This is a genomic window from Mycobacterium florentinum, assembly GCF_010730355.1.
Lineage (GTDB): Bacteria > Actinomycetota > Actinomycetes > Mycobacteriales > Mycobacteriaceae > Mycobacterium > Mycobacterium florentinum.
Window position 1 is genome coordinate 3536924 of the sequence record NZ_AP022576.1, and the last position, 56482, is coordinate 3593405.

54 protein-coding genes, 1 tRNA gene and 2 pseudogenes (2 of these 57 cut by a window edge) are annotated in these 56482 nt (G+C 66.6%); 23 read left to right on the forward strand and 34 right to left on the reverse strand.

Annotation, left to right across the window (positions count from 1 at the left end; all coding sequences use genetic code 11):
* Both G6N55_RS16765 and G6N55_RS16770 read left to right on the forward strand, forming a co-directional pair.
* On the forward strand, positions 1–927 hold the 3' portion of the coding sequence (locus G6N55_RS16765) for an aromatic ring-hydroxylating oxygenase subunit alpha (RefSeq protein ID WP_085222241.1). 432 nt of this gene lie to the left of the window's left edge; only the last 927 of its 1359 coding nucleotides appear in the window; its start codon lies beyond the left edge, outside the window; it ends in the stop codon at positions 925–927.
* A 50-nt stretch (positions 928–977) separates the two neighbouring features.
* On the forward strand, positions 978–1355 hold the full coding sequence (locus G6N55_RS16770) for a hypothetical protein (protein WP_139826847.1): 378 nt from the start codon (positions 978–980) through the stop codon (positions 1353–1355).
* Between the two features lie 13 nt (positions 1356–1368).
* On the opposite strand, the gene G6N55_RS16775 is transcribed toward G6N55_RS16770, so the two are convergent.
* From G6N55_RS16775 to G6N55_RS16815, 9 genes and pseudogenes are all read right to left on the reverse strand, one after another.
* On the reverse strand, positions 1369–2025 hold the full coding sequence (locus tag G6N55_RS16775) for a response regulator transcription factor (protein ID WP_085222240.1): 657 nt from the start codon (positions 2023–2025) through the stop codon (positions 1369–1371).
* A 281-nt stretch (positions 2026–2306) separates the two neighbouring features.
* Positions 2307–2456 (reverse strand): annotated as a pseudogene (locus G6N55_RS30465) (histidine kinase); the annotation flags it as partial.
* Between the two features lie 245 nt (positions 2457–2701).
* Positions 2702–3286, reverse strand: a complete 585-nt coding sequence (locus G6N55_RS16785; RefSeq protein WP_085222239.1) for a class I SAM-dependent methyltransferase — start codon at positions 3284–3286, stop codon at positions 2702–2704.
* A gap of 70 nt (positions 3287–3356) precedes the next feature.
* On the reverse strand, positions 3357–4883 hold the full coding sequence (locus G6N55_RS16790; protein WP_085222238.1) for a SulP family inorganic anion transporter: 1527 nt from the start codon (positions 4881–4883) through the stop codon (positions 3357–3359).
* Positions 4884–5193: 310 nt separating this feature from the next.
* The gene (locus G6N55_RS16795) at positions 5194–6522 is read right to left on the reverse strand and encodes a sensor histidine kinase (protein WP_085222237.1); all 1329 of its coding nucleotides are present in this window, start codon (positions 6520–6522) and stop codon (positions 5194–5196) included.
* 171 nt (positions 6523–6693) lie between these two features.
* Positions 6694–7641 (reverse strand): NAD(P)/FAD-dependent oxidoreductase, encoded by a 948-nt coding sequence (locus G6N55_RS16800; protein WP_085222236.1) that lies wholly within the window; start codon positions 7639–7641, stop codon positions 6694–6696.
* Positions 7642–7672: 31 nt separating this feature from the next.
* Positions 7673–9454: a selenocysteine-specific translation elongation factor gene (selB, locus tag G6N55_RS16805; RefSeq protein ID WP_139826845.1), complete on the reverse strand. Its 1782-nt coding sequence runs from the start codon at positions 9452–9454 to the stop codon at positions 7673–7675.
* A 20-nt stretch (positions 9455–9474) separates the two neighbouring features.
* A complete protein-coding gene (gene selA / locus G6N55_RS16810) occupies positions 9475–10794 on the reverse strand; it encodes an L-seryl-tRNA(Sec) selenium transferase (RefSeq protein ID WP_085222234.1) in 1320 nt (439 codons plus the stop codon).
* A gap of 20 nt (positions 10795–10814) precedes the next feature.
* Positions 10815–10910: transfer RNA gene (locus G6N55_RS16815), tRNA-Sec, on the reverse strand.
* 237 nt (positions 10911–11147) lie between these two features.
* On the opposite strand from G6N55_RS16815, the gene selD reads away from it, so the two are divergent.
* The gene (gene selD / locus G6N55_RS16820) at positions 11148–12131 is read left to right on the forward strand and encodes a selenide, water dikinase SelD (RefSeq protein ID WP_085222233.1); all 984 of its coding nucleotides are present in this window, start codon (positions 11148–11150) and stop codon (positions 12129–12131) included.
* Positions 12132–12137: 6 nt separating this feature from the next.
* On the opposite strand, the gene nrfD is transcribed toward selD, so the two are convergent.
* From nrfD to G6N55_RS16840, 4 genes are read right to left on the reverse strand one after another with little or no spacing between them, the layout of a single operon-like run.
* On the reverse strand, positions 12138–13223 hold the full coding sequence (gene nrfD / locus G6N55_RS16825) for an NrfD/PsrC family molybdoenzyme membrane anchor subunit (protein WP_085222232.1): 1086 nt from the start codon (positions 13221–13223) through the stop codon (positions 12138–12140).
* The gene (locus G6N55_RS16830) at positions 13220–14191 is read right to left on the reverse strand and encodes a 4Fe-4S dicluster domain-containing protein (protein ID WP_085222966.1); all 972 of its coding nucleotides are present in this window, start codon (positions 14189–14191) and stop codon (positions 13220–13222) included. Before G6N55_RS16830 ends, nrfD begins: the two co-directional genes overlap by 4 nt.
* Positions 14166–17486: a formate dehydrogenase gene (fdh, locus tag G6N55_RS16835; RefSeq protein WP_163667359.1), complete on the reverse strand. Its 3321-nt coding sequence runs from the start codon at positions 17484–17486 to the stop codon at positions 14166–14168. The genes G6N55_RS16830 and fdh overlap by 26 nt, the downstream gene beginning before the upstream one ends.
* Before the next feature lie 48 nt (positions 17487–17534).
* The gene (locus G6N55_RS16840) at positions 17535–18422 is read right to left on the reverse strand and encodes a fructose bisphosphate aldolase (RefSeq protein WP_085222229.1); all 888 of its coding nucleotides are present in this window, start codon (positions 18420–18422) and stop codon (positions 17535–17537) included.
* A 245-nt stretch (positions 18423–18667) separates the two neighbouring features.
* Between G6N55_RS16840 and G6N55_RS16845 the strand changes: the two genes are divergently transcribed.
* From G6N55_RS16845 to G6N55_RS16865, 5 genes are all read left to right on the forward strand, one after another.
* Positions 18668–19858: a cytochrome P450 gene (locus tag G6N55_RS16845; RefSeq protein ID WP_085222228.1), complete on the forward strand. Its 1191-nt coding sequence runs from the start codon at positions 18668–18670 to the stop codon at positions 19856–19858.
* A 101-nt stretch (positions 19859–19959) separates the two neighbouring features.
* Positions 19960–20571 (forward strand): TetR/AcrR family transcriptional regulator, encoded by a 612-nt coding sequence (locus tag G6N55_RS16850; RefSeq protein ID WP_085222227.1) that lies wholly within the window; start codon positions 19960–19962, stop codon positions 20569–20571.
* Positions 20572–20598: 27 nt separating this feature from the next.
* Positions 20599–21810 (forward strand): acyl-CoA dehydrogenase family protein, encoded by a 1212-nt coding sequence (locus G6N55_RS16855; RefSeq protein WP_085222226.1) that lies wholly within the window; start codon positions 20599–20601, stop codon positions 21808–21810.
* Positions 21811–21819: 9 nt separating this feature from the next.
* Positions 21820–22239, forward strand: a complete 420-nt coding sequence (locus G6N55_RS16860; RefSeq protein WP_085222225.1) for a DUF6636 domain-containing protein — start codon at positions 21820–21822, stop codon at positions 22237–22239.
* A gap of 125 nt (positions 22240–22364) precedes the next feature.
* Positions 22365–23546 carry an MFS transporter gene (locus G6N55_RS16865; protein ID WP_163667362.1) on the forward strand — a complete coding sequence of 394 codons (1182 nt, stop codon included), beginning with the start codon at positions 22365–22367 and terminating at the stop codon, positions 23544–23546.
* Between the two features lie 5 nt (positions 23547–23551).
* On the opposite strand, the pseudogene G6N55_RS16870 reads toward G6N55_RS16865, so the two are convergent.
* Positions 23552–24502 (reverse strand): annotated as a pseudogene (locus G6N55_RS16870) (LLM class flavin-dependent oxidoreductase).
* 138 nt (positions 24503–24640) lie between these two features.
* Between G6N55_RS16870 and G6N55_RS16875 the strand changes: the two are divergent.
* The gene (locus G6N55_RS16875) at positions 24641–25858 is read left to right on the forward strand and encodes a GNAT family N-acetyltransferase (RefSeq protein WP_085222223.1); all 1218 of its coding nucleotides are present in this window, start codon (positions 24641–24643) and stop codon (positions 25856–25858) included.
* Here the strand turns inward: G6N55_RS16875 and G6N55_RS16880 are convergent.
* Positions 25855–26712 (reverse strand): alpha/beta fold hydrolase, encoded by an 858-nt coding sequence (locus tag G6N55_RS16880; protein WP_163667365.1) that lies wholly within the window; start codon positions 26710–26712, stop codon positions 25855–25857. The genes G6N55_RS16875 and G6N55_RS16880 overlap by 4 nt on opposite strands.
* A gap of 87 nt (positions 26713–26799) precedes the next feature.
* Here G6N55_RS16880 and G6N55_RS16885 point away from each other — a divergent pair, with 87 nt between their 5' ends.
* Positions 26800–27735 (forward strand): 2-hydroxyacid dehydrogenase, encoded by a 936-nt coding sequence (locus G6N55_RS16885; protein WP_179968184.1) that lies wholly within the window; start codon positions 26800–26802, stop codon positions 27733–27735.
* Between the two features lie 53 nt (positions 27736–27788).
* Here G6N55_RS16885 and G6N55_RS16890 read toward each other — a convergent pair whose 3' ends face one another.
* Positions 27789–28724, reverse strand: coding sequence for an alpha/beta fold hydrolase (locus G6N55_RS16890; protein WP_163667368.1), 936 nt, complete (start codon positions 28722–28724; stop codon positions 27789–27791).
* Between the two features lie 137 nt (positions 28725–28861).
* Here G6N55_RS16890 and G6N55_RS16895 point away from each other — a divergent pair, with 137 nt between their 5' ends.
* Entirely contained in the window at positions 28862–29464 is a 603-nt protein-coding gene (locus tag G6N55_RS16895) for a DUF998 domain-containing protein (RefSeq protein WP_163667371.1), read from the forward strand.
* Here the strand turns inward: G6N55_RS16895 and G6N55_RS16900 are convergent.
* From G6N55_RS16900 to G6N55_RS16910, 3 genes are all read right to left on the reverse strand, one after another.
* Positions 29461–30162 (reverse strand): ABC transporter permease, encoded by a 702-nt coding sequence (locus tag G6N55_RS16900; protein WP_085222965.1) that lies wholly within the window; start codon positions 30160–30162, stop codon positions 29461–29463. The genes G6N55_RS16895 and G6N55_RS16900 overlap by 4 nt on opposite strands.
* Positions 30163–30233: 71 nt before the next feature.
* The gene (locus G6N55_RS16905) at positions 30234–31199 is read right to left on the reverse strand and encodes an aliphatic sulfonate ABC transporter substrate-binding protein (RefSeq protein WP_085222964.1); all 966 of its coding nucleotides are present in this window, start codon (positions 31197–31199) and stop codon (positions 30234–30236) included.
* Positions 31196–31954: an ABC transporter ATP-binding protein gene (locus tag G6N55_RS16910; protein WP_085222963.1), complete on the reverse strand. Its 759-nt coding sequence runs from the start codon at positions 31952–31954 to the stop codon at positions 31196–31198. The genes G6N55_RS16905 and G6N55_RS16910 overlap by 4 nt, the downstream gene beginning before the upstream one ends.
* 288 nt (positions 31955–32242) lie before the next feature.
* Here G6N55_RS16910 and G6N55_RS16915 point away from each other — a divergent pair, with 288 nt between their 5' ends.
* Positions 32243–33502: an MFS transporter gene (locus G6N55_RS16915; protein WP_232078768.1), complete on the forward strand. Its 1260-nt coding sequence runs from the start codon at positions 32243–32245 to the stop codon at positions 33500–33502.
* Positions 33503–33513: 11 nt separating this feature from the next.
* On the opposite strand, the gene G6N55_RS16920 is transcribed toward G6N55_RS16915, so the two are convergent.
* Positions 33514–34455, reverse strand: a complete 942-nt coding sequence (locus G6N55_RS16920) for an alpha/beta hydrolase (protein ID WP_085222218.1) — start codon at positions 34453–34455, stop codon at positions 33514–33516.
* Between the two features lie 175 nt (positions 34456–34630).
* Between G6N55_RS16920 and G6N55_RS16925 the strand changes: the two genes are divergently transcribed.
* Positions 34631–35701 (forward strand): LLM class flavin-dependent oxidoreductase, encoded by a 1071-nt coding sequence (locus tag G6N55_RS16925; RefSeq protein ID WP_085222217.1) that lies wholly within the window; start codon positions 34631–34633, stop codon positions 35699–35701.
* Here G6N55_RS16925 and G6N55_RS16930 read toward each other — a convergent pair whose 3' ends face one another.
* The gene (locus G6N55_RS16930; RefSeq protein WP_085222216.1) at positions 35702–36421 is read right to left on the reverse strand and encodes an NUDIX hydrolase; all 720 of its coding nucleotides are present in this window, start codon (positions 36419–36421) and stop codon (positions 35702–35704) included.
* Positions 36422–36446: 25 nt separating this feature from the next.
* Entirely contained in the window at positions 36447–37328 is an 882-nt protein-coding gene (locus G6N55_RS16935; RefSeq protein WP_085222215.1) for a TIGR03854 family LLM class F420-dependent oxidoreductase, read from the reverse strand.
* Between the two features lie 80 nt (positions 37329–37408).
* Between G6N55_RS16935 and G6N55_RS16940 the strand changes: the two genes are divergently transcribed.
* The gene (locus tag G6N55_RS16940) at positions 37409–37924 is read left to right on the forward strand and encodes a nuclear transport factor 2 family protein (RefSeq protein ID WP_085222214.1); all 516 of its coding nucleotides are present in this window, start codon (positions 37409–37411) and stop codon (positions 37922–37924) included.
* Positions 37925–37932: 8 nt separating this feature from the next.
* Here the strand turns inward: G6N55_RS16940 and G6N55_RS16945 are convergent, their stop codons facing one another.
* On the reverse strand, positions 37933–38355 hold the full coding sequence (locus G6N55_RS16945; protein WP_085222213.1) for a nuclear transport factor 2 family protein: 423 nt from the start codon (positions 38353–38355) through the stop codon (positions 37933–37935).
* 4 nt (positions 38356–38359) lie between these two features.
* Positions 38360–38917, reverse strand: a complete 558-nt coding sequence (locus G6N55_RS16950; protein ID WP_085222212.1) for a TetR/AcrR family transcriptional regulator — start codon at positions 38915–38917, stop codon at positions 38360–38362.
* Between the two features lie 86 nt (positions 38918–39003).
* Between G6N55_RS16950 and G6N55_RS16955 the strand changes: the two genes are divergently transcribed.
* Entirely contained in the window at positions 39004–39411 is a 408-nt protein-coding gene (locus G6N55_RS16955) for a hypothetical protein (RefSeq protein WP_085222211.1), read from the forward strand.
* The gene (locus G6N55_RS16960; RefSeq protein WP_179968077.1) at positions 39408–40883 is read left to right on the forward strand and encodes an FAD-dependent oxidoreductase; all 1476 of its coding nucleotides are present in this window, start codon (positions 39408–39410) and stop codon (positions 40881–40883) included. The genes G6N55_RS16955 and G6N55_RS16960 overlap by 4 nt, the downstream gene beginning before the upstream one ends.
* Before the next feature lie 7 nt (positions 40884–40890).
* On the opposite strand, the gene G6N55_RS16965 is transcribed toward G6N55_RS16960, so the two are convergent.
* On the reverse strand, positions 40891–41934 hold the full coding sequence (locus tag G6N55_RS16965) for a ketopantoate reductase family protein (protein ID WP_085222960.1): 1044 nt from the start codon (positions 41932–41934) through the stop codon (positions 40891–40893).
* A 194-nt stretch (positions 41935–42128) separates the two neighbouring features.
* Between G6N55_RS16965 and G6N55_RS16970 the strand changes: the two genes are divergently transcribed.
* Complete coding sequence (locus tag G6N55_RS16970; RefSeq protein WP_085222210.1) at positions 42129–42701, forward strand: TetR/AcrR family transcriptional regulator; 573 nt, start codon at positions 42129–42131, stop codon at positions 42699–42701.
* Positions 42702–42834: 133 nt separating this feature from the next.
* A complete protein-coding gene (locus G6N55_RS16975) occupies positions 42835–44145 on the forward strand; it encodes a cytochrome P450 (RefSeq protein ID WP_232078769.1) in 1311 nt (436 codons plus the stop codon).
* 4 nt (positions 44146–44149) lie between these two features.
* Here G6N55_RS16975 and G6N55_RS16980 read toward each other — a convergent pair whose 3' ends face one another.
* The 3 genes from G6N55_RS16980 to G6N55_RS16985 form a co-directional block, all read right to left on the reverse strand.
* Positions 44150–44737, reverse strand: a complete 588-nt coding sequence (locus tag G6N55_RS16980; protein WP_232078770.1) for a hypothetical protein — start codon at positions 44735–44737, stop codon at positions 44150–44152.
* Positions 44738–44917: 180 nt separating this feature from the next.
* Entirely contained in the window at positions 44918–45088 is a 171-nt protein-coding gene (locus G6N55_RS29405) for a hypothetical protein (protein ID WP_169718493.1), read from the reverse strand.
* Positions 45089–45161: 73 nt separating this feature from the next.
* Complete coding sequence (locus tag G6N55_RS16985; RefSeq protein WP_085222208.1) at positions 45162–45569, reverse strand: DUF6636 domain-containing protein; 408 nt, start codon at positions 45567–45569, stop codon at positions 45162–45164.
* Positions 45570–45653: 84 nt separating this feature from the next.
* Here G6N55_RS16985 and G6N55_RS16990 point away from each other — a divergent pair, with 84 nt between their 5' ends.
* Together G6N55_RS16990 and G6N55_RS16995 are read left to right on the forward strand one after the other, a co-directional pair.
* Positions 45654–46256 carry a TetR/AcrR family transcriptional regulator gene (locus G6N55_RS16990; protein ID WP_085222207.1) on the forward strand — a complete coding sequence of 201 codons (603 nt, stop codon included), beginning with the start codon at positions 45654–45656 and terminating at the stop codon, positions 46254–46256.
* A 143-nt stretch (positions 46257–46399) separates the two neighbouring features.
* Positions 46400–47227: a mycofactocin-coupled SDR family oxidoreductase gene (locus tag G6N55_RS16995; RefSeq protein WP_085222206.1), complete on the forward strand. Its 828-nt coding sequence runs from the start codon at positions 46400–46402 to the stop codon at positions 47225–47227.
* Positions 47228–47639: 412 nt separating this feature from the next.
* Here G6N55_RS16995 and G6N55_RS17000 read toward each other — a convergent pair whose 3' ends face one another.
* The 5 genes from G6N55_RS17000 to G6N55_RS17020 form a co-directional block, all read right to left on the reverse strand.
* A complete protein-coding gene (locus G6N55_RS17000) occupies positions 47640–47843 on the reverse strand; it encodes a cold-shock protein (protein ID WP_085222205.1) in 204 nt (67 codons plus the stop codon).
* A gap of 235 nt (positions 47844–48078) precedes the next feature.
* Positions 48079–48402, reverse strand: a complete 324-nt coding sequence (locus G6N55_RS17005) for a DUF1330 domain-containing protein (RefSeq protein ID WP_085222204.1) — start codon at positions 48400–48402, stop codon at positions 48079–48081.
* 33 nt (positions 48403–48435) lie between these two features.
* Positions 48436–49290, reverse strand: coding sequence for a transglutaminase-like domain-containing protein (locus G6N55_RS17010; RefSeq protein WP_085222203.1), 855 nt, complete (start codon positions 49288–49290; stop codon positions 48436–48438).
* Between the two features lie 300 nt (positions 49291–49590).
* Positions 49591–50592 carry a glycoside hydrolase family 6 protein gene (locus G6N55_RS17015; protein WP_085222202.1) on the reverse strand — a complete coding sequence of 334 codons (1002 nt, stop codon included), beginning with the start codon at positions 50590–50592 and terminating at the stop codon, positions 49591–49593.
* A gap of 62 nt (positions 50593–50654) precedes the next feature.
* On the reverse strand, positions 50655–51734 hold the full coding sequence (locus G6N55_RS17020) for a calcium/proton exchanger (RefSeq protein WP_085222201.1): 1080 nt from the start codon (positions 51732–51734) through the stop codon (positions 50655–50657).
* Positions 51735–52031: 297 nt separating this feature from the next.
* Here G6N55_RS17020 and G6N55_RS17025 point away from each other — a divergent pair, with 297 nt between their 5' ends.
* The 3 genes from G6N55_RS17025 to G6N55_RS17035 are packed head-to-tail and all read left to right on the forward strand — an operon-like array spanning position 52032 to position 56418.
* Complete coding sequence (locus G6N55_RS17025; protein ID WP_085222200.1) at positions 52032–53195, forward strand: patatin-like phospholipase family protein; 1164 nt, start codon at positions 52032–52034, stop codon at positions 53193–53195.
* Positions 53192–55120, forward strand: a complete 1929-nt coding sequence (locus G6N55_RS17030; protein ID WP_085222199.1) for a S8 family peptidase — start codon at positions 53192–53194, stop codon at positions 55118–55120. The genes G6N55_RS17025 and G6N55_RS17030 overlap by 4 nt, the downstream gene beginning before the upstream one ends.
* 11 nt (positions 55121–55131) lie before the next feature.
* On the forward strand, positions 55132–56418 hold the full coding sequence (locus G6N55_RS17035) for a ComEC/Rec2 family competence protein (protein WP_085222198.1): 1287 nt from the start codon (positions 55132–55134) through the stop codon (positions 56416–56418).
* 13 nt (positions 56419–56431) lie between these two features.
* On the opposite strand, the gene G6N55_RS17040 is transcribed toward G6N55_RS17035, so the two are convergent.
* A protein-coding gene (locus G6N55_RS17040; RefSeq protein WP_085222197.1) for an acyl-CoA thioesterase crosses the window boundary here: on the reverse strand, positions 56432–56482 show its 3' end. The gene runs 813 nt beyond the window's last position; 51 of the gene's 864 nt are visible here — the last part of the coding sequence; the start codon falls outside the window, past its right edge — the gene reads right to left on this strand; the stop codon is at positions 56432–56434.

Genomic DNA, 56482 nt, shown 5'->3' on the forward strand with positions numbered 1-56482 from the left:
GTCGCGGCCAAGGTCGAAACGTGGGAAGGGCTCGTCTTCGTCAATCTCGACGTCAACGCGATGCCGCTGATCGAGTATCTGGAGGCGATCCCAGATGACATCGCCTGGTGTCATCTGGAGGACTTCCGCTGCTACGCGACGCTCACGGTCGACGTCGAGGCAAACTGGAAGACGATCGCCGACGGGTACAGCGAGACCTACCACATCCAGACGCTGCATCCGGAGTTGCTGCGGTGCGTCGACGACATCCATGCGCCACAACAGATCTGGGGCCGTACGGGTAAGTCCGACCAGCCCTATGGTGTGCCGAGTCCACGTTTCGAGGACGCGCTCAGCGACGAAGAGGTCTGGGACGCTTACGTTTACACCCAGGGTGCGCTGATGGGCGCGGCCGAAGGTACCCCCTTCCCCGCCGACGAACGACGACCCGGGCAGACGGTCGCCGACCTGATCGCGGATCGCACCCGGGACTTTGCGGCCAGCCGGGGAGTGAACCTGGACTGGGCCGACACCGACCGGATCACCCGGCTGCATCAGTACAACGTGTTCCCGAACATGACGTTGTTGGCCAACGCCGACCACCTGACCATCATGTGCTCGCGCCCCGGCCCGGATCCCGACAAGGGTGAGTTGGTCATGTTCCTGATGACCCGGATGTCACCGGGCGCGGCACGCAACAAGCCAACGGACGTTCGCGTGCACGCCGGGGAAGCCGAACCCGGCCTGGTCCTGACCCAGGACATCCGGGTGCTTCCGGGCCTGCAGCGCGGCATGCACCAACCCGGATTCACCCACGTTGTGCTCTCCGGCGAAGAGCGTCGGGTGATCAACATGCACCGCAATCTCGAGCGCTACCTCGACCTGCCGGTATCCGATCGGATGACCGGGGGCATAGGAGAACCCGGCGAATTCGGGCCGCCGATTTAATCGGCGGCCGACCCTCCGAAAAACCGCGAACGGGTCTAGACTTCCGGCTTGTGACGACCGCGTCGAATCCGTGTGGTGACGAACGAGGACAGCTGCCACACCGACTGCATATGGGTTATCAGATCGTCGGCCAGCGGCGGGCGCGGCGGATGTGCCGGTCGTTCGCGGACGTGGGCGTCGACACCGGGCCGGTTCGTCTGCAGCAGATGCTCGCGGGCATGCCGGTCAGCGACGAAGAAATGACCGACGTCAATTTCGCGCTCATCGCGACCCAGATCAAGCGCGACGAGCGCAACGCGAAGCGCAAACAACTCCAGCGCCAGGGCACCCGTTCGCTGATGTTCGCCGGGATGATTCTGCTCGTGCTGAACTTTCTGTTCTGCCTCGCCTACCTGATGCTCAATCTGACCGACCAGGCCCCGCTGTAGCACTTCGATACGGTCAGCGCGGTGCGACGATCCCGTTGTCGTAGGCGTAGACGATCGCGGCCGCACGGTCTCGAAGTCCGAGCTTGCCGAAGATCCGGCCGATGTGGCTTTTGACCGTGACCCCCGAGATGCAGAGCTCGTCAGCGATCTCGGTGTTGGAGAGACCTTTTCCGAGCAACGTGAGCACGTCGAGTTCGCGGGTGGTCAGCTCCGCGATGTCGGTCCCACGCGGGGCCTCGGCCACTTTGCGGTACGTGCTGAGTACCCGTGAGGTCACCGCGGGGTCCAGATAGCTGTCTCCCCTGGCGACGGCGCGCACGGCACGGATCAGCTCCTCGGCGGAGGAGTCCTTGAGCACGAAACCGGCAGCGCCGGCGCGCAAGGCGCCCGAGAGCAGCTCGTCCTCGTTGAACGTCGTCAGCGCGAGCACCGGGGGGCCGCCGGCCAGTCGGCGCGTCGCCTCGATACCGTCCAGCCGCCGCATCCGCAGATCCATCACGACGACGTCGGGCCGGTACTCGGCCACGGCGGCCGGCACCTCGTCCCCGTCGGCGCATTCGGCCACGGTGACGAACCCGTCCTTGCGGCGCAGGATTCGGCGCAAGCCCGAACGCACCAGATCCTGGTCGTCGACGAGCAGCACGGCGATCTCGGGCGCGGCGTCGATCATTGCTTGCACCACCACGGCCTCCAGCTCGCGTCGCCTTCGTCCAGGGGTATGTCGGCACGCACCGACCACGCGTCAGGCGTCGGGCCCGCGTCGATGGCCCCGCTGAGCAACTCGACGCGCTGGCGCATGCCCCCGCAAACCACGTCCCTCGGCGGATTGCGGAGCCGCTATCGCCGCCGGCAGCCGGCTGTCCGCGACCAGGCTGGCCGATACTGGTGAAATACGCAGTGAGATAGTTGATTTCGAGTCAGCAGCAGGCTTGGCCACATTCGCCAACGATTCTTGCGCGATGCGACGTGTAGCAAGGTGATGCTCAGCGAGTGGGCGATCACGTCGTGCACTTCGCGGGCGATGCGCCGTCTCTCGTCGGCGGCCGCGTGCTCGGCCAACTTCTGCTGGGCCTCGATCTGCTCGGCCAGCAACAGCCGTTGGGTCTGGTCGTACCCTCCATCGTGGCGCTGCTGGGCCGGTGGTTCTGGTGGCCGGGCGGCATTCCGCGCCGGGCCGCAACGAGCGCGAAAATGCCCGAACACGAACTGGTTCGGCTATGACGTTGTGCGTCCCGGGTTTTGCGTGTGCGTTCAGGGTGGTGACGCGCCGACTGAGCCCGCCGTGACCGCACACTCAAAGCTGCTGCCGCACAACAAAAGCTGCGAGTCAACACCATTGATATAGCTCAGGCGGTCCTGCGAAAGCGCACGATGTCGTGCCATCGATTGCCGGTCGATAGGACGAATTCGAAGTTCTCGGACTCGACGAGATCGCGCAATTCCTGAACACTCATCCGGTCCGGATCGGGAAACGCCTCGGCGAAGACCAGGTATCCACCCGGCTTGAGCACCCGGCCCAGCGAACGGATGCACGCCGACTTGTCGGGCACCTCGCCGATCACCGCCGCCAGGAACGCGACATCGAAAGTGTTTTCGGGGTAAGGAAATCCGTCGCTCGCCTCGCCCGTTGTGAAGCCGACATCGTGGAATCCGGCCAGCTCGAGTTGGCGCCGGGCCTTGTCCAGCATCTCGGGCTGCAGGTCGAACAGGTCGAGTCGGCCGTAAGTGAGCCGGCGGGCGATCTGCACGCTGTAGAAGCCCGGACCGGGCCCGACTTCCAGCACGTGCTCGGAACCGGTGAGGCCGATGCCGTCGACCTTGCGCGCCGGGTTGGACAGCGCCCGGCGGACCGGGTTGTTCAGCAAGAACGCCGCCTGATGCGGATAGGGGGCGGCGCCTTTGTGGCGCCTCTTGTGGAGCAGGGCATCCATCCAGGTCGTCGACATCGAGTCTCCTAACTTGTCCGTTCAAGTTAGGGTACCCTAAGTAAATGCCCCTGCGCTAGGCCTGCTCCAGAACCTCGCGGGCCGGCATGGTGCGGCCGACTTCCACCGCACCGTGGATCTCGACCGTTCCGCCGGTCGCGTGATGTTGCTGCTGCCAGTCGTTAATCGCTTGGTGCGCAGCATGATCCAAGTAGCTCACCATTAGATGGACGGTGACCGTGGTGCGCTGCGGGATGGACGCCAGCACGCGGGTCAGCCTGGGCAGCGCGAGAAACGTGCACGCCCCCTCGACGACGACCCGCCACTCGTCACCCACCGGCGCGGCCTCGATCTTGGTGCGGATCACCCGCCAGGCGGTCAGCACGATGGCAAGGGCGAGTCCGATCATCACGCCGTGCAGCAGATTGAGGAACACGACCGCGACGATGGTCACCAGGTAGACGGTCAAATCGCGTGTCTTCATCGCGGTTTCAATGTGTGCCGGCTGTAGCAGCTCTATTCCGATGACAATGAGCAGACCGGCCAGGGCCGCGGTCGGGATCTGCTCCACCAATTCCGAAAACGGGATCGCGAACAGCAGGATCCAAAACCCGTGCATGATCGTCGAGGCGCGGGTCTTCGCGCCCGCATGGACGTTGGCCGCGCTTCGCACGATGACACCGGCGATGGGAAGCCCACCGATCGCCCCCGACACGATGTTGGAGGCACCCTGCCCGACCAACTCACGGTCGAAATCGGTACGTGGCCCGTGGTGCATCCTGTCGATCGATACCGCCGTCAGCAGGCTCTGCACGCTGGTGATGAGCGTCACCGTAATGATGCCAACGACGACAACGCCCCAATTCCCGTGCGGAATGGCCGGCAGTTGCAGCGCTTGCAACACCGACCCGTCCAGCTCGATCCGGGAGACCCGGAACGGAAAGACCAGCGACACAACGGTCACCACCACAATGGCGACCAGCGGACCGGGAACGGCGGCCACCTTGGCGGGGGCCCATCGCCAGACGATCATGATGCCGATCACGAGCAGTCCCAACAAGACTCCCGGTCGATGGGCGTTGACGATTTGGTGGGGCAGCTCAACGACGTTGCGCCAGGCCGTGCTTTTGGACTCCCCACCCAGCAATACGTGGACCTGCTGAAGTGCGATCGTGATGCCGATCCCCGCCAGCATCGCGTGCACGACGACGGGCGAGATCGCCAGGGCGGCACGGGCAACCCGGCTGAATCCCAGCACAACCTGCATGACACCCGCGGCGACGGTGATGAAACACGTGATTCCCCAGCCGAATTCACCGACCAGATCGGCCACCACGACAGTCAGGCCGGCGGCGGGACCACTCACCTGAAGCGGCGAACCGCCGACGGCTCCGCCCACGATCCCGCCGGCGATCGCGGCGATCAGGCCGGCGAGCACCGGCGCGCCGGAAGCGATTGCGATTCCCAGCGACAGCGGGAGCGCGACCAAGAAGACGACCAGCGACGCGGACAAGTCGTGCCGAAGCACCGGGCGCAGCCGGTCCCTCAGGGACACGGCTCTACGTTCGGCCGTTCGCTCTTCGGGCTGTTCGATGAGTTGCATTGCTCCCTCGTTCGTTGGGTTTGCTTGGTAGACGTTCCGCGTTTCGCCACACCCGCGATAGCTCACGTCGACGTAACATGCTGGTACACAGGCGATTACGTATGCCACCAACTCCGTTGTTCGGATGGGATCGCCTGGCTTCTTTTCCGAACGTATGTGGGCGCGCAGCGCGGGTCAACCGGACAAGCCGTGCGCATACGGAATGCAAATCTTTTTGGTCGCGCCGTTACGAATTCGCAACGCGCCGCAGCAATAAACCTAAGATCGCGCTAAACAGCTTGGCCTGCTGGATATTTCACGTGTATTCGGCTCAGGCGGGGCCGCGGCCGTCGCCGGCCAGCTTCAGCAGAAGTCGTGTTCCGCCCCACGGGCTGGCGTGCAGGGATGCGCTCCCGCCGTGCAATTCTGCCTGTTGGGCGACCAGCGCCAGTCCCAGCCCGGAGCCCGATCGCGATGCGGTCGACCCGCGGGAGAAGCGTTCGAACACGGCGGTGCGTTCGGATTCGGGGACGCCGGTGCCGTTGTCGTCGACCGCGATTTCCACACCTTCACCTGAACTGCTCACGGTGAGTTGAATCTTGGATGCGCCACCGTGTTTGACGGCGTTGGCAATGGCGTTGTCGATGACCAGCCGCAGACCGGTGGGCAACCCGACCATCAAGACGGTGGGCGACGGCACCAGCGAGACCTCCACGTCGGGGTAGACGCGAAGCGCGTCGTGCGCGGCCCGATCCAGAAGTTCGGTGATATCGAACGGCACGAAGTCGTCGACGGTGGTCAGCTGGCCCTGCGCGAGTCGCTCCAGCGCGGTCAGGGTGGCTTCGATGCGGCTCTGGGTGCGGATGACGTCGCCGATGACCTCCTCGCGCTGTTCGGCGGCCAGTTCGAGTGTGGACAGCACCTCGAGGTTGGTGCGCATGGCGGTCAGCGGGGTGCGGAGCTCGTGTGAGGCGACGGCGGCGAAGTCGCGGGCCGATTCGAGTGCCGCCTTCGTGCGTTGCTGCTCGTTGCCGATGCGGGCCAGCATCTGCTCGACCGCTTCGGCGATCTCGACGGCCTCGCGCACGCCGCGGACCTGGACCTCGTCGGGGCTGGACTGGGCATTGATGGCGCGGGCTTGCCGGGCCAGCAGCAGGAAGGGGTTGACCATGATCAACGAGATCACCCAGCCGACCAGGATCGTGCCGGTGATCACGCCCGCGCAGATCAGCAACACCCGCAGGTGCAGTTCGTTGATCCGGTGCTGAGCTTCGGCCAGCGGCGCGGCGAGTGCAATCGACACCGGCCCCGCGTTAAAGGTGCGGACCCGATATTGCACGCCGTTGATGGTGGTGTTCGCGTAGCCGTTGACCAGTTTGGGTAAGACGATGTTGCTGGGCACCGACACCGTCAGTTCCCCAATGCGGGCGGTGCGCACCAGGTCGCCGTCCGGTGAGGGCCGATCCGGGGTGCTTTGGTGGGCGCTGTTGAGGAGCGTGTTGATGTCGCCGAGGCTGCTCACGGAGTCCAGGCGGCGGTCGAGCTGGCTGTATTGATCGTTGGTGACGCCGACCCACACCCATACGCCCAGCGTGACGACCAGGGCGATCACTCCCAATTGCGCAACGATGACGATGGTGCGCAACGACAAGACACGCATCGGCAGTCGAATTTTTCTCAACGCGCGAATGTTCGGCTCCCTCACCTGAGCTATTGCTGCTTCGCGACCATCATGGCCCATTCACCGTTTGGGGATTCGCTCAAGCCGCATTACGCCAAAGACGTGTTGCGATGTGCAACTGAAATGGTTTCCGGTGCAACGACTCTCGATTCACGCCAGCGTCAATTCGCTGGGCAGCCCGGCACTGCACGCGGCCTGCGCAAGGAGTTCGCCGAGCACCGGCCCGAACTTCATCAGGTTGTTGCCGACGAAGCCGACCACCCGGCCCCGGCGCACCACCTTCCAGCCGTCCCCGCCCGCGTCGAGCCACGGAGCGTGCACCGAGAGGCAGTCCACCTGGCCCACCTGCGACAGGGACGGAAAGAGCGCACGCACGCCGGCGGGCTCCGGAATCGGCTGACCGAACGCCCAGCGACCCGTGCTGCCGAGTGGCAGCCCGTAGCCCTGCGGCGCCGACAGACAGGCGGCACCGGTCGCGTCGGCGCCCGCGTAGGTGAAGCGGGTATGCGGGATGAGCTCGACATCGAGCGGGCCTAACAGGTCGGGTGTCTGGGCGCCCACGCACACCAGAACTTGGTCGCCCCGCGTCACGGTGCCGTCCGCCAGACGCACCGAGCCGTCGTCACCGAGCGAGACGACCTGGCCCCGCCGGATCTCTACCCGGGCTGCCAACGCAGTCAGAGCACGGCGAATACGCAGGCTGCCGCCGAGCGGATCGAAGATCCCGGCCTCCCAGGGCGCCGCCACGAAGGGGATCCGGGCCTCGATCTCCTGGCGGTCAAGCCAGGAGAATTCGGCGCCGGCCTCCGTCATCGCGGTTGCGGTCTCCTCGGGTGGAGCCGCGGCGATAAAACCCTCGGAACCGAGCAGCCGCCCCACATCGAGCTCGCTTTCCCAGCGCTGCCAGCCGGCACGAGCCTGGATGGCGAGCCGGCATAACGCCGGGCGCTGATGTGCGATGCGGAAGATGCGCGCAAGGCCCGCGGACAATTCGGCGAACGGCTCGCCGCGTTCGAACACGATCACGGGCTCTCCGCGCCGCGACAACTCATAGGCGGCGGCCAGCCCGCATATTCCCGCGCCAACGATGATGATCACGTAAGTGCCTCCCCCGCAACGGTATTAGCCATCAGCGGACCACTTCGCGGTGCCCGGCGTCCAGTCGTCGGGTCCAGCCGCGCGAGTCGAGATGCTCCAGCAACGGAATCACCACCCGCCGGGTGGTGCCGAGTGCCTGCCGCGCCTGGCTCGTGGTGAACGGCTGGTCGAGCCGGGCCAGCTCCCGCATCGCCAGGGCCGGCGCGGTGGGCAACAGCACCACCCCGTCGCGCAGCCGCAGCACCCGCCCGACACGTTCGGCCGCGGCCAGTTCGCGCCCGGTGAGCTTCAGCGCCGACAGGTCATCGGCCTCCGGCGCGTGAAACGGCTGGGCCCGCAACCGGGCTTCCAACTCGCTGACCGCTGCCTCCGCGCAACCGAGATCGTCGCCGGCACCGGCCACCCGAATGTGGCCGCCGTGCCGTTCGAGACCCGCGTCGCGGGCGACAGCGTCGAGCAGCGATTCGTCAGGCAGGGCCAGCAGGTCGCGCGCTGCCCCGCGAGATAGCCCTTCTGCCAATGGGTCTCGCGTGTGTAGCTCCTCGACCGCGGCCCGCAGCCGCTGCCGCCAGGCGTCGTACGTCGCGTCGTGCACCCACCAGTCGTCGAGCACCCGCACGCCCTCGGGCGGCCCAGTCGCCGAGGCCAGCAGCCCCAGCCGACGGAGATGACTCTCCCGCACCGCACCGCGCCGGGCCACCTCGGCGCCGACGTCGCCGGCCGCGTTCATCGCGCTCAGGGCTGCGGCCCGGCGGGTTCCGTCACCGCGCCGCCGTAACACCGGGGGGTCGGCATCGAGCACCAGGGCGCCGCCCAGCACGCGCTGGCCACCCGGGTCGCGCAGCACCAACCGGTCGCCGAGCACGAGCGGCAGTCGCCGATCGAGCGTGAGCCGGCCATGGTCGTCGTCGAACGGCCGCAGCCGCGCGGGCACGGCCGCGGTGCCGACATGCACGACGAGGTGGGCCGCGGCCTCGGTCAGTGGACCTCCGGACGTGCGGCGGACGTCAAGCGTGCCGGTGCTCGGCCACGCCCCGGGGGTGACCAGCGCATGCCCGCGGCGGACCACATCGCGCGGGACGCCGCGCAGGTTGAGTGCGACCCGGGCCACCGGTCCCAGCGTCGGGTAGGGCTCGCCCCGGCTCTGCAAACCGCGGATCACCACCGACTGCGGCTGGTCCGCGCCGAGCACGTCCAGCCGGTCGCCGCGAGCCACTGTGCCGGCCGCGAGCGTCCCGGTCACGACGGTGCCCGCACCGGTGATCGTGAAGGAACGATCGACCCACAACCGCACCCGGGCGGTGGTTTCGGGGCCGGGCAGTTGCCCGAGGACGCGATCGAGGGTGGCACGCAATTCGGTGAGCCCGGTCCCCGCGACCGCGGACACGATGACCCCGGGCGCATCCCGCAGCCCGGCGCCGGCCAGCTCGTCGCGGGCCTGCGCCAGCACGGCCCCGGCATGGTCCGGCGCCCGGTCGGCGCGGGAGATCACGATCAGACCGTGCCGGATGCCCAGCGCAGCGAGCGCGTCGCGGTGGTCGCTGGACTGCGCCTGCCAGCCCTCGTCCGCGGCGACGACGAAGCAGACCACGGGCGCTGGGCCGAGGCCGGCCAGCGTGTTGGCCAGGAAGCGCTGGTGTCCGGGCACGTCGACGAAGGCCACCTCGCGGCCCGACGGCAGCGTGGTCCAGGCGAAGCCGAGGTCGATCGTCAGGCCGCGGCGCCGCTCCTCCTCCCAGCGGTCGGGCTCCATGCCCGTCAGCGCGCGGATCAGGGTGCTCTTGCCGTGATCGACGTGGCCGGCGGTGGCCACGACATTCGAGACGTGAGTGCTCAGCGGTCCGCCTCGGGCATTGCGGCCAGCGCCGCCCGGACCGCGTCCAGCAGCCGGCCATCGTCGGACTCGGGGATGCAGCGCAGGTCCAGCAGGCAGGAGCCGTCGTGCACCCGGGGCAGCACCGCGGGGTCACCCGCGCGCAGGACGGCCGCCGCGGGCTCCGGAAGCCGAACCGCCCACCCGGGCAACGGGACGCCCGGGGCTCCACCGCCACCGACTCGGCCGTCGTGCGCGACGACGGACGCGCCGACCGCCTCGGCCAGACGTAGCGCCCGCGCCCGCAGTCGTTCGGGGTCGGCGTGCAGGGCCTGGGTCACCGGCGAGGTGCCGGCCCGGACCGTGGCCTCCAGCGCGGCGAGGGTGAGCTTGTCGGCGCGCACCGCGCGCGCCAGCGGATGCCGTGCCAATCGCGAGACCACATCGCCGCGGCCGAGCACGATGCCCGCTTGCGGCCCGCCGAGCAGCTTGTCGCCACTGGCGGTGATCACGTCGGCGCCGTCGGACAGCGTGGTGGCGGCGTCGGGCTCATCGGGCAGCAGTGGGTCCGGCGCAAGCAGCCCGCTGCCAAGGTCGACGACCAACGGCACCCGCTTCTCGGCGGCCAACGAGCGCAGCTCGGGCACCGCGACGGCCGAGGTGAACCCCTCGACGCGGAAATTGCTCTGGTGCACCTTCAGCAGGCATCCGGTCGTCGGCCCGATCGCGTCGGCGTAGTCCTTCAAGTGGGTCCGGTTGGTGGTTCCGACCTCACGCAGGCGGGCGCCGGTGGAGGCGATCAGGTCGGGCAGCCGGAAGCCGGCACCGATCTCGATCAGCTCCCCGCGGCTCACCACGACTTCGCCGCCGGCCGCCAGGGCGGTGGTCGCCAGCACCAGCGCGGCGGCGCCGTTGTTGACCACCAGCGCGTCCTCGGCGGCGGGGCAGGCATCCAGCAGCGCCTGGCGAAGCGCGACCGCGCGCTTCGAGCGGGTGCCGGTGTCGAGGTCGAGTTCCACATCGACGTAGCCGCTCGCCGACACCAGTGCGTCGACCGCGCTGGCGGCCAACGGCGCACGACCCAGATTGGTGTGCACGACGACGCCGGTGGCGTTGAGCACCGGGCGCAATCTCGTGGTCCGGTGCTCGGCCAGCGACGCCACGACCGCGTCCTGCACCTGGTCGGGCGCCAGGTCGCCGCGGCGGGCCCGGTCCTGGATGTCGCGCACCACGGCCCTGACCGCCTGCTCGCCCAGCCGGTTTCGCGCCTCCTGCACCGGCGGAAGCGAAAGCAGTTGATCCGTGCGCGGAATCAGGCGGCGTGGGTCGACCTGTGTCACGTGCCTCCTCGATCCGCGTCTGGCGGAGGCGGACGGGAATCGAACCCGCCAGACCGAGATACTCGATCTCACCGGTTTTGAAGACCGGGGGGACCACCAGGAACCCAAACGCCTCCCTGCACAAACTAGCGTGGTCAGCGCCGATGCCGAATCTGGCGGCTCCCTCCTGCGGCGTTGAGTGTGCGGCCACGGCGTTGGGTGTGCGGCCACGGCGGCCATACCCGGCGTGTCGCAACCCTGGACGCACACCCAAGGCCCAGGCGTCACACACGAAGACACGTGTGACGACGTTGACAGTTGTCGTCGTGCGGCGGGCGGGTTGTGAGCCGGCCCGTTCCTCGTAGGCTCGTGGCATGACCCAGACCCAGACCCGGCTGACCGGCTATGCGCACGGCGGCGGCTGTGCCTGCAAGATCCCGCCCGGTGAGCTGGAAGAAGCGGTCCGCGGCCTGGTCGGACAGAACAGCGACAACGTCCTGGTCGGGCTCGACGACGGCGACGACGCGGCCGCGGTGTTGGTCGGCGACATCGCGGTGCTGTCCACCGCGGATTTCTTCACGCCCGTCGTCGACGACGCCTACGACTGGGGCCGGATCGCCGCGGCCAACGCGCTTTCCGACGTCTACGCGATGGGCGGACGCCCGGTGGTCGCGATCAACCTGGTCGGCTGGCCGCGCGACGTGCTGCCGCTGGAATTGATGACCGAGGTGCTGCGCGGCGGCCTGGCGGTGGCGTCGGAGGCCGGCTGCCCGGTGATCGGGGGCCACTCCATCGACGACCCGGAGCCGAAGTACGGCATGGCGGTGACCGGTGTGGCGGACCCGAATCGGTTGCTGCGCAACGACGCCGCCCAGCCCGGGCTGCCGCTGACCCTCACCAAGCCGCTCGGTGTCGGGCTGCTCAACAATCGGCACAAGCAGACCGGCGAGGTGTTCGCGGAGGCGATCGCGACGATGACCCGGCTCAACCGCGACGCCGCCGAGGCCGCGGTGGCAAACGGTGTGTGCGCGGCCACGGATGTGACCGGCTTCGGGTTGCTCGGCCACCTTTACAAGATGTGCCGGGCCTCAAAGGTGGGCGCGGTCATCGACCGCTGCGCGGTGCCGGTGCTCGACGCGGGACGCGCGGCGCTGCGCGACGGCTTCGTCTCGGGCGGGACTCGCCGCAACCTCGATTGGGTCCGGCCGCATCTGCGTCCCGGCCCCGGCGTGACCGAGGATGAGCTGCTACTGCTCGCCGATGCGCAGACCTCGGGCGGTCTGCTCGTGGTGGGCGAGCTGCCCGGGCACCCGGTGATCGGCCACACCGTCACCGGCGAGGGCATCGAGATTCGCTAGCCGGCTTCAATCGGCGGTGGTGATCGAGTCGTCCGTGATCCCGGCCGCGCGGCGAGCGGCCAGCCGGCGTTTCTGCGGCTCCATCGTGTAGCGAGGATCGCGGGCGGATTCCTTGCCCGCCTCGAAGAAACCGAACCTCAGCATGGCCGACGCCGTCAGCAGCGCCAGGCCGGACAACGCGGCGACGTCGCGGCGGTGCCCACCGAGCAGTGCGCCCAAACCGCCTGCGGCGGCCAGTCTTTCGCTCCATGCCAGCAACCGGCCGGGCGTGCCGTGGTGCAGCGGCTCTCTGGTCACCGGGTCCATCCGGAATTCGGTGAACCGCGCGGAGATCAGGTCACTGACCGCGCCGATGACGGCCAGCTTGCGCGCGGGTGCGGCCTCGGCGACCGGGGTCGTGATCATCGCCAATCCCGACGCGGCCAGGCTCGCCGAGCTGGCGAACACGAACGGCAGGTCGCGATAGGCGGCGTTCCACGTCGGGGTCGCGGTGTCGGTGAGCAGCACCGCGGTGTAGACCGCCAGCGGCGGCGACAGCACCGCCGCCCCGAGTCCCGCGGGTCCCTCCACGGCTCGCAGCACGGGGCGGAACGGGCCCAACGGAATTCGCTCGCCGAGCATTCGGTCGACCTCGGACACCGCGGCGACCCCGATGCCCGCACTGAAGAGGCTCAGAATCCACGAGCCGATGCTCATCGGCGAGGTCAGCTTGACCGTCCGCAGCATGTTGGCAAAACGCTCGGGCCGGCCCAGGTCCTTCACCAGCGCGACCGCACCCAGCGACACCGCGATCAGTGCGGAAATTCTTGTGTTGCGGCGCAACGTTTTTCGGCCGGTGAGCTGAGCGCCCGCCGCCAGCAGGCCGGACCCGCCGGCGACGCCACCCAAGAACAGGTAGGCCGCCACTTCGTGTCCCCATGGCGGGGCCTTGACGACGGGGCGCCCGTAATACGAGGTGAATTCGGCGTCGGGAACCATCGGCATCTCGCGCGAGCCGTCACCACCGCCGCGCCGGCCCGCGCGCTTACCTTTGCGACGCCTGCCGCCCTTGGGCTCCGGCGGACGGAAGCTGTCGAATTCCGAGGTGCTCACCGGCTCCTCCAGAACGCCAGCGCAGCCGCCCCGGCCATGCCGGCCGCGGCCATGCCGGCCCGCTTGAACATCGTCGGCAGGTCGGCCGTGCACACCCGCGGATCGGGCGGCAGTCCGTAGACCTCCGGTTCGTCGAGCAACAGGAAGATCGACCCGGTACCGCCGACGCCGTCATTCTCGTTGGCGCCGTAAAGCCTTGCCTCCGTGCGCCCTTCGGCGTGCAGCTGAGCTACCCGCTGCCGCGCCCGGTCCACCAGATCGTCGTGATTGCCGAACTTGATCGACGTGGTCGGACAGGTTTGGGCGCAGGCCGGCGTCTGGTCCTCGACCAAGCGGTCGTAGCACAGGGTGCACTTCTGGGCGACGCCGGTGACGTATTCGTGGGCCAGCTGATCGGACTGCCGCTCGGATGTCGCGTAGGTGCCGTCGCTACGGCGCTCGACCACACCGAACGGGCATCCCGCCACACAGGTTCCGCAGCCGTTGCACACGTCGTGCTGCACCACCACGGTGCCGAACTCGGTGCGGAACAACGCCCCCGTCGGGCAGACATCGAGACAGCCCGCGTGCGTGCAGTGCTTGCAGACATCGGAGGACATCAGCCAGCGAAACTCCGGGGTGTCCGGCGGCTTGGTGTCGGCATTGTCCTGGGCACCGGGGAAAGCCGGCATTCCCAAACCAATCAACGCCCGCCCGGATTCGCGGGCTTCCTCGATCCGGTCGCGACCCTGCTCGATGAACGCCACGTGGCGCCAGGTGCTCGCCCCCAGCGAACCGGTGTTGTCGTAGGACGACCCCAGCAGTTCGAGGTCGCCGTCGCGCGGGTTCCGATTCCATTCCTTGCATGCCACTTCGCAGGCCTTGCAACCGATGCAGATCGAGGTATCGGTGAAAAAGCCCTTGCGCGGCTTGGCATCTCCCCAACCGGCATCGGCGGCAGGGTCAGTCGGTCCGGTCAGTTGACCCATCGGCTCCCCTTCTGTGTTTCCCGTGCGGCGGGTCGATGACGTCCCAGACGGCCTCGGTCACTCGTACATTGTCCGTCTCGACCGTGGCGCCCGAACGAGACTGGTACTCGGCGACCAGCCGCAGCAGATCCGCGCCCTGCGGCCGGCGGCCCGGCCGGATGTCGCAGGACCCGGCCTTGGACTCCTGGATCTGCACGTTGGGGTCCAGCGTCACGCCCAGCAGGTCGTTGGCCGCATCGCCACTCACCACCGCGTCGCTGCCCACACCCCAGTGGTAGGGCAGTCCGATCTGGTGCACGGTGTGCCCGCCGATGACCAACGGATTCATCCGCTCGGTGACCAGCACCCGCGCCTCGATCGCCGCGCGCGGCGAGATAATAGTGGCCCATCCATAGGGTTCGAGCCCGCGTTCGGCGGCCAGCTCCGGGGAGACCTCGCAGAACATCTCCGGTTGCAACTCGGAGAGGTAGGGCAACCACCGGCTCATGCCGCCGGCGGTGTGGTGCTCGGTCAGCCGGTAAGTGGTGAACACGTACGGGTACACGTCGGCGCCGGGCTCGCCGGCGCTCGGTGCGCTCAGATTGTCCTTGCGCGGGAAGATGATTCGCGACGGGTTCTGCTGCTGCGGATACAGCGCGTTGACGACCGGCGACTCCTGCGGCTCGTAGTGCGTGGGCAACGGCCCATCGACCACACCCCTGGGCGCGAACAGCCAACCCTTGCCATCGGCCTGCATGACGAACGGATCATCGCCGGCCAGCGCGGCCGGGCCGCCGAGCGCGGGGTCGGGTCGGCTGCCCGGCTCTCGGTCGACGGGGAAGTCGGGCACATCGTCGCCGACCCAGCGCCCCTGCTCGGCGTCCCACCAGATGTAACGCTTGCGCTCGCTCCACGGGTTGCCGTCGGGGTCGGCCGACGCGCGGTTGTACAGAATCCGGCGGTCGGCCGGCCACGCCCAGCCCCACTGCGACTGGCTAGGGCCGGTGCCGCCGTGCGGGACGCGGCGAGCGGCCTGGTTGACGCCGTTCGCGTAGACCCCGGCATAGATCCAGCAGCCGGACGCGGTCGAACCGTCGGCGCGCAGCTCGGCGAAGGACGACACCGGCTTGCCGGCATCGGGGCCGGTGAGGTGGTGACCGTTGTACTCGGCCAGCACCGCCTCGCCATCGATGTCGCCGTGCTCGTCGGTCGGGTAATCCCACGTCAGGTCCAGCAACGGGCGGTCGCGCTCGTCGGTCGAACCCGCCAGCCGCGCCCTGATCCGCTTGCCCAGCTCGTAGAAGAACTCGCATTCGCTTTGGCACTGGCCGGGCGGCTCGAGTGCCTTGTGCCGCCATTGGATCAGCCGCTGCGTCTGGGTGAAGGTTCCCGCCTTCTCGACGTGCGTGGCCGCCGGGAAGAAGAACACCTCGGTCTCGATCTTTTCGGTCTCCAGCTCCCCGGACGCGATCTCCGGGCCGTCCTTCCACCAGGTGGCCGACTCGATGAGGTTAAGGTCGCGCACCACAAGCCATTTCAGGTGGGCCATGCCGAGTCGCTGCATGCGGCCGTGGGCGGACCCGACCGCCGGGTTCTGACCCAGCAGGAAGTAGCCCTCCACCTCGTCGTCGAGCATGCCCATTACGGTCTGGTAGGTCCCGTGCGGTCCGGACAGCCGCGGCAGGTAGTCGTAGGCCCAGTCGTTGTCTTCCCGCGCGGCGCCCCCCCACCACGCCTTGAGCAGGCTGACGGTGTAAGCATCGGCGTTGGCCCAGAAGCCCTTCTGCTGCTTGGATCCCACCGCGTCGAGGTAGTCGGCGAGGGTGTCGTGAGTGCCCGCCTTGGGCATCGGCAAGTAACCGGGCAGCAGGTTGAACAGCGTCGGGATGTCGGTGGAGCCCTGGATGCTGGCGTGGCCGCGCAACGCCATGATGCCACTGCCGGGGCGGCCGACGTTGCCCATCAGCAGCTGCAAAATCGTTGCGGTGCGGATGAATTGGGCCCCGAGGGTGTGCTGGGTCCAGCCGACGGCGTAGGCGAAGCAGGTGGTGCGCTCGCGGCCGGAGTTCTCGACGATGGAGCGGGCCAGATAGTCGAAATCGGCGAGGCTGATGCCGCAGACGTCGCGCACCATCTCAGGCGTGTAGCGGGCGTAGTGCCGCTTGAGGATCTGGAAGACCGTCCGCGGGTGTTGCAGCGTTTCGTCGCGCTGCACCCGAGCGTGCGCCAACGGCGCACCGCCGCTGCCCAGTTCGTCACCAACTCCGGACTCGGGTTGGTCATCCGACTGTTCCGCGTACGCCCAGGAGGACGGGTCGTACTGCCCCGTCTCGGGATCGAAGCCGGAGAAGAGGCCACCGAGATCCTCAGCGTCCCTGAAGTTCTCGTTGATCAGCGTGGCCGCATTGGTGTACGCGACGACGTACTCCTTGAACCACAGGTCGTTCGTGATCACGTGATTGATCAGGGCGCCGAGTAGCACCACATCCGAGCCCGCCCTGATCGGGACGTGTTTGTCCGCCACCGCCGAGGTGCGGGTGAAGCGCGGGTCGACGTGGATCAGCCGCGCCCCACGGGCTTTGGCCTCCTCGACCCACTGGAACCCCACCGGATGGCACTCGGCCATGTTGGAGCCTTGGATGATGATGCAATCCGCGTTGGCCATGTCTTGCAGTGATTGGGTGGCGCCGCCGCGCCCGAAGGAGGCTCCCAGACCGGGAACCGTGGCGGAGTGTCAAATGCGAGCTTGGTTCTCGATCTGAATCGCGCCCGCCGCGGTGAAGAGCTTCTTGATCAGATAGTTCTCTTCGTTGTCCAGCGTCGCGCCGCCGAGCGCCGCGATCCCCATGGTGCGGCGTAGCAGGTTGCCCTTCTTGTCGATGTCCTGCCAGGTATTGCGGCGGGACTCGAGGAAGCGATCGGCCACCATGTCGATGGCGGTGTTCAGGTCGAGGCGCTCCCATTCGGTCGCCCGCGGGGCGCGGTAGAGCACCTCGAGCTGGCGGCCCGGCGAGTTGACCAGTTGCTCGCTCGCCGACCCCTTGGGGCACAACCGGCCGCGCGAAATCGGCGAGTCGGGATCGCCTTCGATCTGAACGACCTTCTCGTCCTTGACGAACACCTTTTGGCCGCAGCCGACCGCGCAGTACGGGCACACACTTTGCACGACCCGGTCGGCGGTCGTGGTGCGTGCGGTGATGGCGCGGGTGTGCTTGGAAGTCACCGCCTGCCCGCGACCGAACGCGTCACCCGAACGCAGCTGACGGATCACGGGCCATTCGAGGAGAATCTTCGGCGAGGGCAGCTTCGGAGCCATGGTTCGAAGCCTAGTGTGCGCCCTCTCGGCGTGCGGCGTGGGCAGCGGTTATGTGATGGAGGCCGCGTAGATCTGGTCGATGTTCGATCCCAGCTTCTCGTCGAATTCCGCATCGCTGCGCTGGGCGGTCAGCCCCTCGGTCAGGGCCCGCGAAAAGCTGGCGATCAGGCCGTGGTTGCGGGCCAGGATCTCGCAGCTCTCGGTGAGGCTGTAGCCGCCGGACAGGGCTACCACCCGCAGCACTCGGGGGTGGTCGATCAGCGGCGCGTACAGGTTGTCCTCGTCGGGCAGCGTCAGCTTGAGCATGACCTGCCGGTCGCCCGGGAGCTCGTCGAGCTTCGCGCTGATCGCCGCCACCAGCAGGCCGTCCGCTTCGGGTTTGTCGGGGCTCTTGATACTGACCTCGGGCTCGATGATCGGCATCAGTCCGGCCGCGGCGATTTTGTCCGCGTACTCGAATTGCTGGGCAACGATGGCGTTGATGCCCGTCTGGTTGGGCTCCTGGATGAACGAGCGCATCTTGGTGCCGAAAATGCCTTTGCCGACGGCCCGCTGCAACAAGCCGTCGAGTTTGGTCATTTCCTTCATCAGCTGCACCCCGTTTTCGGCGTCGGCCAGCCCCTGGTCGACCTTCACGAACGGCACGATGTGCTTCTGCTTCCACAAAAAGGCCGCGGAGTCCTCACCATTGATGGTGCGGTCCATGGTCTGCTCGAACAGGATGGTCGCGATCACCTTGTCGCAGGTAAAGCTCGGGCTGGTTATCAGCCGCGAGCGCATCTCGTGGATGAGGTTGAACATCTGCTCGTCGTCGTCGTACGAGTCCTGCTCAATCCCGTAAAGCTTCAAGGCTTTTGGCGTACTGCCACCGCTTTGGTCCAGCGCGGCGATAAAGCCACGCCCCGATGCCATTGCGTTGCGTTGCTCTTCGTTCACTGCATCCCTTCGTCGTTGTTTGGTCCGGGCCCCGCCCGGTGCTGAGAACCCGGCGACCCCGGGTCCCAGCATTGCGCACCGGCACCTGTGTGCCTACAGCGACTTTCGACTGCCGCCGGTATGCCGCACCGCTGACGATTCGGCCAGAACCTATTGACTGAGACTATCGGCATATGTGACGATTTCGTCAGCATCGGCCCGGTCATGCGGAGGAACGGCTCGGCCGGGCAGCTAGGAGATTCCCCATGAGCAACGGGCCCAATGGTGTGGCCGCCTACCGGCACAACATCTACAGCCGCGCCGCCTTGCTCGACCCCTACCCGCACTATCGGCGACTGCGCGACGCCGGCCCGGTGGTCCGGCTGCACGGCCACCGGGTCTACGCGCTGCCGCGCTACGCCGAGTGCAAAGCCACGCTGCGCAACGACGGAGCATTCATCTCCGGACGCGGCGTCGCGCTCAACCCGTTCAGCAACCGACTCTCCCGCGGCACCACGCTCAACAGTGACGGCGCCGAACACGATCAGCGCCGCAAGCTTCTTGCTCACCGGCTGCTGCCCCGGGCGCTGCGCTCCGTCAGCGAAGCCATCGAAAAGCAGGCGGACGCCGTCGTCGACGCCGCCGTGCGACGCGGCCACGTCGACGCTGTCGCCGATCTGGCGACGGCCCTGCCGCTGGCCATCGTCCCCGATCTCGTGGGCTGGCCGCGCGATCAACGTAAGCATCTGATCGACTGGGCCGGCGCCACGTTCGACATCCTCGGACCGCTCAATTGGCAAGCCATCAAAGCGACTCCACGCAGCCTGCAGATGCTACTGTTCGCCCGTCGCGTGGTGCGGCAACGCACCGTCCTGGACGGAAGCATGGCGCACGAGCTGCTGTGTGCCGCCGACGCCGGCCGGCTGAGCTACGACGATTGCCCGGCCCTGATGATCGATTACCTCGCCCCTTCCCTGGACACGACGATCAGTGCCATCTCCAACGCCCTGTATCTGCTGGGTACGCACCCCGAGCAGTGGCGCCTACTCAAAGAGCAGCCCGGCCTGATCCCCAATGCCGTCAACGAGGTAATCCGCTACGAATCGCCGCTGCGCGCCTTCGCACGCCAGGTGTGCCGCGACACCGAGATCGCCGGCACGCGGATACCTGCCGGGTCCCGGGTTCTGGTCATGTACGCCTCGGCCAACCGCGACGAAAACGAGTGGGACAGACCCGAAATCTTCGACATCCGCCGCGACGCGGCCCGCCACATCGGTTTCGGCCACGGCACCCACGCCTGCGCCGGTCAGGGACTCTCCAGGATGGAAACCGCTGCCATTTTGCGTGCGCTGCTGGAACGGGTGGACCGGATCGATGTTGTCGGGCAACCGGTCTGGGCGGTGAACAACATCATCCGCCGGCATCAATACCTTCCCCTCAAGCTGACACCGGCCTGAACATTTACCGCCGGATCGGCACCCGCACCGGGTAAGGGTTGTGGTCGAACGCGCGCGACGAACGGTTTGCTATCTCGTTGGTGAGTGAGTACTCTCTCACCATGCCCGACTCGGGACGCGATCGACTGTTGGCGGAGGCGCTGAAGCTTTTCGCCGCCAAGGGCTATGCGGCGACGTCGGTGGCCGACATCCAGCGGGCGTCCGGCCTGGCGCCCGGATCGGGCGCGTTGTACAAGCACTTTGCCTCCAAGCGCGAACTGCTGGAGGCGGCGGTGACCCAACGGATCGACAGCATCGTCGCCGCGCGAGAGCAGTTCGACGCCGGGCAGCCGGACGGCGTCGAGCAGGCGGTGCGAACCGCCGGCCAGTTGATCTGGAGCAACCTCAACGAAAGCGAGGATTTGCTCAAGGTCATGCTGCGCGAACCCGAAGAGCTCGGCGATCTCGACGAGAAGACGTGGCAGGTCATCACCGACAACGCCTATCAGCGGTTCGCCGACGAGCTGGCCGCGTCCAATCGCGCCGGCCGCACCAGCATTCCCGATCCCGAGGCCGCCGCGGCCGTGGCGATCGCGTCGTTGTCCCACGCGGCGACGCTGCAGGCGCTGTCCGGACGGCTACCGGGCAACGTCGACGAGGACCGTTATTTCGAGGCCTGGGTCACCCAAACCGTCAGCATGCTCGCGCACCACACCACCCCCAGAAACCGTTGAACATCAACCTATTTCAGGAGTAGAACCGTGACTTTCTCATTGCAACTGAGCGACGACGTGATCGAGGTGCGCGACTGGGTGCACCAGTTCGCGGCCGAAACCATCCGCCCCGCCGCGGCCGAATGGGACGAGCGGGAGGAAACCCCGTGGCCGGTCATCGAGGAGGCCGCGAAGGTGGGCCTGTACTCCCCCGACTTCTTCGCACAACAAGCCGCCGAGCCCACGGGCTTGGGCTTTCTCACCGCGTTCGAGGAGATGTTCTGGGGTGACGCCGGCATCGCCCTGTCCATCATGGGGACCGGGCTGGCCGCGGCGGCGTTGGCGGGCAACGGAACTCCCGAGCAGCTGGGCCAGTATTTGCCTGAGATGTTCGGTACGCCCGGCGACCCCAAGCTCGGTGCGTTCTGTTCCTCGGAGCCCGACGCGGGTTCTGACGTCGGTGCCATCCGCACCCGGGCCCGCTTCGACGAGGCGACCAACGAGTGGGTTCTCAACGGCACCAAGACCTGGGCGACCAACGGCGGGATCGCCAATGTGCACATCGTGGTGGCGTCGGTCTATCCGGAGCTGGGCACCCGCGGTCAGGTGTCGTTCGTTATCCCGCCCGAGACCAAGGGCCTGTCGCAGGGGCAGAAATTCAAGAAGCACGGTATCCGCGCGTCGCACACCGCCGAGGTTGTCCTCGACAACGTGCGGCTGCCCGAGGACTGCATTCTCGGCGGCCGCGAGAAGTTCGAGGCCCGAATCGCGCGGGTCAAGTCCGGCGCCTCGGCGGGCGGACAGGCCGCGATGAAGACCTTCGAGCGCACCCGGCCGACCGTCGGTGCGATGGCGGTCGGTGTGGCCCGGGCCGCCTACGAGTATGCGCTCGAATATGCCTGCCAGCGTGAGCAATTCGGCCGCAAGATCGGCGAATTCCAGGCAGTGGCGTTCAAGCTAGCCGACATGAAGAGCCGGGTCGACGCCGCCCGGCTGCTGGTGTGGCGCGCCGGCTGGATGGCCCGCAACAACCAGAACTTCGACTCCGCGGAGGGCTCGATGGCCAAGCTGGTGGCCAGCGAGGCCGCGGTCTACGTCACCGACGAGGCCATCCAGATCTTGGGCGGCAACGGCTACACCCGCGACTACCCCGTGGAGCGGATGCACCGCGACGCGAAGATCTTCACCATCTTCGAGGGCACCAGCGAGATCCAGCGGCTGGTGATTTCGCGGGCGCTCACGGGGTTGCCGATCCGTTAGGTTTGAGCCATGAAGCGTGCGGTCGTCGCGGGAATCGGATTCGTCGTCGTTGGCTGCTGCGCGGGAATGCCGGTGGCCGCGGCGGACAACCCGGCCTGCACGCCGTCCATGTGCGCGTTCTTGTCTCCGTCACGCAACATCAGCTGCGAGGTCAACTACAAGCGTGACCCCGGCATCCCCGATGAGGCCTATTGCCAGACCAACGAGCCGCAGCAATCCGTGCACCTGTCCACCGGCGGAGTCGTCACCACCTGTAAGGGTGTTTCCTGCGTGGGCAACGCCGGAGAGGGCGCGCCTACCCTGGACTATGGCCAAACCGCCGGTGTCGGTCCCTTCACCTGCACATCCAAGCCCGATGGAGTGACCTGCACCGCGTCCTCGGGCAAAGGATTCACCATCTCCAATGCGGGGATTACCTCGATCGGGTGAGGCCGGGCTTCGCTTTTCGTCCTTTTTTCGCCCTAAACCGTCTTGGCCTGAACGACTCTCATCGCTAGCTTCGTAATCCTTCGAGAAGGTGCTTGCGTCAGAAGGGCCACATCATGCCCCGTGGGGTGTCGACGAGAGTCGGACTTTATTTCGGGCTGCTGCAGCTCGCCTTCGGACTGACGTGGGTCGGGTACGTCATCTATCTGCCGCAACTCGCGGCGCAGGCCGGCATCAGCGCCGGCGTGGTCGGCTGGCTTCTGGTGTGCGATCAGATCATCTTCGCGTGCTGCGACTGGGCGGCCGGTGTCGCCGTCGACCGGGTGGCGCGGATGGTGGGCCGGGTGGGCTGGATCATCGCGGCGGCGACGTCGGTTTCGGCGCTGGCGTTCCTGCTGCTGCCGCTCGTATCGCGTTCTGGTGCTTACATTTTCGTGGCGTTGATTGTGGTGTGGGCGATCACCTCCTCGGCCCTGCGCGCACCGCCGCTGGCCCTGCTCGGCCGATACACGCCCGACGGCCGGCAACCGTGGGTCTCGTCACTGTTCGTGGTCGGAACCGGTATGGCCACCGCGTCGACGCCCTTTCTGACCGGACGGCTCACGACGTACGACCCGCGGATCCTCTTCGGCGCATCGGCCGTCTCCGTTTTCGCGGTGACCCTGTCGATCGTCTGGGCCGAAAAGACCCTCACCCGCACCGCGCCGCCCGAGAAAGAGGCACCCACCGAATTTCGGGTCGGGATCTTGCTGATGTTCCTCGCGGCGGTCTTGGTGGCGCAACTGGGATTCCAGGTGCATTCCTCGCTCAATGCCCAGCGGCTCTTCGCCAAATACGCTGAACCCAGCGGACTTCCGGCACTGCTGTCGCTGTTCTGGATCGGGTTCGCGCTGTTGACACCGCTGGCGTCGTTGCTGGCGAAGCGTCTCGGCGGCCTGGTCGCGATGATGGTGGGCGCAGTCATTGCCGCCGGATCGGCGTGGGCCGCCGCACTGGCCACCGACGTCGTCTCGCTCGGCATCGCCCAATTCGTCTGCGGCGCAGCCTGGGGCGCGGTGATGGTCGGCGCGGTTGTCACTGCCTTTGCGATCGGCCGCCACGGCCGCGAGGGCACCGCGGCCGGCGCCCTGTTCTCGGTGATTGCGGTGGCGACGATGGCGCGCATCGCGCTGGTGACCGCGCATGGTGATCGGGTTGCGGCGGTAGCGTCCGCCTTGCCCTGGTTGCCCACCGTGTCATGGTTGGCGGTGGCGCTGCTACTGCCGCCGGTCCTGCTGCGGATGCGGCGGGTGCCACAGCCCGCCACGTAGATCCGCTACGCGGAAGCGCGATTCCGTTCCCGCTTGGCCAGTAGCGGCAATACGCCTTCGGCGAACCAGTACGCCTCTTCCAGGTGCGGGTAGCCGGAGAGAATGAACTCGTCGAAGCCCGGCGAATGGTATTCGCTGATCAGGTCGGCGACCTCCTGGTGGCTACCGACCAGCGCGGTGCCGGCACCCCCACGGACCAGGCCCACCCCGGCCCACAGATTGGGATAGATCTCGAGCTTGTCGAGCCGACCGCCGTGCAGCGCGGTCATCCGTCGCTGCCCTACGGATTCCGAACTAGCATGCAGCGCTGTGGCTTTCGCGATCTGATCGTCGGTGAGGTCGGCGAGCAGATCATCGGCAACGGCCCAGGCGGCGGACGAGGTGTCGCGGCTGATGGTGTGCAGCCGGATGCCGAACCGGATCCTGCGGCCCCGCGCGGCAGCCTGCGCGCGCGCACCTTCTCGATCTTGGCGGCGGCCGCCTGCGGCGGCTCACCCCAGGTCAGGTAGACGTCCGCGAATTCGGCCGCGATCAGCAAGGCAGCGCCGGATGACCCGCCGAAGTAGATCCCGGGCAACGGGTTCGGCGGCGCCGAGACGCGGGCATCTTCGACGGTGTAGTACTTCCCGGTGAAGTTCACCGAATCCTGCGTCCAGACCGGTCGGACGATCCGCAGGAATTCGGCGGTGCGCGCGTAGCGCTCGTCGTGACCGGGATAGTCGCCGAACCTGCGTGGCTCGGCGTCGTCGCTGCCGCTGACCACGTTGAGCAACACCCTGCCCTCGGAAAAACGTTGCAGTGTCGCGGTCGGCGGCGCGGGCCACCTCGGCCAGGTAGCGGCGGCTCGGTGCGCGATACCCGGTGGGGACGTCGCGGTTGGACGACGCGTGGGAACCGCCGACGATCGAACGGCTGTCGCCTGTGGTGGGCAGGAACCAGAAGAATCTCGCAGACATCTCTCGCCAAAGTAGGTGCCCGGCAAGCGCAGGACAAGTTGGATTCTGGGCGGATTTAACCCGTCCACTGACGGAATGGCTGGACCAAATTGGCGGGGCCTTGGCGCCGGCGCGGCGCAGACAAGACATGATTGCGCAATGACCACCGAGCTCCGGGTTCTCGAGAGTGAGGGCGACCTCATCGCTGCGCTGAACGTGTTTCGCGTCGCGATGGTGGGCTTTCCGCCGATACCGGATCTGCCGCCCGGCCAGATCACCAAGATGCTCGAACCCGGTCGTATGGTCGGCGCGTTCGTCGGCGGACAACTGGTCGGCACCGCATGCGCCGCGACGAGCACCCTGACCCTGCCCGGCGGCGCCACGATCAGCCACGCCGCCGTCACGGACATCGGAGTGCTGCCGACCTTCACCCGACAGGGCATCGCCACCGACTTGATGCGTCACCTCTTGAACGACTTCACGGCGCGGGATGAGGTGGTCGCCTCGTTGCGGGCGTCGGAGGCCACGATCTATGGGCGCTACGGCTACGGCGTGGCGAGCTCGATGCAGAGCGCGGAGATTACGACTGCACGGGCGGCATTTCGTCCAGGTGTCGGGTCCGGTGGTCCGGTCCGACTGGTCAGCCCCGCCGAAGCCTGGGAGATCCTGCCCCGGATCTATGACGCCAATCGCCCGTCGCGGCCGGGAACCATCGACCGTCCCGGGGGGTGGTGGGAGGGCGTACGGCTGCGCACCGAATTATCTTCGGGTGCTTGGTATGTGGCCGTGCACGGCGAGCCCGGCGCCGAATCGGGTTTCGCCCGCTACCGCCCGACCGACACCGACAGGTGGTTCCTCAGCGACCAGCGCACCATTGTGGTCGAGGATTTCTTCGCGCCGACCACCGAGGCCTATCTCGGATTAGTGCGCTTCCTCCTCGGTCTGGATCTCGTTGACCGAGTGACGTTTTGGATGCTGCCCCTCGACGATCCGCTGCCCTCGCTGCTCGTCGATCGCCGTGCGGTCAAGGTGACCGCGGTGCACGACGAAACGTGGCTGCGGGTCGTCGACGCCGAAAACGCGCTGGCGAGTCGGTCCTATGCCGGGGCCGGCGCGATCACGGTCGCCGTCAATGACCAACTGCTGCCAAAGAATTCGGCCAGCTTCGCGATCAGCGCAGACGGGGCCGAACCGACCACCCGGCGTGCCGACCTGCACGTCGGGATCGAGGGGCTCGGTGCCGTGCTGCTGGGCGGCACCCGCTGGCACAGTCTCGCGACGGCCGGGCTGGTCCGGGCCGAGGATCCTGCGGCGCTAGCCGTCGCCGATGAGCTGTTCGCGGTGCGTCAAACACCGCATGCCGGAACGTTCTTCTAGGCCCGGCGCACCGCGTCCGAAACTGCTTGTGGCGCTTCGGATTGCGGATAGTGCCCCACGCCGTCGAGTTTCGTCACCTCGGCGCGCGGCAGAACGTCGGCGGCCGCCTCGAGAACATGGCGCCCCGAGACCGGATCATCGAGTCCCCACACCAGCCGCAGCGGACCATCCCAACCGGCCAGCGCCTGCTCCCACCGACGGTGGTGTTCGGCACGTTCAGCGTTGTAGCGGATCAGCAGATGTACGATCTTGTGGCCTCCGTCTCGCGAAACGCCGTACCAGAGGTCATCCAGCTCGGCGTCGGTCAGCCGTGACCCGCGGACCGCATCGAGCCCGGAGCGTAGCCGGCCGGCATTGACCCGGCCGGCGATCAGCTTTCCGATCACCGGCAGAATCAAGAGCTTCTGTAGCCGCGTCGGCCGGTAAGCGTTGTAGACGATCCCGGAATTCAGCATGACAAGGCTGGAAATGCCGAATCCCAGGGTGCCGGCCGACACCCGATCTATCAGCTCCTGGGCGACGATGCCGCCGTAGTCGTGGGCGACCAGGCGTACCGAATCCAGGTGCAGGTGCGCCGCCAAATCCTCTACCACGTCGGCTGATTCGGCGACGGAATACTCGTAGGGGTTTGGTTTGTCGGAGGCGCCGTAGCCGAGAAAGTCGAGCGTGACCACGTCGTGGTCGGCGGCAAGGTCGGTGGCGACCTCGGCGTAGTCGTAGGACCAGGTGGGAAATCCGTGCAGCAGGAGCACGGCCGGCCCCTGCCCGCGACGCCGGTACGCGATGCGGTGTCCCCGGCGGCTGGTCAGCGTCTCGCATTGGTCGATCCAGTCGCGTGCGCGCAGAGTCGCCATGCGGCTATTCTCTCGCATGTAGCGGGGGCCACCGACGCAGGAGATGATGCCGGCGTGACCATCAAGTCATTGCCCGACGTGCTACGGATGGGCCAGCTCGAACCGACCTACGAGGCCGAACTGCTCGCCCGGTACGACATCCCGGAGCTGCCCGACGGGCCCGAGCGGGCCGCGTTCCTGGCCGACCACGCGGCCGGCGTTCGCGTGGTGTTGACGTCGGCTCCGCCCCGCGGCATCGACGCCGCGACCGTCGCGGCCCTGCCGAGTTTGGGGGCGATCGTCAACTACGGGGCGGGCGTGGACTCCATCGACCTGGAGGCCGCCCGTCAGCGTGGCATCGGCGTGAGCAACACGCCCGACGTGCTGTCGGACACCGTCGCCGACACCGCGCTGGGGCTGATCCTGATGACCCTGCGCCGCTTCGGCGAGGCCGATCGCTTTGCGCGGGCGGGCAGCTGGGCGAGGGAGGGGCGATTCGGGTACGGCCGGGACGTCAGTGGCCTGCAGGTCGGCATCTTGGGTCTGGGCCGCATCGGATCGGCGATCGCGACGCGGCTGGTCGGATTCGATTGCGCCATCGCGTATCACAACCGCCACCGGATCGACGGATCGCCCTACCGGTATGCGGCGTCGCCGCTGGAGCTCGCCGAATCGGTCGACATCCTCGTCGTCGCCACGACCGGCGACCCCAAGGCCCGCAATCTGGTCGACCGCGCTGTCCTCGAAGCGCTGGGGCCGGAGGGCTATCTGATCAACATCGCCCGCGGCAGCGTCGTGGACCAAGAGGCACTGGTGGAGTTGCTCGCCGCGGGCGAGCTCGGCGGGGCCGGGCTGGACGTGTTCGTCGACGAGCCCAATGTGCCTGCGGCGCTGCGCGATCTGGACAACGTGGTGCTGTTCCCGCACATCGGCAGCGCCACGGTGCGGACCCGCCGGGCGATGGCGCTGCTGGCGATCGAAAACCTCGACCGGTATCTGGCTACCGGCGAGCTGGTCACCCCGGTGCTGCCGCCGCGCCGCTAACTCGCCGGCGCCGGCGGGTGGGGCACCACGACCGGGCGCGATGTGCGGCGTCGCTAATGCCGGGTCGTGCCGGCCCGTTGTGTAACCAGCGCGACGGCGGCCGCGACCAGGTCGGGTTGGTGAATCTGAATGAAGTGATCGCTACCCGTCGCGACCAAGTGCGGCGTTTGCGGCACCAGCGCGACCAGATCCGAGGCGGCCTCGCGCCATGCCTGCTCCAACTTCGTGCCCTGCTCGGCCGACGCCGTCGCGGGACTCACGAACGGCTCGGTCCTGGTGAGCACCGCGATGGGAATGGGCGGAAACACCGGGGCGGCGCCGACCTGTTCGACGCTCTTGTCGATATCGACCTCCTCGAACGCGGACGAATCGGCGAACTGCTGCGGTGGCGTATCCAACGCCCGCCGATATGCGGGCCAGTCGACTCCCAGCAGGCTCGGTATTTCGACACCGAAGGCGTCGACGAACACCACCCCGCACACCTGGTCGGGGTAGGTCTGGGCGTACAGCCGGGCAAAAAGCCCGCCCAGCGAGTGCCCGACAAGCAGGTAGGGGCCCCGAAGCCGTGCGGCATCCAGCAGCGCGTGCAGGTCACCGACGACCTCGCGCGCGGTGCGTGGCATCGCGACCGGTGAACTGCGGTCGCTGAGCTCGAGCGGGTCGGAATTGCGCAGGGTGCCGGGCCGGTCGTAGGCGCAGACGCGATGGGTGCCGGCCAGGGCGGGCAGTACGGCGGGGCCCGCCGCCGGTGCTGCTGCGTCGGACTGGCTCCACGGATCCGACGAGTTGTGATAGCCCGATTCCAAGATGACGGTGGGGCTGCCCTTTCCACGGCATTCGAGGTAGAGGTGGCGGCCGTGGCCGATGTCGATCGGCCCGCTGAAGTCACCCGACGAACCCGATGCCCGCGCCGGGTCGCCGTGCGCACAGCTCACCAGCGCGAGCACCAGCGCGGTGGTCGGCAGGAGGACTCTCCAAACTGCGGGCACCGCGTCATTGTGCGGGCACGCGACGCGGCTGGGACGCACTGGCTGCGGCGTTGCGCGAACGTTTTAACCAGTCCCCGTGTCTGACGTGGCGTCGGCCGGTTCAGTAGGGTCGCCGTAACAACGGGAGGTTGACCACCGTGGCTACCAGACGAGGCGCCCAGCTCTGGGTCGTGGCGGCTGTTGGCTATCTCGTGCTCGAGGCGGTCGCCGCCGCAAGTTTCGGGTCGGATTACAGCTACACCCGCAACTACATCAGCGATCTCGGGGTGAACGCCCCGCACGCATACTTGATCCACATCGCGTTCTATCTGCAGGGCGTGCTGTTCCTGCTCGGCGCGTTACTCATCGTCGGCATTCCCGATAACCCAAGGGCCCAAGCGTTTTTGGGCTTCGTCGCCACGAACGCGATCGGCAACATCGTGATAGGGACCGTGCACAGCGGCGAGCTCCATCGCGCCGGAGCGGTGCTGGCGATCGTCGGGGGCAACGCCGCCATCCTCGCGGGATCCGCGGTAGTCGCAACCGTCGGCGGGTGGCGCTGGTACCGCCACACCTCCGAACTCCTCGCGACCGTTGGCCTGCTGAGTCTGGTCATGGTGATCGTCAACTCGGCGACGGCCAAGACCAATCTGCTGCCGAGCGGGGCGTGGGAGCGCGGCAGCGTCTACTCGATCATCGGGTGGCAGCTGGTTACCGCCGCCTACCTGCTGAGGCTTGCGCACGGTCCGGACTGCGACTAGCTGCGCCGGCGCACCAGCCGCTTCTCGACGGCGCCCAGGATCGCGTCGCTGAGTTTGCCCAACGCGGCCAGCAGGACGATGGCCAATAGCATCACATCGGTGCGCCCGGTGTTCTGGCTGTCGAGCAACAAGAACCCGAGGCCCTTCGAGGACGCGATCAGCTCGGCCGCGACCACGAACAGCCACGCATTCGCCAAGCCCAATCGGAGCCCGTTCACCAACTCCGGAGCCGCGGCGGGCAACATCACCGTCGCGAGCAGGGATGCGCCCCGTCGTCCGTAGGCCCGTCCCACCTCGACAAGCTGTGCGTCGACGTGGGAGAGCGCCGAGGCCGTCGTCGTGTAGACCGGAAAGAACGCGCCAATGGCGACCATCAGGATCTTCGGCGTCTCGTCGATGCCAAACCACAAGAGCAACAACGGAACCCACGCCAGGGAAGGCACCGTGCGAAACGCCGCGATGGTGGGTGCGAGCAATCTGCGCACGACCACCGACAGCCCGACCAGTGAACCCAGCGTGAGCGCCGCGGCGGTGCCCGCCAGATAGCCGACCAGCACCCGAGAACCGCTCGCGCGCAAGTGAGTCCATAGCTCACCGCGCCGGAGCAGCTCGCCCAGCGCGGACACCACGTCGCCCGGCGGCGGGAGCTGGCTGGGCGAGAAGAACCCCGTGCCCGCCGTGACGAGCTGCCAGAGCACCAGCAGCAGCACCGGGACGATCAGCCCCACCAGCGCCAGCGGCAACTTCGCCAGCCGGCCGGACCGTGACGTCAGTGCGCTTGCTGCGCGTATTTCGGCTCGATCAGCGTGCTCAGCGCGTTGCGGCCCGCGTCGTCGGACTTGATGTCGGAGTCGGCCACCGCGAGCGGCTCCACCCGAGTCAGCACCGTGCGCACCGGATCCCCCGGCACCGAGTTGATGTCCACCAGCGTCCTGGTCAGCTCCTCCTGCGCCACGCTCAGCGCTATGTTCGCCTGCGAGGCCAGCAATGCCGCCAGTTGATCGGGATGCGCCTTCGCCCACTTCCGGGCCTCCTCATAACTGTTGACCACGGCCTGCAGAGCCTCGGGGCGGTTGGCGATGAAATCCTCACGGGCGTCCAGTACGCCGAAGGTGTTGAAACTCGGGTTGCGGTAGATGAAGCGCGAACCCTGCTGCTGGATGGTTTGCGCGATGAACGGGTCCAACCCGGACCACGCGTCGACATTGCCGCGTTCCAGGGCAGTCTTGCCGTCGGCATGCTGCAAGTTGACGATTTCGACATCGCTGGGTGAAAGTCCCACGGTGGCAAGCGATTGCAACAAGAAGAAGTACGGGTCGGTGCCCTTGGTCACGGCGACCTTTTTACCCTTCAGATCGGCCACCGAATTGATCGGCGAATCCTTGGTGACGACCAGGCCCGTCCATTCGCCCCCGGCATAGAGGTCGACGACCTTGATCGGCGACCCGTTGGCCCGCGCGACCAATGCGGCCGAACCGGCGGTGGATCCGATGTCCAGTGCCTTGGACCGCAGCCCTTCGTTGGCCTTGTTACTACCCGCCGAAAGCACCCAGGTGACGTTGTAGCCGCGGTTTTCCAGCAGGTGCTGGTCACGCACCACCAGGCTCAGCGGGTTGTAGTAGGCGTAATCCAGATGGATGTCCTTCGACGCCGTAGTGCTGGAGTTCGAACCGCAGCCGGAGACCGCGACAACGCTCGCGATCACCGAAATTGCGGTCAAATAACGAACTTTCACCATGCTTTTGCCTCACTGCTACGTCGGGGTACACCAAGTTCGTCCAACAACTGCTCGCGCAACGCGGCGATACGCGGATCCCCGCGGTCGCGTGGCTTGGGGATTGCGACCTCGTGAGTCGCGGCAATACGGGCGCCGCCGGTTGCGTCGGCGCGCAGAATCAGCACCCGATCGGCGAGGATCGCGGCCTCGTCCACGTCGTGCGTCACCAATACCGTTGTGGTGCCGGCCTCTTGCTGCACGGCATCGAGCAGGTCCTGCATCCGCAGTCGGGTGAGCGCATCGAGGGCGGCCAGTGGCTCGTCCAGCAACAGGACCCGCGGGCGCCGCGCCAGGGCGCGCGCGAACCCGGCTCGCTGTGCCATGCCACCGGACACTTGCCGCGGACGGTGGTTACCGAATTCGCGCAACCCGACGACGTCGAGCCAACGCTGCACGGTGCCAGAGCCTTTGGCGCGCGGCGCGCCGGGCGCCAAGCCATATTCCACGTTTGCGGCCAGCGACCGCCAGGGCAGCAGACGAGGCTCCTGGAACACCACCGCGCAGCGCGGGTCGATTCCGCGGACGGCTTCGCCGTCGATCTCGATCCGTCCCCCGGTCGGACTGTCGAGGCCGGCGATGAGGCGCAACAGCGTCGACTTGCCGCTGCCCGACGACCCGAGCAGCGCGACGACCTCACCCGGCTCGATTTCGATGTCGACTTCGTGGAGGACGGTGTGTGTTCCGAACGTGCGGTCGACGCCACGAAGGGACACCCGGGCCGGCGCCGGATTGGTCGACATCACCTGCGCAGCCTAGGAATTGCGCTGGCAGGCCACCAGGTTTGCTTCGGTCGTGATTCAAACCCGGCCCGGGGGGGCAGACTTCGGAGTGACAACCGCTGTTGTATCGCGGGTCCGGAATATCCGTTTGAGCGGCACTGTATTTGGACGGGGTGCGGCGCTAATTTTCCGCGGCGTGCTTCGAGGCACACAGCTGTGGCCGACATCACTGCGACACACAGTTTGTCGATCAACCGCGTGCAGAGACTGGGGAGGAAATCGGTGTGCAGGTCGGATGTGGAAGTGACCGGCCAGGAACTTCCGGCGCCGGTGGAACCGCATGGACGTGACGAACGCGGTGAATCCGGGGGATCTGCACTGTTATTCGCCGCGGTGCTGGCCGTCCTGCTGGCGACTGGCTGGGCGGCCAACCACTTCGCCGGATTGATCCCCGCGCTCAGCGTCCACCGGCATCTCAACAGGGCCACGCTCGACGCCATCTTCGGGATCTACGCGGTGGGACTGCTGCCCGGCCTGCTCATCGGCGGCCGACTGTCGGATGTGCTCGGGCGCCAGTCAGTGGCCTGGGCGGGATCGATCACCGCGCTGGCCGGCACGGTCGCGATGTCGCTGTCACAGCATTCCGCGGTGTTGCTCGGGGGCCGGTTGGTGGTCGGGGCCGGTGTCGGGCTGGTGGTCAGCTCGTGCACCGCCTGGGCGTCGGACATGAAGGGGCCGGCCGGCGCCGCCGTCGCCGGGGCCGTCCTGACGGCCGGTTTCGCGGTCGGCCCGTTTGCATCCGGCGTGATCGCCTCGGCCGGGCAATCCGGGCTTTGGGAGTCGTTCGGAATCGCCGCCGTACTCGTCGTGTTGGCGACCGCCGTCGCGGTGGTGGCGGCTCAGCGCGCGAACGTGCCCGCCCCATTGCCCAGGCCCAGCCGCGAGCGGACGGCGTCGGCACGCCCCGCCATCGCGCGGGCGTTGAGTTGGGCGCTGCCACTATCCCCGTGGGTGTACTCGTCGGCGACTCTTGCATTCGTCACGATCCCGAGCCATGTGCAGACCGGGCTCGGGGCCACGATGGCCGCGGGGACCGCAGCGCTGATCGCCAACGGCGTCAGCGGCATTACTCAATTGGTCGCCCGTGCGCGCCAATGGGGTCCGCAGACCGGCACCGTTGGCGCCGTGCTGGCCGCGCTGGGCTACGCGGTGACCGCCGCGGCGCCGTCGACCATTCCGCTGGGCGTGGGTATGCCGCTACTGGTGGTTCTCGGCTGCGCGTCCGGCCTGCTGCTCCGCGAGGGCTTGATCGACGTGGAAGCCGCTGCGCCGCAACACTTGCGCGGCGCCCTCGCGGGAACGTTCTACACGGTGAGCTACGTCGGCTTCGGCCTGCCGATGCTGTTGAGCACGATCGGGTCCGCCCAGGCCGGTTCGACGATCCTCGCGGTGATGGCGGTGCTGGCGCTGACCACCGGCGCAGCACGGGCGGTGCGGCTGCGGCGAAATAGTCACCGGCGAAACGAGTTCCGCCCTGCGTGATCGCCTCGCCGCTACAGTGCCAGCGCTCGGCGCAGCACAGTGATCTTCTCTGCCTCTTCACGCTTGGAGATCGCCGCGTCCTGGATCAACATCGAGCCGTGGAATGTGCCAGGGAACAAATGCAATTCGACGCTCACGCCCGCGGCAAGCATGGCCAACGCGTAGGCGACGCCTTCGTCGCGCAGTGGGTCGAAATGCATGACCGAAACGTAGGCGGGCGGCAGACCCGCCAAATCGGTGGCACGCGCCGGCGCGGCGTAGACCGGTACGTCGTCAGTGCCGGCACGACCGGCGCCCAGGTAGCAGTCCCAGCTGAGGATCGCTCGGGGCCTGCTCCACAGTGGGGTATCGGTGAAGTCGGTCATGCTCGCCGTGATGAGCCGGTCGTCGAGTTCGGGCACCGATAGAAACTGGAACGCGATGTGCGGTCCGCCGCGGTCGCGTGCCAGCAGCGCCAGCGCCGCACACAGTCCGCCACCGGCGCTCATGCCGTGGATGGCGATGCGTTGCGGATCGATACCCAATTCGTCGGCATGAGCCGCCATCCAGACCAGCCCGGCGTATACGTCCTCCAGCCCGCCGGGGAATGGTGTTTCGGGTGCTAGCCGGTAGTCGACGGACACCACGACGACGCCCAGTTCACGGGCAAGTACGACGCTCGAGCCGTGCTCGGTTTCGAGGTCGCCGGCGATGAAGCCGCCCCCGTGCACGCTGTACACCGCGGCCGGAGCGCTGGGCTGATTGGGCCGGTAGATGCGGATCGGCACCGCGGGATCGCCATCGCGGCCGGGGATTTCACGGTTCTCAATCTGCAGTCCGGTGGCATCCGGCACCGGCAACGCGGCGATCATCTCCGACATCGCCGCCCGGATGGCCAGCGGGTCAGTGCCCGGGAGGTCGGGCAGATGTGGAAGCACCGCAGCGATTTCCGGGTCGAATGCATAGGTTGTCATCTGGTACTCCTGAATCGATCAACGCCAACGTCGCTCGTAATACTGCCTGCGGCCTCGGCATCTGGCTAGATCGATTTCGAGGTTGTGCGCAAGCTGTACATATTGGCGCGCCGGCGGTCAAGTCGCGGCTTGGTACGGGAATGAAGTCGAGAACTAATCGGTTCGTCTAAACCAAATGAAGTTCCTGCTGATAACTCTGATCACGCATGTTGCGGATCCGGCTTCGGGCGAGAAAAAGAGCCCGGCAGACCGGCTGCGCGAAGTCCTCGACAAGGCGGTCCTGGCCGAGGAACTGGGCTTCGACGGCTTTGCGGTGGGCGAGCGGCACGAGGATCCGTTCATCTCGTCCTCGCCACCGGTGGTGTTGAGCAACATCGCGGCGCGCACCTCGAAAATCGCTCTCTTTACCGGGGTTACGACGCTGAGCTTGCTCGATCCGGTGCGCGCGTTCGAAGACTATTCGACGCTGGACAACCTCTCGGGCGGGCGCCTCGAACTGATCATCGGCAAGGGCAACGGTGCGGCGCAGGCCGAGTTGTTCCACGTGACGGCCGAGGATCAATGGGAGCGCAACCGCGAAGGTTACGAGCTGTTCCGGTTGCTGTGGGACAGCGAGACCGTGACATGGTCGGGCCGCTTTCGCCCGCCGCTGGTCAACGCCAAGGCGCTTCCCCGGCCGCTGCAGAACCGGATCCGGATCTGGCACGGCAGCGCGACGAGTACAGCCTCCGTCGACCTCGCGGCACGGCACGGCGATCCGCTCTTTTCCGCCAATGTCATCAACCCGATTGAGCCGTACGCCGAGCTGGTGAGCCACTACCGGCAGCGGTGGGAGTTTTGCGGCCACCGCCCCGAGGACGCCCTGGTCGGTGCCGGGACCGCCGGGTTCTACATCACCCCGACGTCACAGGAAGCCGTGGCCGCCTACCGGCCGATGTTCGAAGCACGCCTGGCGTTCGCACGCCGTGCCGGGATGCCGGTGGTGTTCGAGTCGATAGAAGATTTCGTCGAGCGAAGCTCGGCGTTGGTGGGCAGTCCTGAGCAGGTGATCGACAAGGTGGGTCGCTATCACGAGCGGTTAGGCCACGAGGTGATGCACCTGTCCGCCGATGCCGACGGTGTGACGCCCGCCCAGCAGCGTCGTAGCCTCGAACTGTTTCAGTCCGAGGTGGCCCCCGTTCTGCGCGCGCGTATTCCGAGTCGCCCGCTGATGGCTCAATGGAATCTCAAAGATGTTGTCGGATGACTACTTCCACGCGAATACCGGTTGCTCGAGCTGATCGACCGCGTCGTGTCGGCCTTCCAGGCACAGCCAGCGCAGCTGCAACAACACCGCGCCGGTCGGTGCGTGGATGAGGTCATTGCCCAGCGGGATCTGCACGACCGGCCGCGGGCTCTCCTTGATGGTGATGAACCGCGGCGAGTCATCGCGCTGCAGTTGGTGTAGCCCCACTCGGTATACGGCGACGACCTCGTCGGGGGCGGGATCGGGATCGAGCCGTCCGCCTCCCCAGATCACCACCGGCGTGATGACGTATCCCGATCGGGTCGGGTAGTCGTCGAGCAGGCCCAGCACCGTCGAGCCGGGCAGTGCGATCCGCACTTCTTCGCGCAGTTCCCGTAACGCCGCGTCCACCGCCGTCTCGCCCGCATCGAGGCGGCCGCCCGGAAGTGCCCACTGCGCGGCGTGCGAGCTGAGCCGAGAAGCCCTGCGGCACAGTAGAAATGCCGCGCCGCCGGACACGTCGACCATGCGTCCGTCCAGATTCTCGGCCGGCATCGGGCGACCGGCATTCCAGTCCTGGACCGGCACCGGATCGACGCGGTCCTCTCCGACCTTTGAATCGACCAGCACCACCGCCACCGCGGCGTGCCGCTTGGTCGGATCGGTCACCGCGCGACGGTCATGATTCGCGAGATGCTCGCGAATCCGCTCGCGCAGCGCCTCGTCGTAAGGGATGGTCACGTCTGCAGCCTAGGTGGCCGGTGGCTCAGTTCTGCCGACCGGCCAGCTCGGTGACGAATCGATCGACGAAGCCGTCCACTGTCCCCCGGCCGGCGGGCCGGATGACGAATTTCGTCAATCCCGCCTCCAGGTAGGCGTCGAGTTGCCGGTGCAGCCGATCCCAGTCCGAGGCGATCAGATCACCGGGATCGACGTCCGGACGACGCCGGCGAGCCGCTGCGATCAACTCCGGCGACAACTCGCCATCGGCTACGCCTAGCGAAATACCGAAGTGGTCGGGCTCGATCTGCCGGCCGGCCTGCTCCGCGGCCCGCTCGATCGCCTCGCGCCCGGCCCGCGCCTCATCCGGGGTAAGGAAGCTGCCCAACCAGCCATCCGCCAAGGTACCGATGCGGCGAAACGCTGCCGGCGCCGAGCCGCCCAGCCAAATATCCAGTGGTGGAGCGGGTTTCGGCGTGACCATAGCTTCGTTGACGGTGAAGTAGCGGCCGCGATAGCTGGCTGAGTCGTCGGTCAGCGCGCAGCGCAGCACTCGCAGCGACTCGTCGAACACCGCCGCACGCTCGCCATCCGGGACCGCGAACAGCTCGCGCTCGGCCGGAATCGCCGACCGTAATCCGAAGACCGGAAGTACCCGCTTGGGTGCGATGGCGGCCAACGACGCCAGTTGTTTGGCCACCAGCACCGGATGGCGCCCCGGGAGCACCGCCACCGATGTGCCGACCTTCAACCGGGTCGTCCGGGCGAGCGCGTAGGCCATGCCGACAACGGGTTCCACCGTCGGGGCGTAAACCAGCTCGGAGAACCACAGCGAGTCGACACCGCTGTCCTCCAGATGATCGACAATGCCGGCGAGCTGATCGGGTGTGCTGTCCGCACCCAGTCCAACCCCGAAGCGAATCTTCACCCGCGTCTCCCTTCGTGCGTCGCACACATGCGTATCGCAACGCCCCGGCGCCGCCGTTTGTGCCCTTACTATCCAGAACCATGACCGACAGCGACGTCGTGGCGATCACCCAATTGGTGAACCTGTACGGACTGGCCGTCGACTCCCAGCGCTGGGAATTGTTCGACCGGATCTTTGTCGCGGACGTGGATGCCGACTACGGTCCGACGTCGCGCTGGACGGATCGTGAGCGATTCAAGTCTGAGTTCGCCGCGTTCCACGATCCCTTCGATTCCACCCAGCACACGATGTCCACCCATGTCGTGCACGTCGACGGCGACCACGCGCGCAGCTTCTGCAACGGCGGCTGGCGCCTGGTGCGCAATGCCGTCGACGGCAATCCGCTCTGGGACGGCAGCGGCTGGTACGACGATGCACTGGCGCGCACTCCCGGCGGCTGGCGGATCACTCACCGGGTATGCCGCATCACCTGGTGGACCGGAAACCCGTCCGTCAACGAGACGATTGCCTGCGTGAGGTTCGACCTGGCGACTACCGTGTTGCGCCGCGAAGCCGATGCCGGACGCGTCGGAATCCTCGGTGCGGCACTGAAATAACGCGACTCTCAGGCGTTGGCGAACTTCTCGGCGAGTTCGACAGCCTCCTGCTGGATCCGACCGAACTGGGCACCCATCGCTTCGGATAGCGCCGTCGCGCCCGACAGCGGGCGCACCATCACCATGAACTCGTCGATCAGGCCGTCCTCGTCGAAATGCAGGAAGTCGCAGCCGGTGATCTTTACGCCCGGCACGCCGGCAATACCGGTCTCGAAGATGAGTGCATGGTCGCGACCGTCGGCGCCCGCGATCTCACGGACGTAGCGGAAATCCTCGAAGATCCGCAGCACACCGCGCAGGATCGCCGCGGTGATCGGCTTGCCCACATACGGCTTGAACGCCACCGGGCTGGTGAACACCACGGTGTCGGCCAGCAACGCCTGGATTGCTGCCTCGTCGCGGTCCTCGACCGCCTTCCGGAATGGATGCATCAGGTTATGGTGCCGGATCCGCGAGGTAGTGCACGAGCACGGGTCGCAGCCAGTCGATGAGCGTCGCGTCGTCCATGCGGGCCAGCGGCGGGATGCACAGGATGTAGCGGGCGGTCGCGAGGCCGAGAAGCTGCGATCCGACCAGCGCGGCCCGCTCGGGAGCGCGATCGGGAACCACCGCGGCCAGCGCCGGGGCCACCTGGTCGACGAACATCGCGAGCAGTGCGTCGGCGGCCGTGCGGTTGGTCGCGGCCGCGCGCAGCAGTGGCAACAGCGGCCCCTCCGGTCCCCACACCCCGATGAACAGCGGCAGCAGTAGATCCGCCACGCGGTCGGGGGCAATGCCGGACAGGTCGGGGAACTTCACGTCGAACCGCGAAGCCGCGGCGAAAAGCTCTGCCTTGCTCCCGAAGTAGTGCATCACCAGAGCCGGATCGACGCCGGCCTCCGACGCGACCGAACGGATGGTGGTGCGTTCGAAGCCGTGGCTTCCGAACTGCGACCGCGCCGTCGTCAGGATCGTCGCCCTGGTGGCCTCCGCGTCGCGGGCTCTGGTCGCCATGACCGACAGTGTATTCAACAACTGTTGACATAGCACGCACCGCGGCCTACCGTTTGATTTCAACAACTGTTGAACGGGGCACGACCATGGCAGTCACGGCAATCCAGATCGGGCTCGATCCCGATGTGATCGACTACTCCTCACCGGACTTCGCGCAGTTTCCCGGCATCTCGAAGGAGAAGCTGCGCGCCGCCAACAACGACAACGTCGCCGCGTTGCGCGACGCGGGCTACGCCGTCGACAATTGCCTGATCGACTTCGGTGACGCGGGGGCCGACAAGGCCCGCCAGTGGCTGGAGGCAAAGCGATACGACGCGGTGCTCATCGGCGCCGGCGTGCGGCTGATCGCCAACAACACGCTGCTGTTCGAGTCGATCGTCAACGCCGCACACACCACACAGCCCGGCTGCCGCTTCGTCTTCAATCGCGCCGCCGTCGCCACGCCCGACGACATTCGTCGCTGGTACCCGCATCCGGAGGCGGTGGCGCGATGATCACCCACCAGGTCGATGTCCTCGTCGTCGGCGCCGGGCCGACAGGCCTGACCGCCGCCGGCGACCTGGCGCGCGCGAACCGCTCGGTGACCGTGCTGGAGCGCTGGCCCACGATCAACCCGTCCAGCCGGGCCTTCGCCACCCAGGCCCGCACGCTAGAGGTCCTCGACGCCCGGGGGGTCGCCGAGGACCTCTTGGCGCGCGCGCACCAGGCACCCGCAGTCACCATTTTCGGCGGTGCCCGCATCGACCTCACCCACCTCGACTCGCCTTATCAATTCGCGATGATCACCCCGCAGACCAATGTCGATCGGGCGTTGGCCGACTACGCCGTCGCGCAAGGCGCCGACATCCAGCGCGGCGTCGAAGTCATCGGCCTCAACCAGGACGCCGACGGCGTGACCGTCAACGTGCGGCGACACGGGGGCGACGCGGGCATGCATACCCGTTGGCGGGCAAAGTATTTGATCGGCGCCGACGGAGCACACAGCACGGTTCGCGAATTCGTGGGTGCGGACTTCCCCGGGCGCACCCTCCTGTCGTCGATCATCCTCGCTGACGTGAAGGTCGCGCACGGACCGACCGGACGCGGCCTGACGCTGGGCAGTACGCGCAACGAATTCGCGTTCCTGGCCCCCTACGACGACCGGGACGCCAGCGGTTCGTGGTATCGCGCGATGGTCTGGGACCGCAAGAATCAGCAACCCGACAACGTGCCCGTCGAACCGGACGAGATCGGCGGCATCCTGGCGCGGGCGATGGACCCCGACCCCGGATTGCTCGAGGTGGGCTGGAAGTCCCGATTCCATTGCGACGAGCGCCAAGTCACGCAGTACCGGCATGGGCGGGTGTTTCTGGCCGGCGATGCCGCGCACGTCCACTCCCCCATGGGCGGTCAGGGCATGAACACCGGCATCCAGGATGCGGCGAACCTCGCGTGGAAGATCGACGCGGTGCTCGCCGGTGCCGACGACGCGGTGCTCGACACCTATCACGACGAACGCCACCTGATCGGCAAGCGGGTCCTGCTGCAGTCGGGCTTGATGGCGCGCGGTCTCAGACTTCGCCAGCCGGTCGCACGTGCAATGCGCAACCTACTGGCGCCCAAGCTGCTTCGTATACCCCGTGTTCGGGATGCGATCGCCGGGAGCTTCGCCGGAACAACGTTGCGCTATCCCCACCGCAAGGGAGAGAGCTCGCTGGTCGGCACCCGGGCCACGCAGATTCCGTTGCGGCATGGGCGACTCACCGAGCTGCAACGCCTGCCCGGCTTTGTTTTCATTCGCGAGCGGGGTGCGGCCCCGATCGACGCGGCCGGACTTCCGCAGGTGGAGCGGGTCGATGACGGACCGGCCGTGTTGGTGCGTCCCGACGGTTACATCGCCTGGGCAGGCGCCTCGGCCGACCCGGCCGCGGGCGCCGAGAGTCTTGCGTGGTGGATCGGACGCGAAATAGACTGTCTGGCACGGTGATTGGCGCTCAAGCGGTCGCGTCCACTCCCATCAGTTGCGCCAGCTGCTCGGCCGAATAGCGCCCCGGGCCCTGGTCTTTGAGCACCGCTGCCCGCGCGGCACGAGCCAATGCGGTGTTCAGCGGTGCCTCGATGCCGTGTCGATGAGCGATCCGGACGATCTCCCCGTTGAGAAAGTCGGTCTCCACGTTGCCGGTCTGGCGGCTCAGCGATTGCCAGGTGGAATTGCTCGGTCCGGTATTCGATCCCGGCACCGGTCGTATCGTCGGTCCATCCGCCCGGGTGGCCGTCGAAACCTCGAACGAGATGAATTCGATTCCCGCTTGCCGCAACACGTTTTCGCCTTCGCGCCGCAGCGCGGCCACCAGCTCGTCAGCGGCATCGAGTGTGAGGGCGCCCACGGCGTTGCCGAGGTTGCTCAGCAACTTGTTGTACTTCCACGGGGCGACGTCGTCCGGCATGCGCACCCGGACCCCCGCCGTGGTCCAGGTCTCGGCGAGCCCCGCCAGCAGGTCGGCGTCCTCCTGCGTGCGCAGTGTGGCGGGCCACCGCGCGATGTGGAATTGGCCGACCACCGGCCAGGCCCGCACAACGACCTCGCCGGGTTGGAGGTGCACGGCCGGCAACCACACGCAGATCCCGAATACCCGCCGGAAGTAACGCAGCGTCTTCTCCTCCGCGGCAACGCCATTGAGTGCGGTCATGGCCGGCAGGCACTCACCCGCAGTTCCCATGACGCCGTCGGGACCATGGACGGGTTGGTCCACCCATTCCTGCAGTGCCGCATCGAGTTGCTGGGTCTTGGTCGCGACCACCAGGACGTCGCCACCGGTCAACCGAACATCGCCGGGTCGTGACGCCGTAGTGACCGCGGTCGTGAAGGTTCCGTCGGGCGTCTTCAGCGTGATGCCTTCGGCGGCCAGGACCTCCGCGTGCCGGCCGCGCGCAACCAGCACCAAGGGAATACCGGCGCGGGCGAGCACCCCGCCCACGGTGCCGCCGATAGCGCCGGCGCCGATGATCACGTATCGGCGGTCAATTCCTGCAGACAACCGGCCCACCTTCCGTCGGCTCCGGAGTTTTCCTGCGCGAGGTTACGTCGGCTCGCTGGGAGACGGGTGAGCACGCGAGAGCGGGCCTCCTCCGGAGGTTGCTGGTACCCCGCTACCAGCAACCCCTGAAGGAAGCCCGCTCTCTCTTTGCGATCCAGGTCTGTAGTCGTTTGACTACAGTGTAGTGTAGACATGTGACTACACAAAGCGCAAGCCCTGATACTGCGCAAGCCACTACCCCGACCGGCCGCGAAGAGGTGACCGCCGCGATCCTGGACAGCGCGGCGGAGATGTTCGCCGAACGCGGGCCGGGGGCGGCGTCCATTCGCGACATCGCGAGCAGGGCCCACGTCAATCACGGCCTGGTGTTTCGCCATTTCGGAACGAAGGAGAAGCTCGTCGCGGCCGTACTCGATCACTTGGCCGCCAAGCTGACCACGTTGACCGGCGGCGAGGCATCCCCTGCCGAGGTCGAGAGGGCCACCTCGATCCATTTGCGGGTCATCGCGCGTGCACTGCTCGACGGGTTTCCGGCGGGCAAACTGCAGTCCAGCTTCCCCGCCGCCGCCCGGCTGCTCGACGGGATCCGGCCCGAGCACGAGAGCGAAGAGAGCGCCAGGCTGGGAGCGTCACACGCGATCGCCCTGCTGTTGGGTTGGCAACTGTTCGAACCGTTCATCCGCTCGGCGACCGGACTCGATCTGGCCCGAGAGGAGCTGCGCGGATCGATGTTCGCCGAGATGGCGAGGCTTGCCGAGCCGCACTGAGGCCCGGGCCGCCGTCTTCTCGAGATTCGGAACCTACGGATGCTCGGTAGGCTGGGTGGGCGTCGAAGCCCCGAGGAGGCGCTGATGTTCCGCACCGTGTGGGCGAGTTGAAATGAGCCAGACGACGCCAGCCGTGACCGATCGTCTCGCGCGGCTGCCGCTACCGCCCGGCCCCCGAGTGCCCGGCGTGGTGCAGACCGCGCTGTTCTCCCATCGAGACCGCATCACTCCGTGGTTGCGTAAGCACTACGGCGATGTCGTCGCGGTCTCCGTACTGGGCCGGCCGTCGGTCCTGGTGTGCAGTCCCGAGCTCACCCGGTCCGTGCTGAGCGGCGAGCCGACGACCTTCCATGCGGGCGAAGGAAGAATTCAAGGCATACGCAACGTGATGGGTGAGCGATCCGTGGTCACCACCGACGAGGCTGAGCACCAACGGCTTCGCAAATTGCTGGTGCCCCCCTTCAACGGCGCCGCGCTGCGCGGGTACCGGGACATGATGAACGAGCTCGCCGCCAAAGAGGTGAGCCGCTGGCCGGTCGGCACGCCGTTCGCCGGGCAGCCGCGGATGAATGCGGTGACCCTGGAGATGATGTTGCGCGTCGTCTTGGGCCTGCAGGAGGGACCGCAGCTCGACGCGTTGCGGGTCCCATTCTCGCGACTCGTTTCGGCATCCATGGCGGTATACGCCGGCGAAGTGGTGCCGCCGTTGCAGCGGTTCGGGCCCTGGAAGCGATTCCGTCAGCTGCGCGAGCGCATCGACGACGCGCTCTACGCGGAGGTGCGCGAGCGCCGCAGCGCGGGAAATACCGCCGACCGCGGCGATGTGTTATCTCAATTGATCGCCACGCAAGTAGACGGCGACCGGCTCTCCGATGTCGAGCTGCGCGACCAAATGGTCACCCTGCTGCTGGCCGGCCACGAAACCACCGCCATCACACTCGCCTGGACGCTGCACGACCTGGCGCACGATCAAGCGTTGCAGGACAAGGCGATTGCCGCCGTCGACACCGGAGACGACAAATACTTCGAAGCCGTCATCAAAGAGTCGATGCGGCTACATCCGGTGTTCTACGCCGTCGCACGACGCCTCACCCACGATGTCGAGCTGGGTGGCTACCGTGTCCCGGCCGGCCACACCGTGTTCGCGGGCATCGGCCCCGTTCAGTCCGATCCCGGGCAGCACGCCGATCCGTCCGTCTTTCGACCCGAACGTTTTCTCGACGGCTCGGCCACGGCCACCAACTGGCTGCCCTTCGGCGCCGGGGTACGCCGTTGTCTCGGTGGGGGATTCGCGATGATGGAGTCCACCGCGATCCTTCGTGAGGTCCTGCTCAACTACCGCCTCGCGCCCGCGCGCAACCGGCCCGAGAAAGCCCGCGCCCGTCACGTCGTCTACATCCCGTCCCACGGCGCCCGCATCATCGCCCACAGACGCACGAAATAGGTTGTCAGAGCATTGAATTGATCATCGCTCCGCCGTCGTTGTCGACCTGAGTGGTCGCACTGTCGTCCTGCCTGAAGTTGACGAAGGCCGTCTGCCGAGTCGAGGTGTTCAGCAGCTCGTTGAACGTGCCGATGACGGGGATCGGTCCCTGCGGGCCCAAGACGTCCGCGGTGTAGTTCATGAACGTCTCCTGCTGAAAGTTGGCTCCCTGCACCGTTCTCGTGATGGGCGCGCTCAAGTCCTTGACGTTGATCAGGCCCGCCGCCGGAGTTCCGGTCAACTGGTTGATATCGGCCTGCAGCATGCCGACGAGATCGGCTCCGCTGGCGGGTTTGACCGCGACCTGCAACTGCGCGCTGGAGTTTGGGTTGGACAGCGCCACCCAGTTGGGGCCGCGGTCGGCCATCGTCCAGCCCGGCGCTGGCGTAATCGAGACGCCACCGGCGATGGTGACCGAGTCGGCCGAGGCCAGCGCGTGCGGCGGTCGGTTGATGTTGGCGATCAGAACGATCGCGGAGGCCGCGACACCGGCGATCGCGAGCGACCGCCGGTGGTGTCCGAACCGTGCCCCAGTTGTCGACCAGGTGGTCATGCTCGTACTCCTCCTGCCGTTGAGCGGGCCAGTGGTTACTTTGCCCATCGGCTTCTAGAGTCGCCCGACGTGGTAGGACTTGTCCAACATCGGGTTGCTATGGCCCGATACATGCCGCTTATGAAGCCTGCGCCGGCAGGAATTGGTTGTCGCGGAATTCGTTAGCGCGACCGGGTGCGGCTAGGCGGCCGCCGCGTTCGCCGAGACGGGAGTCACCTCGGAGTGCACGTGGCCGCAGGTCCCACAACGCACCTCGTACTCGAGCTTGTTGTCGCCGATTTCCAGGAACCGATACTCGGCGAACGCTGCGCATCGCGGGCACCGCGCGCGACCGTGCTCTATCGTCGTCATCGCGGGCTCCGTTCACGACTGCGGTTTCGTGAAAATACCCGGCTGAACCCAGGTCAAACCTGCTGGTTCACAACTAATAGAGACGATATGCGTGACGCGATAAATCGAATCCGTGCTGCGTCTTGGTGTTCCGGCATTGCATTCCCGCCGCGGTGTTGGTGCACGACATCGGGCCGACGGTCTGGGTGCTACCGACGGCGAGCATCGGGCCGTCGCCGAACGCGCTGTCGATGTGGCAGGCAAACTGCCCCGGCTGGTCTTGGTTGACGACGAGCGCGTTGCCCCAATTCAACGGGCAGTCGGCCGGCTTGGGCGGCGGCGTGAAGCTGTACTCCTTGATGTCGCAGCGTGCCTGGAAGTCGTAGACCTCGCAGCCGATGTTGCCGCCCGGCACCGCAATAAAGCCCGGGTCGGCCGATGCCGGCGGCGCGACGAGGCCGAGGCCGGCGACTGCTACCGTCGCGGCGACTATGCGTTTCATGCGGCGGACGTTACCGCGCGGGCGGGCACTTCCGCTGGCGAAATCGCATTGACCTATTTGAACACATATCGTTAATGTGTTCACGTGCCCGTCGATGCCGCGCGAGACACCAGACCGGTGCCGAACGCGTTGTTGACCGCCGCCTCCGACACGCTGCGCCAGCTCGGACCCCGAAGGTTCTCCTTGACGGCGGTGGCCGAAGCCGCCGGCGTATCGCGTGGCACCGTCCACAATTTGTTGGGCACCCGCGACAGCGCGATTGCCACCGCTCTCAACCAGCTGGCCGCGGGGTTCATCGACACCATGGCCGTCGAGGTCGCCAAGGAAGCCACCCTGGCCGACCAAGCGGCGGCAGTCGCGGTGTTGATTTGTGCGCATCGTCAACGCTCGCAGTCGATGTCGCGGGGCCTGGATCGCAGCATCCTGGTCTTGCTGCTGGACCACGGCGGCGACGAGTTGGTGCGCCGCGCGATCGAGTTGTGGAAGCCCTTGGTCAAAGCCGCCCAGCGCAACGGAGAGGTCGGCCCGACGGTCGACGCCGCGCGCGCTAGTGAATGGATCGTGCGAATGCTGTTCAGTTTCGAGCTGGTGCCCCCGATCGCGGTCAACCTCGACAATCCCCGTGCCGTGCGCCGCTACGTCGGCGATCACATCGTCGCCGGTCTGACCGGAGCCGACCGTGGCTGAACCCGACTACGAAGTGGCGATCGTCGGCGCCGGGCCGGGAGGCATCGCCGCCGCTTCAAGCTGTACAAGCACCAGCGCATGAACTTTCACACCCAACCCGACATCGCGCCGCGGCCGGCGCCGCAAGCAGAGGAGCTATCGGCATGACCGACACCGCCACCCCGTTAGCGGGGAAAGTCGCCTACGTGACGGGAGCCGCCCGCGGACAGGGCCGCTCACACTGCATCCGGCTGGCCCGGGCCGGCGCCGACATCGTCGCGATCGACGCGTGCGCGCCGGTTGCCGAACACAACGGCTATCCCCCGGCAACGCCCGAAGACCTCGCCGAGACGGTCGGCCTGGTCGAGAGCGAGGGCCGCAAGATCGTCGCCGATGAGGTCGACGTCCGCGACCTGGCCGGCCAGCAGCGGGTGGTGTCGAACGCGATCGAACAGTTCGGGCGCCTCGACATCGTCGTGGCCAATGCCGGCGTGCTGAATTGGGGCCGGGTGTGGGAGATTTCGCCCCAGCAGTGGCAGGAGACGCTCGATACCAACCTCACCGGGCTGTGGAACACCATGAAATCGGTGGTGCCGGTGATGATCGACGCCGGCCATGGCGGCTCGATCATCAACATCAGCTCGGCGGCGGGAATCAAAGCCGTTCCGGGCTGCGGGCATTACTGCGCAACCAAATTCGGAGTCGTCGGCCTCACCAACTCGTTGGCGGTTGAACTCGGCGAATTCGGTATCCGCGTCAACTCGGTGCACCCCTACGGCACCGACACCCCGATGGGTAACGACCTGTCGATGTACCAGGTCTTTCAGGACCACCCGAATTACATCCACAGTTTCTCGCCGGGCGCGCTGCCGACCGAATCGCTGGCCGCTCCCGACCTGATCTCCGACATCGTCGTGTGGCTGGCCAGCGACGCGTCCTCGTTGGTCACCGCCGCCCAAATCCCGGCCGACAAGGGCTATCTCAAGATCTGAGCGCCGGGCGTCAGCGTCGTTGGTTGCGAACGCTGGTGGCGGAATCGCTCTGGGGGCGATCGGAGAAAGTGGGCATCTGCACCGGTTCCGAATCGTCACCCGTGTGGGAGACGACCTCGGGCTCGGTGCGATGTGAAAACAAATCCGATGAATTCATCGAGCGGGGTCCTTAGTTTGGTTCGGCTTCAGCACAACGTTGGTGTGTCGAGCGAAGGTCGATCGATTCGTGAGCTGCGCATCTACACACAAAGTACGGCTACGGTGCCAACGGCAATACGAACGACTTACCACCAATCTACACGCGAGCGCGTCAGGAAAGACATCGCCCCCGGCGATTGCTCCGACATTTGCCTCAACGTGCTGTGGGCTGGCGGGAGACCACCCACCAGCCCACAAGAAGAACAGCTCACACTTAGACGGCGGTTACCCCGACTGCCTGCGGACCCTTGGCCCCCTGCTCGATGTTGAACTCAACTCGCTGGTTTTCCTCGAGCGACTTGTAGCCGTTTCCCTGGATTTCTGAGTAGTGGACAAACACATCTGCTGCGCCGCCATCCGGAGCGATAAAACCGAAGCCTTTTTCGCTGTTAAACCATTTCACAGTTCCCTGTGTCATACCTTCAACTTCTCTCATTCTGAATGGATGCCGACAGGCATCCCGGGTCACAGTAGCATGCGCGGCACGAAAGAGTTGTCTTCGACTGTGATAGAACGCCTTTCATCCACGGGCGCGGGATGTGCGACGAGCTACTTAGTGCTGAAAAGTGGTTTACCGCAGAGAGTTTGGAAAGTATCGACCCAAGACCGCGAGGAGCTTGGCCGTGGATATGGTTGTGCTGTAGTCGATTTAATCAGCTCTGACTCAGCACCGGCCTGAGGTCGTCGAGGCGGTCGAACAGGTGCCAGACGTATCCCGACGATCCGTTCTCGCGGTGCGGATGTAGGTCCGCGAGTTCCGGGTCGTTGCAGTAGCTGTCAAAGGCCTCCCGCGATTCCCACTCCACGAGGATCAGCACCTGGCGCGGCTCGATGTCGCCGAGCATCGCGTGCTGGAAACTGCCGAGCGCGACGACGCGGCCGCCGTGCCGGGCCACTTCGGCGGGCGAACGTCGTGAGTAAGCGCGGTACTCGTCGGCATCGGCAATATCGAAGAGATTCAAGGCATAAACGCTCATGGCGCCGACGTTACGTGCGACCGCTCGCCGCCTCTACGCCAGGCTGACCAGTTGTTCGACGGAGTCCTTGGGCAGCTCGCCGTCGACAATCGCCGTGACGGTCATGTTCTGCAGGGTGATGGCGCCGCCATGGTTGTCCAGGAACGCGGTGTCGGCGGCGTCGCGTCCGGTCGCGATGCGGACCATGGACTGCCGGGGGGCCAGGCAGGTGGCATCGACGACTCGCCACACACCGTCGATCAGCGCCTCGGCCACGGCATGAAAATCCATCGGGTGGCATCCGGGCGCGTACACGGCCACCAATCGGGCCGGGACATAGACGGCGCGCAGCAGCGCGATCACCAGATGGGCATAGTCGCGGCACACGCCCGCACCCGCAAGCAAGGTATCGGCCGCCCCGTCGATCGGATCGCTGGACCCGGGGACATAGCTCAGTCGGGTACCGACCCACGAAGAGACTTTCTCGAGCAACGTCACCGACGTGGCGTACTGCTGGAATTCGGTAGCGGCGAATCCGAAGAACTTGTCGGCTTCGGCGTATCTACTGGGACGCAGATACTTGATGGCGTCGATATCGCTGATCGGCTCGGGGTCCGCCTGGCCGGCGACCGTCGCCGAATACGACAAGGTGACTATTCCCTTGTCGGCCTCCACGACGTGGATACGCGACAGATGCGCACCGATGATTTCGCGCGGTTCAACAACCTCGCCGTTGTGTGTGATCGTGAGCGATTCGCTCACATCGATACCCGGCTGACGGCTGACCGCGATCTGGAAGTCCAGCACCGTCGGTTCGGTGACCTCGAGTTCGATTTCCGCGCCCACGCTGCGGCTCGGGCCGGTCGTGTTGCCGTCTTGCGTCGCGCCGCGGCGTCTCCATGCAGGCATGCGATCAAGCCCTTTCGTCTAGGCCAGTCGAATCCCGCGCGCTGCTTGGCAGGGCTTCCGTTTAAGCACTTTCTACCGCACAACCAATTTGGCCGCGCGCCGACGCCAAGTTCGGTCGATGAGGTGGTCAGACACCCAGTCTGGCGGACAGACGATTAAGGCAGCTGCACTTCGGCAGCCACGTACGGCCGTCAACCACGTTCGCGCTGCGACCGTACCGCTGCCGTTGGCATCTCTATGACTGAATATTCAACCACAACAACGACTTTGGCTATGCCGTTGCGATTCGCCCTAGCACGTCTACATACCGGCCTTGCTGGCCAGATCGATCGCGTACTGATTGACGAAGGTGCCCGCCGGTGGATCACCCTTGCCGCACGATCCGTCGGATTCGCCGGGACGCTTGATCCACAAGTAGGCATCGGCGTGCGCGCCCGCGGTCGACGCGGTGGGCGCAGCGCCCAGCGCCCGGCCGCTGGGGTTGCACCAGTTGAGTTCGGCGTCGGGCGCCGGTCCGGCACCGTTGCGTGACGTGTCGATCACGTAGTGCGCACCGTTCGTGAGCCCCGAAATCGCCTCGCCGTAACCGATTTCGTCCTCGGTGGTGAAGAAGTTCGCGGTGTTGACGCTGAAACCCCGGGCGTGGCCGACGCCGGCCTGGTTGAGTCGGCCGGCCATGTCCTCGGCACTGTGCCAGCGCAGGTGCCCCGCATCGACATAGACGGCCGCGTTCGGATCCCGGGTCAGCGTGTCGACGGCGTAGCGGATCAGGTCGAATCGTTCCTGCCGCGAATCACCCGACAGACAATCGGCCATCGCGAGCGCGTCGGGTTCGACGACGATGGCCACGCGCGAGGCACCTATGCCGGCGGCGATGCCGTCGATCCAGCCTCGGTAGTCGGCGCCCGACCCGAGACCGCCGGCAGCGAAGCTGCCACAGTCGCGGTGCGGGATTCCATAGATCGACAGCACCGGGATGGCACCGGCGGCATTCGCGTCGCCGACGTACTTTCCGACCGTGCCCGCCGAACCGCCCGGGACGATCCAGTACGCCTGCGGGGTGTTGGCGATGGCGGTCAATTGGGGACTCGGCGGATCGGCGCTTTGGGCGGCACGCATGGCCGCCGAGCCGGGATTGACGTAGAACGGCGCTCCGGCCAGCGGGTTCCCGTCGCTGGCCAGGCGTACCGCCGGGCCAGGACCAGCCTGCAGCCGGTCGGCCGCAATACCCGCGCAGGCAACGACCGCAACGGTCAGGAGGGGACCAATCAACCGAGCAAGAGCCCGAACAGCTGACGACATCACACCAGGGAAATTAGTGCGTCACGGCATGATGCGCGCAACTGCCCCGTGATTCGACGGGCTCAGCCCCACCAGAACGCCGCGGCGATGATCCCGTAGAGGACGACGAGGGTGGCGCCTTCGAGCCACGTCGACTCACCGTCGAATGAGATGAACGCGGTGAGCACGACTGCGAGCAGCAGCACCACCACCAACATCGGGCTGAACACCAGCGTCAGCCCGGCCATGCCGGTCACCTGCGAGATGAGCACCAGCAGCGGCCCCAGCACCAGCGAGATCTGAAGCGGCGAATTGAGGACGACCGAGAATCCGTACGCGGACTGCCCCCTCGCGGCGAGCTGGATGCCGACGAAGTTCTCCACCGCGTTGCCGGCGATCGCCACCACGACCAGCCCGGCGAACACCTCGGAGATGTTGAGCGCGTGCATGGCCGGTTGCAGCGCGTCGACAAACCACTCCGACACGAAGGCGGCGAGGATGCCGGCGGCGGCCAGCAAGCCGACCGCGAGCCAGACCGGCCAGCGCGGGTGCTCGTGGAAATCCGCGGACTGCGCCTCGTCGTCCTCGCGGCGCAGCGAGGCCGGCAGGGACAGAGCGAACAGGCCGAGCAGCAGCACCGAAACGACGATCGACAACGCATCCTCGTGGTGCGACGCCGGGGTGTGGATCCAGTAGGCCACCGACGGGATCGACATCGCCGTGACCGACAACAGCATCAGCACCGTCACGGTGCGTGCGCGGTTTGAGCCAAGTTGCTGAGTGCCGTGACGCAGTCCGCCGGCCACGAACGCAAGTCCCAGCACCAACAGGAGGTTGGCCAAGATGGACCCGACCAGGGCGGCGCGGACGACGTCGACCAGGCCGTGCCGAAGGCTGAAGATGCAGATGAACAGCTCGGGGAGGTTGCCGAGCGCTGACTGGAGCACGCCGGTGGCGCCGGCTCCGAAGCGGTCGCCCAGCTGATCCACGCTGTGGCCGACGACCGCCGCGAGAATGCCGACCGCTGCGGCGGCGATAAGGAACGTGAGCACCGAGTTCCAGCCGCCGAAGTGGGCGAATCCGGCGCAAACCGTCAACGCCACCGAGAGGAGCAGCAAGATTCGGTCGGACCGGATCAGTACGGGCGTGGCGGCGGCCGACATGGGCCCAACCTTAATGGGTCGTGGCACCGCGCGTCGTGCCGCAACATTGACCATCAGTCGGATCCGACAACAATGGGGACTGCGTGCTCCCCCGCTGATTAGTCGCGGCGCCGAAGCCGCGACAACCCAAGACGAGTAGTCGACTACTCGTGCGCAAGCGCGGTCCTCGGAAATAGCGTCGTCAATACCGGTACGAACAACGCCCTCAGCTCTGGACGGCGGAGCCACCGAGAATCGCGTGTTTCGCGATGGTGCGCTCCCCAATGCCTTGTTGGCCGTGGACAATTGGGAGCGGGAATGACCAGTCCCACGTCGGACGAATTGATCACCCCGGTGCGGAAAACGCCGGACGACGGAATCCGACAGCCAGAGAAGGGCCTGGCGCTTTGCCTGTCGGGCGGCGGCTACCGGGCGATGGTCTTCCACGTCGGAGTGCTCTGGCGACTCAACGAGGTCGGCCTACTGGCGAAACTCGATCGCATCTCCAGCGTCTCAGGCGGTTCGATCACCGCCGGCGTCCTGGCCAAGAATTGGAAGCGGCTGGCGTGGGACGCGGGGCAGGTCGCCGCCAACTTGGAAGACCTGCTCGTCAAACCCGTACGGCGGATGAGCCAAACCGCTCTCGACGTGAAGGCGGTTATCGGGGGAATACTGCCTTTCGGCGATTCGGCCGCCGATCGTGTCGCCGCGGCCTATCGCAAGCACCTCTTCGAGGACACCAGCCTGCAGGATCTGCCGGACACGCCGCGGTTCGTCTTCAACTCCACCAACCTGGAGTCCGGCGTGCTGCTGCGGTTCAGCAAGCCCTACCTCGCCGACTATCGGGTGGGCCGAATCATCAATCCCGACCTGCCGCTGGCGGTCGCGGTTGCCGCGTCGTCGGCCTTTCCGCCCGTGCTATCGCCCTGCACGCTGCACCTCAAGGGCCAGAGCTGGATCGACGAGCGGGGCAACACGCTTACCCACTCCGGCTTCCGCGACGAGATCCAGGTGACCGACGGCGGCGTATACGACAACCTCGGCCTGGAAACCGCGTGGAAGAGGTACCGGTCGATCATTGTCAGCGACGCCGGCGGCCAAGTCACCGACGACGCGGATCCCGCCACCGACCCGCTCCGGCAAAGCACTCGAGTGCTCGACCTCATCCAGAACCAAGTCCGCGCGCTGCGCAAGCGCCAAGCGATCGGCTCCTTCAAATCCGGTCTGCGGCAGGGCATGTACATCGGCATCCGCAGCCAAGTCGCAAAATACGGCGGGGCAATACTGCCGGCCAACCCCGATCGCACGCGCGAACTCGCCGAGCTGAAAACGAGGCTTGCGCCGCTGTCCGACCCCGATCAAGAGCGCCTGATCAACTGGGGCTACACCATCTGCGACGCCGGCTTACGGACGCACCTGTCCGGTGAACTCACCGATCCCACCAAGACCGAGCTGCCCTACCCGAACGAGGCGTTGACATGACGGAGGAAACGACAATCTCCCGAAAGTTGGTCGATTACATCCTGGTTGGCACCGGCCCCGGTCGGCGGCACCTGCAGGGCTCACCGATCCTGGGCGATGTGTGGACCGCGTACGTGCAAGACCTGAGTAAACCGGTCGATCTGCTCATCACGTCGCACAAGGGCACCACGGCCAACGACCTGGCTGCGGAAATCTTCAGTGAACTGCAAAAGATCCGCAGCGGTATCGCGCACGACGACGACCCGAGGGTCGCTCCGGTGCAGAACTATGTGGCCGCCCGCCTGTACTTCGACGAAGTGATACGGGTGTTGATCCCGATGACACAGTGGTGGCTCGATCCGAGGACGCGCAACGAATTCGACGCGTGGCTGAACTCCGGGAAATCTGCGGCCGAAAACGGATCCGACCGGATGACTCAGACGCTCGATGATGTGCGGGTCCTGGTCGACGCATGGAACAAGGGGCCCTCGTTCGTCGACGAATTGGTCAAGGATCCCACGGCCGGGATCCGTCACCGGCGCACAGCATTCGAGCGCTTCGTCGCGTTATGCACCCTGGTCTTGATGGTGCAGCGGCCCCCGGAGGAGACGGACCGCAAGCCGATGGCGCAAGCCAATTTGACCAAAATTCAGCGGAAGAACCGAGGCCTGCTGGTCGACACCAGCAGGGACGAGTTGCGCGAGCTGGTGGTCGATCTGATCTCCACGGATATGTCCCCGGCAAAGGAGGCGAAGGTCTGGCAGATCTCCCGGAACCGGCCGGCATCCACGGCGATCATGAAGTCGGTGCCGACCGTGAAAGCCGACGCGGCCCGGCGGCTGTTCGAACTCGACGGCAGCGGGATCACCTGGGCGGTAATCGATTCCGGGATCTACACGCAGCACGGCGCGTTTGGTCAGCACCCGATCCGCAAGACGTATGACTTCACCTACTACCGCGAGGTCGTCAACCTCAGCAATGTCGACGACGTCGTTCGCAAGCGCAATCTCGCGACGATCGAGGCGGCTCGGGGCAACACGCTTCCGTCCGGCGCAGACCGAAAGCTCAAGCAGATCGCCAAGGCCGCCTGCAGACGTGAGCCGATACGGTATGACTTGATCAAGGAGTTCCTGGAACTCGGCGGCGGCGACACACCACCACCACGGCCGTCCAGCGAGCACGGCACTCATGTCGCCGGCATCATCGCCGCCTCGGTCGACGAAACGGGCCAAAAGCTGGTCACCGGCATGTGCCCGGGTATCGGTCTGTACGACTTGCGCATCATCGGATCCGACAAAGAGGACACCGAGTTGGCGGTGATCGCCGCGCTGCAATTCGTCCGGCGCACAAACGAATTGGCGGGCGACATGCAGATCCAGGGGGTGAACATGAGCCTGTCGATCGAGCACGACGTGCGCAATTACGCCTGCGGAGCAACGCCGGTCTGCATGGAGGCCGAACGACTCGTCGACAGCGGGGTGGTCGTCGTTGCGGCGGCCGGAAACTTCGGCTACCAGAACATTGTGGTCAACGACCGGCCATTCAATAACTATCTGGCGTTCAGCATCACCGACCCGGGCAATGCGGACCGCGTGATCACGGTGGGATCCACGCACCACTACAAGCCTTTCACCTACGGCGTGAGCTACTTCTCGAGCCGCGGTCCCACCGGCGACGGCCGTCTCAAGCCCGATCTCGTCGCCCCTGGCGAGCGCATCTACTCCTCGGTGCTGGACGACGATTGGGGCTATCTGGACGGCACCAGCATGGCCGCACCTCACGTGAGCGGCGCTGCGGCACTGCTGATGGCCCGCTATCCAGAACTGGTCGGACATCCCGACAAGATCAAGAAGATTCTCTGCGAGACAGCGACCGATCTCGGACGAGAGCGCAACTTTCAGGGCCACGGCCTACTCGATGTCCTTCGTGCACTACAGAGTCAATGAGGTGAATTCACATGGTCAACAACGTTTTCAGTCTTGAAGTTCTGCCCGCCAAGAAGGGCGACTGCCTACTGCTTCGGTTCGGGCCGAAGGCGAGCAAGAGGCAGAAGCTGGCGCTGATCGACGGAGGCCCCAGCGGCGTCTACGCAAACCACCTCGGGCCGCGGCTAAAGCAGCTGCGCGCCGAGAAGGGCGTGTCCGACGACGAACCGATGGTATTGGACTGGGTCATGCTCAGCCACGTGGACGACGACCACGCCAACGGACTGGTGCGACTGACCGAGGAGCTCAGGGCGCTGCCCGCCAACAGGTTCGTAAGGCCACAGCGGTTGTTCCACAACACTTTTGACAAAATCATCGGCAATGATGCCGCCGAGCTGAAAAAGGCCACCACCAACGGCTATGGAACGGCGTCGCTGACCGGGGACATCCCCATCGACCTGGTGCCGGACGACGCGAAGGTCGACGCCACCACATTCAACGACGCGCTGATGGTGCTCGCCGGCATCGAGCAGGGCATCGACCTGGCCGGCAACGCCGAGGTGCTGCAGATCCAGGTCAACGACGGCGAGGGCGGGCTGATCGTCGCCGAGGACGGCGGCACGGCGATCGAGATGGAAGGCGGCCTGAAGTTGAGCGTTATCGGGCCGATGCTCCCAGAAGTCAAGGCGTTACAAGAGGCGCACCGAAAGTGGTTGGAGGAACAAAAGAAGCGCCCGAAGCCACCGTCCGCCGCGCTGGCGGCCTACGTCGACGAGTCGGTGCCCAATCTGTCCAGCATTGTGGTGCTCGCCGAACTGGGTGGAAAGACGATCCTGTTCACCGGCGACGCCCGTGGCGACAAGATCCTCGCGGGGATGCGGCTCGTCGGTCTGGGCGACAGAATGCACGTCGATGTGCTGAAGGGACAGCACCACGGCAGCGACAACAATGTCACGCGAGACTTTTTCGAGCGCGTCACCGCCGATCACTACGTGTTCTCCGGAAACGGTGAGCACGGCAATCCCGAGCGGGAAACGCTGGACCTGCTGCGCCAGGCACGCAACGCCGTCCGGCCCGACGAGGACTACCAGATCTATTTGACCTACGAGATCAAAGACATCGACGCGCTGCGCAAGAGGGACTGGGAGATCAAGCAGAAACGGGCCAGGAGCCAGGGCCGCGATCCCGGGCCCAATTGGTCGGCCCCCAAACAGGGTCTGGTCGCGTTCTTCAAGAAGCACCCCGACATGGCGGCGCGGGTCGTGCCACTGCAGGGCGATCTACCCAGGCACCGCATCGATCTGCTGGCCACGCCGTAACGGTCGAACGCGTCTACGCCGGGGCGGAAGATCGGCCGAAGTAGAGCTCTTGGGTTGCGACGCA

What these genes read in the sequence shown, in the direction of transcription:
- G6N55_RS16925 (WP_085222217.1), top strand. Translation starts at nt 34,631, where the DNA reads ATGAAGTTCCTGCTGATAACTCTGATCACGCATGTTGCGGATCCGGCT.
- G6N55_RS16945 (WP_085222213.1), bottom strand. Translation starts at nt 38,355, where the DNA reads ATGCATCCATTCCGGAAGGCGGTCGAGGACCGCGACGAGGCAGCAATC.
- G6N55_RS17035 (WP_085222198.1), top strand. Translation starts at nt 55,132, where the DNA reads ATGGTCAACAACGTTTTCAGTCTTGAAGTTCTGCCCGCCAAGAAGGGC.
- G6N55_RS17015 (WP_085222202.1), bottom strand. Translation starts at nt 50,592, where the DNA reads ATGTCGTCAGCTGTTCGGGCTCTTGCTCGGTTGATTGGTCCCCTCCTG.
- G6N55_RS17025 (WP_085222200.1), top strand. Translation starts at nt 52,032, where the DNA reads ATGACCAGTCCCACGTCGGACGAATTGATCACCCCGGTGCGGAAAACG.
- G6N55_RS17005 (WP_085222204.1), bottom strand. Translation starts at nt 48,402, where the DNA reads ATGAGCGTTTATGCCTTGAATCTCTTCGATATTGCCGATGCCGACGAG.
- G6N55_RS16775 (WP_085222240.1), bottom strand. Translation starts at nt 2,025, where the DNA reads ATGATCGACGCCGCGCCCGAGATCGCCGTGCTGCTCGTCGACGACCAG.
- G6N55_RS16955 (WP_085222211.1), top strand. Translation starts at nt 39,004, where the DNA reads ATGGCAGTCACGGCAATCCAGATCGGGCTCGATCCCGATGTGATCGAC.
- G6N55_RS16880 (WP_163667365.1), bottom strand. Translation starts at nt 26,712, where the DNA reads ATGGCGACTCTGCGCGCACGCGACTGGATCGACCAATGCGAGACGCTG.
- G6N55_RS16950 (WP_085222212.1), bottom strand. Translation starts at nt 38,917, where the DNA reads ATGGCGACCAGAGCCCGCGACGCGGAGGCCACCAGGGCGACGATCCTG.
- G6N55_RS16995 (WP_085222206.1), top strand. Translation starts at nt 46,400, where the DNA reads ATGACCGACACCGCCACCCCGTTAGCGGGGAAAGTCGCCTACGTGACG.
- G6N55_RS16860 (WP_085222225.1), top strand. Translation starts at nt 21,820, where the DNA reads ATGAAGCGTGCGGTCGTCGCGGGAATCGGATTCGTCGTCGTTGGCTGC.
- G6N55_RS17030 (WP_085222199.1), top strand. Translation starts at nt 53,192, where the DNA reads ATGACGGAGGAAACGACAATCTCCCGAAAGTTGGTCGATTACATCCTG.
- G6N55_RS29405 (WP_169718493.1), bottom strand. Translation starts at nt 45,088, where the DNA reads ATGACGACGATAGAGCACGGTCGCGCGCGGTGCCCGCGATGCGCAGCG.
- G6N55_RS16940 (WP_085222214.1), top strand. Translation starts at nt 37,409, where the DNA reads ATGACCGACAGCGACGTCGTGGCGATCACCCAATTGGTGAACCTGTAC.
- G6N55_RS16850 (WP_085222227.1), top strand. Translation starts at nt 19,960, where the DNA reads ATGCCCGACTCGGGACGCGATCGACTGTTGGCGGAGGCGCTGAAGCTT.
- G6N55_RS16960 (WP_179968077.1), top strand. Translation starts at nt 39,408, where the DNA reads ATGATCACCCACCAGGTCGATGTCCTCGTCGTCGGCGCCGGGCCGACA.
- G6N55_RS16790 (WP_085222238.1), bottom strand. Translation starts at nt 4,883, where the DNA reads ATGCAACTCATCGAACAGCCCGAAGAGCGAACGGCCGAACGTAGAGCC.
- G6N55_RS16885 (WP_179968184.1), top strand. Translation starts at nt 26,800, where the DNA reads ATGGGCCAGCTCGAACCGACCTACGAGGCCGAACTGCTCGCCCGGTAC.
- G6N55_RS16795 (WP_085222237.1), bottom strand. Translation starts at nt 6,522, where the DNA reads ATGCGTGTCTTGTCGTTGCGCACCATCGTCATCGTTGCGCAATTGGGA.
- G6N55_RS16920 (WP_085222218.1), bottom strand. Translation starts at nt 34,455, where the DNA reads ATGACAACCTATGCATTCGACCCGGAAATCGCTGCGGTGCTTCCACAT.
- G6N55_RS16785 (WP_085222239.1), bottom strand. Translation starts at nt 3,286, where the DNA reads ATGGATGCCCTGCTCCACAAGAGGCGCCACAAAGGCGCCGCCCCCTAT.
- selD (WP_085222233.1), top strand. Translation starts at nt 11,148, where the DNA reads ATGACCCAGACCCAGACCCGGCTGACCGGCTATGCGCACGGCGGCGGC.
- G6N55_RS16875 (WP_085222223.1), top strand. Translation starts at nt 24,641, where the DNA reads ATGACCACCGAGCTCCGGGTTCTCGAGAGTGAGGGCGACCTCATCGCT.
- G6N55_RS17000 (WP_085222205.1), bottom strand. Translation starts at nt 47,843, where the DNA reads ATGACACAGGGAACTGTGAAATGGTTTAACAGCGAAAAAGGCTTCGGT.
- G6N55_RS16830 (WP_085222966.1), bottom strand. Translation starts at nt 14,191, where the DNA reads ATGGGTCAACTGACCGGACCGACTGACCCTGCCGCCGATGCCGGTTGG.
- G6N55_RS17020 (WP_085222201.1), bottom strand. Translation starts at nt 51,734, where the DNA reads ATGTCGGCCGCCGCCACGCCCGTACTGATCCGGTCCGACCGAATCTTG.
- G6N55_RS16985 (WP_085222208.1), bottom strand. Translation starts at nt 45,569, where the DNA reads ATGAAACGCATAGTCGCCGCGACGGTAGCAGTCGCCGGCCTCGGCCTC.
- G6N55_RS16845 (WP_085222228.1), top strand. Translation starts at nt 18,668, where the DNA reads ATGAGCAACGGGCCCAATGGTGTGGCCGCCTACCGGCACAACATCTAC.
- G6N55_RS16980 (WP_232078770.1), bottom strand. Translation starts at nt 44,737, where the DNA reads ATGACCACCTGGTCGACAACTGGGGCACGGTTCGGACACCACCGGCGG.
- G6N55_RS17010 (WP_085222203.1), bottom strand. Translation starts at nt 49,290, where the DNA reads ATGCCTGCATGGAGACGCCGCGGCGCGACGCAAGACGGCAACACGACC.